Annotated in this window: 53 protein-coding genes and 1 riboswitch (2 of these 54 cut by a window edge); of the genes, 11 read left to right on the top strand and 42 right to left on the bottom strand. The window is 71.5% G+C overall.

Annotated elements, in window-relative coordinates:
• The 16 genes from Acor_RS05545 to mraZ all read right to left on the bottom strand — a co-directional run.
• Positions 1 to 127 carry the 5' portion of a YggT family protein gene (locus tag Acor_RS05545; RefSeq protein WP_155335441.1) on the bottom strand. It extends 167 nt beyond the left edge of the window, so the window shows 127 of its 294 coding nt (coding positions 1–127); its start codon is at positions 125 to 127; the stop codon falls past the left edge of the window.
• Positions 128 to 222: 95 nt separating this feature from the next.
• Positions 223 to 729, bottom strand: a complete 507-nt coding sequence (locus Acor_RS05540; RefSeq protein ID WP_155335440.1) for a cell division protein SepF — start codon at positions 727 to 729, stop codon at positions 223 to 225.
• 145 nt (positions 730 to 874) lie between these two features.
• Positions 875 to 1,591, bottom strand: a complete 717-nt coding sequence (locus Acor_RS05535) for a YggS family pyridoxal phosphate-dependent enzyme (RefSeq protein WP_155335439.1) — start codon at positions 1,589 to 1,591, stop codon at positions 875 to 877.
• A gap of 25 nt (positions 1,592 to 1,616) precedes the next feature.
• Entirely contained in the window at positions 1,617 to 3,041 is a 1,425-nt protein-coding gene (ftsZ, locus tag Acor_RS05530) for a cell division protein FtsZ (RefSeq protein ID WP_155335438.1), read from the bottom strand.
• Positions 3,042 to 3,252: 211 nt separating this feature from the next.
• The gene (locus Acor_RS05525; RefSeq protein ID WP_155335437.1) at positions 3,253 to 3,945 is read right to left on the bottom strand and encodes a cell division protein FtsQ/DivIB; all 693 of its coding nucleotides are present in this window, start codon (positions 3,943 to 3,945) and stop codon (positions 3,253 to 3,255) included.
• Positions 3,946 to 3,956: 11 nt separating this feature from the next.
• On the bottom strand, positions 3,957 to 5,351 hold the full coding sequence (murC, locus tag Acor_RS05520) for a UDP-N-acetylmuramate--L-alanine ligase (protein WP_155335436.1): 1,395 nt from the start codon (positions 5,349 to 5,351) through the stop codon (positions 3,957 to 3,959).
• Positions 5,348 to 6,427, bottom strand: a complete 1,080-nt coding sequence (gene murG / locus Acor_RS05515) for an undecaprenyldiphospho-muramoylpentapeptide beta-N-acetylglucosaminyltransferase (protein ID WP_155335435.1) — start codon at positions 6,425 to 6,427, stop codon at positions 5,348 to 5,350. Before murG ends, murC begins: the two co-directional genes overlap by 4 nt.
• Positions 6,428 to 6,468: 41 nt before the next feature.
• Entirely contained in the window at positions 6,469 to 7,710 is a 1,242-nt protein-coding gene (gene ftsW, locus Acor_RS05510) for a putative lipid II flippase FtsW (RefSeq protein WP_246238441.1), read from the bottom strand.
• The gene (murD, locus tag Acor_RS05505) at positions 7,707 to 9,113 is read right to left on the bottom strand and encodes a UDP-N-acetylmuramoyl-L-alanine--D-glutamate ligase (RefSeq protein WP_155335434.1); all 1,407 of its coding nucleotides are present in this window, start codon (positions 9,111 to 9,113) and stop codon (positions 7,707 to 7,709) included. Before murD ends, ftsW begins: the two co-directional genes overlap by 4 nt.
• Positions 9,095 to 10,171, bottom strand: a complete 1,077-nt coding sequence (gene mraY / locus Acor_RS05500) for a phospho-N-acetylmuramoyl-pentapeptide-transferase (protein ID WP_155335433.1) — start codon at positions 10,169 to 10,171, stop codon at positions 9,095 to 9,097. The genes murD and mraY overlap by 19 nt, the downstream gene beginning before the upstream one ends.
• The gene (locus Acor_RS05495; RefSeq protein WP_155335432.1) at positions 10,168 to 11,535 is read right to left on the bottom strand and encodes a UDP-N-acetylmuramoyl-tripeptide--D-alanyl-D-alanine ligase; all 1,368 of its coding nucleotides are present in this window, start codon (positions 11,533 to 11,535) and stop codon (positions 10,168 to 10,170) included. Before Acor_RS05495 ends, mraY begins: the two co-directional genes overlap by 4 nt.
• Entirely contained in the window at positions 11,532 to 13,046 is a 1,515-nt protein-coding gene (locus tag Acor_RS05490) for a UDP-N-acetylmuramoyl-L-alanyl-D-glutamate--2,6-diaminopimelate ligase (protein WP_155335431.1), read from the bottom strand. The genes Acor_RS05495 and Acor_RS05490 overlap by 4 nt, the downstream gene beginning before the upstream one ends.
• Positions 13,047 to 13,116: 70 nt before the next feature.
• Positions 13,117 to 14,832 carry a peptidoglycan D,D-transpeptidase FtsI family protein gene (locus tag Acor_RS05485; RefSeq protein ID WP_479688456.1) on the bottom strand — a complete coding sequence of 572 codons (1,716 nt, stop codon included), beginning with the start codon at positions 14,830 to 14,832 and terminating at the stop codon, positions 13,117 to 13,119.
• A 527-nt stretch (positions 14,833 to 15,359) separates the two neighbouring features.
• Positions 15,360 to 16,148, bottom strand: coding sequence for a cell division protein FtsL (gene ftsL / locus Acor_RS05480; RefSeq protein WP_155335429.1), 789 nt, complete (start codon positions 16,146 to 16,148; stop codon positions 15,360 to 15,362).
• Positions 16,145 to 17,110, bottom strand: coding sequence for a 16S rRNA (cytosine(1402)-N(4))-methyltransferase RsmH (gene rsmH / locus Acor_RS05475; RefSeq protein WP_155335428.1), 966 nt, complete (start codon positions 17,108 to 17,110; stop codon positions 16,145 to 16,147). The genes ftsL and rsmH overlap by 4 nt, the downstream gene beginning before the upstream one ends.
• A 277-nt stretch (positions 17,111 to 17,387) precedes the next feature.
• A complete protein-coding gene (gene mraZ, locus Acor_RS05470) occupies positions 17,388 to 17,819 on the bottom strand; it encodes a division/cell wall cluster transcriptional repressor MraZ (RefSeq protein WP_155335535.1) in 432 nt (143 codons plus the stop codon).
• 426 nt (positions 17,820 to 18,245) lie between these two features.
• Between mraZ and Acor_RS05465 the strand changes: the two genes are divergently transcribed.
• Genes Acor_RS05465 through Acor_RS05455 form a run of 3 tightly spaced genes read left to right on the top strand, consistent with a single transcriptional unit; the run spans position 18,246 to position 22,993 of the window.
• Positions 18,246 to 19,232 (top strand): AAA family ATPase, encoded by a 987-nt coding sequence (locus Acor_RS05465; protein ID WP_155335427.1) that lies wholly within the window; start codon positions 18,246 to 18,248, stop codon positions 19,230 to 19,232.
• Entirely contained in the window at positions 19,229 to 20,461 is a 1,233-nt protein-coding gene (locus Acor_RS05460) for a DUF58 domain-containing protein (RefSeq protein ID WP_155335426.1), read from the top strand. Before Acor_RS05465 ends, Acor_RS05460 begins: the two co-directional genes overlap by 4 nt.
• Positions 20,462 to 22,993, top strand: coding sequence for a transglutaminase TgpA family protein (locus Acor_RS05455; RefSeq protein ID WP_155335425.1), 2,532 nt, complete (start codon positions 20,462 to 20,464; stop codon positions 22,991 to 22,993). It begins immediately after the preceding gene.
• Positions 22,994 to 23,039: 46 nt separating this feature from the next.
• Here Acor_RS05455 and Acor_RS05450 read toward each other — a convergent pair whose 3' ends face one another.
• The 6 genes from Acor_RS05450 to Acor_RS05425 all read right to left on the bottom strand — a co-directional run bounded on the left by Acor_RS05450 (position 23,040) and on the right by Acor_RS05425 (position 27,632).
• Positions 23,040 to 23,432, bottom strand: coding sequence for a DUF3040 domain-containing protein (locus Acor_RS05450; protein ID WP_155335424.1), 393 nt, complete (start codon positions 23,430 to 23,432; stop codon positions 23,040 to 23,042).
• A 159-nt stretch (positions 23,433 to 23,591) separates the two neighbouring features.
• Positions 23,592 to 24,824 (bottom strand): DNA polymerase IV, encoded by a 1,233-nt coding sequence (locus tag Acor_RS05445; RefSeq protein WP_155335423.1) that lies wholly within the window; start codon positions 24,822 to 24,824, stop codon positions 23,592 to 23,594.
• Positions 24,825 to 24,850: 26 nt separating this feature from the next.
• Positions 24,851 to 25,558, bottom strand: a complete 708-nt coding sequence (locus tag Acor_RS05440) for a methyltransferase domain-containing protein (RefSeq protein ID WP_155335422.1) — start codon at positions 25,556 to 25,558, stop codon at positions 24,851 to 24,853.
• Between the two features lie 52 nt (positions 25,559 to 25,610).
• Positions 25,611 to 26,021, bottom strand: coding sequence for a transcription antitermination factor NusB (gene nusB, locus Acor_RS05435; RefSeq protein WP_155335421.1), 411 nt, complete (start codon positions 26,019 to 26,021; stop codon positions 25,611 to 25,613).
• Positions 26,021 to 26,581, bottom strand: a complete 561-nt coding sequence (efp, locus tag Acor_RS05430) for an elongation factor P (protein ID WP_155335420.1) — start codon at positions 26,579 to 26,581, stop codon at positions 26,021 to 26,023. Before efp ends, nusB begins: the two co-directional genes overlap by 1 nt.
• A gap of 25 nt (positions 26,582 to 26,606) precedes the next feature.
• Positions 26,607 to 27,632, bottom strand: coding sequence for a M24 family metallopeptidase (locus tag Acor_RS05425; protein WP_155335419.1), 1,026 nt, complete (start codon positions 27,630 to 27,632; stop codon positions 26,607 to 26,609).
• An 82-nt stretch (positions 27,633 to 27,714) separates the two neighbouring features.
• On the opposite strand from Acor_RS05425, the gene Acor_RS05420 reads away from it, so the two are divergent.
• Positions 27,715 to 29,589, top strand: coding sequence for a glycoside hydrolase family 9 protein (locus tag Acor_RS05420; RefSeq protein WP_155335418.1), 1,875 nt, complete (start codon positions 27,715 to 27,717; stop codon positions 29,587 to 29,589).
• On the opposite strand, the gene Acor_RS05415 is transcribed toward Acor_RS05420, so the two are convergent.
• Entirely contained in the window at positions 29,567 to 30,604 is a 1,038-nt protein-coding gene (locus Acor_RS05415; RefSeq protein WP_155335417.1) for an LLM class F420-dependent oxidoreductase, read from the bottom strand. The two genes, Acor_RS05420 and Acor_RS05415, sit on opposite strands and share 23 nt — an antisense overlap.
• 115 nt (positions 30,605 to 30,719) lie before the next feature.
• Between Acor_RS05415 and Acor_RS05410 the strand changes: the two genes are divergently transcribed.
• The gene (locus Acor_RS05410; protein WP_155335416.1) at positions 30,720 to 31,607 is read left to right on the top strand and encodes an endonuclease/exonuclease/phosphatase family protein; all 888 of its coding nucleotides are present in this window, start codon (positions 30,720 to 30,722) and stop codon (positions 31,605 to 31,607) included.
• Between the two features lie 3 nt (positions 31,608 to 31,610).
• Here Acor_RS05410 and Acor_RS05405 read toward each other — a convergent pair whose 3' ends face one another.
• From Acor_RS05405 to ribD, 9 genes are all read right to left on the bottom strand, one after another.
• Positions 31,611 to 32,210, bottom strand: a complete 600-nt coding sequence (locus Acor_RS05405) for a nucleotidyltransferase family protein (RefSeq protein WP_246238440.1) — start codon at positions 32,208 to 32,210, stop codon at positions 31,611 to 31,613.
• Complete coding sequence (locus tag Acor_RS05400) at positions 32,203 to 33,297, bottom strand: XdhC family protein (RefSeq protein ID WP_155335415.1); 1,095 nt, start codon at positions 33,295 to 33,297, stop codon at positions 32,203 to 32,205. Before Acor_RS05400 ends, Acor_RS05405 begins: the two co-directional genes overlap by 8 nt.
• Positions 33,290 to 34,393, bottom strand: a complete 1,104-nt coding sequence (locus Acor_RS05395) for a vWA domain-containing protein (RefSeq protein ID WP_155335414.1) — start codon at positions 34,391 to 34,393, stop codon at positions 33,290 to 33,292. The genes Acor_RS05400 and Acor_RS05395 overlap by 8 nt, the downstream gene beginning before the upstream one ends.
• On the bottom strand, positions 34,386 to 35,216 hold the full coding sequence (locus Acor_RS05390; RefSeq protein ID WP_155335533.1) for an AAA family ATPase: 831 nt from the start codon (positions 35,214 to 35,216) through the stop codon (positions 34,386 to 34,388). Before Acor_RS05390 ends, Acor_RS05395 begins: the two co-directional genes overlap by 8 nt.
• Positions 35,217 to 35,371: 155 nt before the next feature.
• Positions 35,372 to 35,821: a PH domain-containing protein gene (locus Acor_RS05385; RefSeq protein ID WP_308805626.1), complete on the bottom strand. Its 450-nt coding sequence runs from the start codon at positions 35,819 to 35,821 to the stop codon at positions 35,372 to 35,374.
• 51 nt (positions 35,822 to 35,872) lie between these two features.
• Positions 35,873 to 36,343 (bottom strand): 6,7-dimethyl-8-ribityllumazine synthase, encoded by a 471-nt coding sequence (gene ribH / locus Acor_RS05380; protein ID WP_155335413.1) that lies wholly within the window; start codon positions 36,341 to 36,343, stop codon positions 35,873 to 35,875.
• Complete coding sequence (locus tag Acor_RS05375) at positions 36,340 to 37,560, bottom strand: bifunctional 3,4-dihydroxy-2-butanone-4-phosphate synthase/GTP cyclohydrolase II (RefSeq protein ID WP_155335412.1); 1,221 nt, start codon at positions 37,558 to 37,560, stop codon at positions 36,340 to 36,342. The genes ribH and Acor_RS05375 overlap by 4 nt, the downstream gene beginning before the upstream one ends.
• Positions 37,557 to 38,147 carry a riboflavin synthase gene (locus Acor_RS05370; protein ID WP_155335411.1) on the bottom strand — a complete coding sequence of 197 codons (591 nt, stop codon included), beginning with the start codon at positions 38,145 to 38,147 and terminating at the stop codon, positions 37,557 to 37,559. The genes Acor_RS05375 and Acor_RS05370 overlap by 4 nt, the downstream gene beginning before the upstream one ends.
• Entirely contained in the window at positions 38,128 to 39,219 is a 1,092-nt protein-coding gene (ribD, locus tag Acor_RS05365) for a bifunctional diaminohydroxyphosphoribosylaminopyrimidine deaminase/5-amino-6-(5-phosphoribosylamino)uracil reductase RibD (protein WP_246238439.1), read from the bottom strand. Before ribD ends, Acor_RS05370 begins: the two co-directional genes overlap by 20 nt.
• Positions 39,220 to 39,342: 123 nt before the next feature.
• Positions 39,343 to 39,473, bottom strand: a riboswitch (FMN riboswitch).
• Between the two features lie 166 nt (positions 39,474 to 39,639).
• On the opposite strand from ribD, the gene Acor_RS05360 reads away from it, so the two are divergent.
• The 4 genes from Acor_RS05360 to Acor_RS05345 all read left to right on the top strand — a co-directional run bounded on the left by Acor_RS05360 (position 39,640) and on the right by Acor_RS05345 (position 42,589).
• Positions 39,640 to 39,861 (top strand): hypothetical protein, encoded by a 222-nt coding sequence (locus tag Acor_RS05360; protein WP_155335410.1) that lies wholly within the window; start codon positions 39,640 to 39,642, stop codon positions 39,859 to 39,861.
• Positions 39,862 to 39,915: 54 nt separating this feature from the next.
• Positions 39,916 to 40,443: a sigma-70 family RNA polymerase sigma factor gene (locus Acor_RS05355; protein WP_155335409.1), complete on the top strand. Its 528-nt coding sequence runs from the start codon at positions 39,916 to 39,918 to the stop codon at positions 40,441 to 40,443.
• A gap of 86 nt (positions 40,444 to 40,529) precedes the next feature.
• Positions 40,530 to 41,615: a hypothetical protein gene (locus tag Acor_RS05350; protein ID WP_155335408.1), complete on the top strand. Its 1,086-nt coding sequence runs from the start codon at positions 40,530 to 40,532 to the stop codon at positions 41,613 to 41,615.
• Between the two features lie 230 nt (positions 41,616 to 41,845).
• Positions 41,846 to 42,589 (top strand): MBL fold metallo-hydrolase, encoded by a 744-nt coding sequence (locus tag Acor_RS05345; protein ID WP_155335407.1) that lies wholly within the window; start codon positions 41,846 to 41,848, stop codon positions 42,587 to 42,589.
• Between the two features lie 139 nt (positions 42,590 to 42,728).
• On the opposite strand, the gene Acor_RS05340 is transcribed toward Acor_RS05345, so the two are convergent.
• The 4 genes from Acor_RS05340 to rpe all read right to left on the bottom strand — a co-directional run bounded on the left by Acor_RS05340 (position 42,729) and on the right by rpe (position 47,408).
• The gene (locus tag Acor_RS05340; RefSeq protein WP_155335406.1) at positions 42,729 to 43,439 is read right to left on the bottom strand and encodes a hypothetical protein; all 711 of its coding nucleotides are present in this window, start codon (positions 43,437 to 43,439) and stop codon (positions 42,729 to 42,731) included.
• Between the two features lie 217 nt (positions 43,440 to 43,656).
• Positions 43,657 to 45,048 (bottom strand): FAD-binding oxidoreductase, encoded by a 1,392-nt coding sequence (locus tag Acor_RS05335; RefSeq protein ID WP_170316797.1) that lies wholly within the window; start codon positions 45,046 to 45,048, stop codon positions 43,657 to 43,659.
• Positions 45,049 to 45,907: 859 nt separating this feature from the next.
• On the bottom strand, positions 45,908 to 46,720 hold the full coding sequence (locus tag Acor_RS05330; protein ID WP_155335404.1) for an oxygenase MpaB family protein: 813 nt from the start codon (positions 46,718 to 46,720) through the stop codon (positions 45,908 to 45,910).
• Positions 46,721 to 46,748: 28 nt separating this feature from the next.
• On the bottom strand, positions 46,749 to 47,408 hold the full coding sequence (gene rpe, locus Acor_RS05325) for a ribulose-phosphate 3-epimerase (RefSeq protein ID WP_155335403.1): 660 nt from the start codon (positions 47,406 to 47,408) through the stop codon (positions 46,749 to 46,751).
• Between the two features lie 89 nt (positions 47,409 to 47,497).
• On the opposite strand from rpe, the gene Acor_RS05320 reads away from it, so the two are divergent.
• The gene (locus Acor_RS05320; protein WP_155335402.1) at positions 47,498 to 48,415 is read left to right on the top strand and encodes an ABC transporter ATP-binding protein; all 918 of its coding nucleotides are present in this window, start codon (positions 47,498 to 47,500) and stop codon (positions 48,413 to 48,415) included.
• Positions 48,412 to 49,209, top strand: coding sequence for an ABC transporter permease subunit (locus tag Acor_RS05315; RefSeq protein ID WP_246238438.1), 798 nt, complete (start codon positions 48,412 to 48,414; stop codon positions 49,207 to 49,209). The genes Acor_RS05320 and Acor_RS05315 overlap by 4 nt, the downstream gene beginning before the upstream one ends.
• Here the strand turns inward: Acor_RS05315 and Acor_RS05310 are convergent.
• The 6 genes from Acor_RS05310 to Acor_RS05285 form a co-directional block, all read right to left on the bottom strand.
• Entirely contained in the window at positions 49,206 to 50,582 is a 1,377-nt protein-coding gene (locus tag Acor_RS05310) for an RsmB/NOP family class I SAM-dependent RNA methyltransferase (protein ID WP_422664790.1), read from the bottom strand. The two genes, Acor_RS05315 and Acor_RS05310, sit on opposite strands and share 4 nt — an antisense overlap.
• Before the next feature lie 20 nt (positions 50,583 to 50,602).
• On the bottom strand, positions 50,603 to 51,529 hold the full coding sequence (gene fmt / locus Acor_RS05305; RefSeq protein WP_155335400.1) for a methionyl-tRNA formyltransferase: 927 nt from the start codon (positions 51,527 to 51,529) through the stop codon (positions 50,603 to 50,605).
• Positions 51,530 to 51,553: 24 nt separating this feature from the next.
• Positions 51,554 to 52,102: a peptide deformylase gene (def, locus tag Acor_RS05300; RefSeq protein ID WP_155335399.1), complete on the bottom strand. Its 549-nt coding sequence runs from the start codon at positions 52,100 to 52,102 to the stop codon at positions 51,554 to 51,556.
• A gap of 58 nt (positions 52,103 to 52,160) precedes the next feature.
• Entirely contained in the window at positions 52,161 to 53,414 is a 1,254-nt protein-coding gene (locus Acor_RS05295) for a hypothetical protein (RefSeq protein ID WP_246238437.1), read from the bottom strand.
• A 23-nt stretch (positions 53,415 to 53,437) separates the two neighbouring features.
• A complete protein-coding gene (locus tag Acor_RS05290) occupies positions 53,438 to 55,126 on the bottom strand; it encodes a hypothetical protein (RefSeq protein ID WP_155335398.1) in 1,689 nt (562 codons plus the stop codon).
• 85 nt (positions 55,127 to 55,211) lie between these two features.
• Positions 55,212 to 57,008, bottom strand: partial view of a primosomal protein N' gene (locus tag Acor_RS05285; RefSeq protein ID WP_155335397.1) — the 3' portion only. Its footprint extends 267 nt past the window's final position; 1,797 of the gene's 2,064 nt are visible here — the last part of the coding sequence; its start codon lies beyond the right edge, outside the window — the gene reads right to left on this strand; the stop codon is at positions 55,212 to 55,214.

Raw genomic sequence — 57,008 nt, 5'->3', positions numbered from 1 at the left:
CCAGAACCGGCCCCCGGGGCCGCCAGGCCCGCGCGAACGCCTGCACCGTCTCGAAAATCATCCTGCCGATCAGCAGGACCAGGTACAGGGACAGGGCAAAGACCAAGATCCCGCTAACGATCCCCACGGTCGCGCCCCGCCTCCGTCCTGGTCCGCTGCCAGGTTCGCCGCCTCCGGTCCCCGCGGGTACCGCTCAGCTGTTCACTGTCCATACAAGGAACTCTAGCTCTGGTTGAAGAAGCCGCGTTCCGCGATCCGAGCCTTGTCCTCCGCGGTCACCTCGACATTGGCAGGGGACAACAGGAACACCTTGTTGGTAACACGTTCAATGCTGCCGTGTAGCCCAAAAACGAGACCTGCCGCAAAATCGACAAGGCGTTTCGCGTCACTGTCAACCATTTCGGTCAAATTCATGATGACCGGAGTTCCCTCACGGAAGTGTTCCCCGATCGTGCGCGCCTCGTTGTAGGTGCGAGGGTGCAGCGTGGTGATCCGCGCCAGATCTGTCGTCCTGCGCTCGATCACCGCGGTCGAGGGCCTGGGCGCGGGCACGGGCGTGTCATCGCCCGCGTCGCGCCCGTGGGTCCCGGCCTGGGCGAAATCCTCGCCCTGCCCGTCGTACGGGTCCACGCCGAAGTCGTCGGCGTCATAGTCCCGGTACCTGTCGTAGCGGTCGTCGTCCTCCACGAGACCGAGGTAGACCGCCATCTTGCGCATCGCGCCGGCCATCGCTCCGTCGTCCTCCGTCTACCATGCCTTTCGGGCCACCCTAGCGTTAAGGGCGCCGTCAAGGGCCTTGAAGGTCCGTGGCGGAAGCCGTAACCCCCCGACTGGCGAACCGCTGATCGACCTCTAGCTGTCTACTCGGGGGACATTACCTGACGAAGGGCGTCCGGCGGCCGAGCAACGCCGTACCGACACGCAGGTGTGTCGCACCGTTCGCTATCGCCTGCGCGAGATCGCCACTCATCCCAGCAGAAATCACATCCGCCCCCGGATGTTCCTTCTGTACGGCTTGCGCCACCTCGAACAAACGGGCGAAAGCCACATCTGGGTCGGATCCCAAGGGGGCCACCGCCATCACCCCCCGCAGCAGCAAACCTGGAGCTCCAGCAACTGCGTCGGCGAGGGCGGGCACGTCGGCGGGACGGGCTCCGCCGCGCTCCGGACGGTCGTCCAGAGCGACCTGGACCAGGCAGCCCACCTCGCGGCCCTGCTGGACCGCCTCGCGGCTCAGCGCGCCCACCAGGCGGCCGCGGTCCACGCCGTGGATCAGGTCGGCGTAGGAGACCACGGATCTGGCCTTGTTGGTCTGCACCTGGCCGATGAAATGCCAGGTGACCGGGAGATCGGCGCATTCGGCCGCCTTGGCCGCCGCCTCCCGGTCGCGGTTCTCCCCCATATCGGTCACCCCGAGCCCGGCCAGCAGCCGCAGGTCGGCGGCCGGATAGGTCTTGGTGACCGCGATCAGGGTGAGCTCGTCCCGGGAACGGCCAGTGGAGCGGCACGCATCCAGGATGCGCCGCTCCACCTCGGCCAGCCCGGCCGCGATCTCACTGCCGCGCCCGGCGGGGGGATCCGGGTAGTTCATAGAGACCGTGTCACTTCAAGCTGCGTCACTTGAGGAAGTCCGGCACGTCGAGCTCCTCCTCCTGCTCCTCGAAGACCACCGGGCGCCGCGGCACCGGCTGGTTCAGCTTGGAGGTGATCGGAGTCGGCGGCTCAGTCGGCCGCGGGATGGCGAAAGGGCCGGTGCCCGACGCCTCCGACCGGGAGCCGTCACCCTCCCGCCCGAACGGCACGGCGGGCGCGACCTGCTCGGCCGAGGCCACCTGCGGCTGGACCGCGGGGTGGTTCGGCACCGGCTGGACCGGCGGGTTGAGCGGCGGCACCGGCTGCACCGGCGAGACCGGCGGGTTGAGCGGGCGGACCGGCGCGGGCTGCTGCTCCACCCGGGGCTCCGCCTTGGGCGCCACGAAGGATGACAGCGCCGGACGCTCCCGGCCCGTCTGGGCGGGCGCGGCGGCCGCCGCGCCCGGAGCCGGGCGGGTCTGCTGCTGGCGTGGCTGCGGCATGACGGCCGGCTTCTCCGGCACCGGCTCGTCGAACCCGGCCGCGATCACGGTGACCCGCACCTCGTCGCCGAGCGCGTCGTCGATGACCGTGCCGAAGATGATGTTGGCGTCCGGCGCGGCCGCGCTGGACACCAGCTGGGCGGCCTCGTTGATCTCGAACAGGCCCAGGTCGGACCCGCCCGCGATGGACAGCAGCACCCCGTGCGCGCCGTCGATGCTGGCCTCCAGCAGCGGGCTGGAGACCGCCATCTCGGCGGCGGCGACCGAGCGGTCGTCGCCCCGGGCGTGGCCGATGCCCATCAGCGCGGAGCCCGCCCCGGACATGACCGACTTCACGTCGGCGAAGTCCAGGTTGATCAGGCCCGGCGTGGTGATCAGGTCGGTGATGCCCTGCACACCGGAGAGCAGCACCTGGTCGGCCGCCTTGAACGCGTCCAGCACGCTCACCTGGCGGTCGGAGATGGACAGCAGCCGGTCGTTCGGGATGACGATGAGGGTGTCCACCTCGGCCCGGAGATTCTCTATCCCGGCCTCGGCCTGCATGGCGCGCCGCTTGCCCTCGAAGCTGAACGGGCGGGTCACGACCCCTATGGTCAACGCGCCCAGCGATCTGGCGATGCTGGCCACCACGGGCGCGCCACCGGTGCCGGTGCCGCCGCCCTCCCCCGCGGTCACGAACACCATGTCGGCGCCCTTGATGACCTCTTCGATCTCCTCGCGGTGATCCTCGGCCGCCTTGCGGCCCACCTCGGGGTTGGCGCCGGCGCCCAGGCCACGGGTGAGTTCACGCCCCACGTCCAGTTTCACGTCGGCGTCACTCATCAGCAGCGCCTGGGCGTCGGTGTTGATGGCGATGAACTCGACGCCCTTGAGTCCCTCCTCAATCATCCGGTTCACGGCGTTCACTCCGCCGCCGCCGATTCCGACGACCTTGATGACCGCGAGGTAGTTCTGCGGTGCTGCCACGACGAGGGGCCTTTCCGCTCGCTTACATATGTCTCTGGTCTATGGGGGTTCATGGATCGCGATGCCGCGCATCGCGCCCGCTCTGTCAAACCCTCACCCTCAAGTTGAGATTTAGAGTTATGTCAACCTGAGGATTGATACGGACAGTAGGGTTGCGCCTCCCCCAGGGTCAACTAACCGCGCCGCAAGCACGCCCGGCGTGTCGCCGATCTCACTTGACCGTCACCACGTCAGGCGAGCTGACATCGAAGGTCATGGCGTTCTCGCGCAGCAGCGCGGTCAGGATCCTGGACTTGTCGCCGGTACGCTCCGGCCCGCCCCACACAACGGTACGGCCATCGGCGAGCGTCAGCGTCACGGTTTCCGCGGACGCGGCCGTGACCTGCTTCACCCGGCGGGACAGGCTCTCCGGCAGGGTGGCGAGAACGGCCAGCGCGGCCCTGATGCCGGGGTCTGCCGGGTCGAACCGGTGGGCGCGCAGTTCCGGCAGCCGGAGCGAGACCAGGGTCGCCGCGTCCTCGGTGGCCACCACGTCCAGCACCACGCCGTACCGGTCCACCACGGTGGTCTTGCCGGGCGAGGGCACCGCGGCCAGCGGCACCCGCTCGACCACGGCGATCAGCAGCGTGCCCGGCCACTCCCGGTCCACCCGGGCCGACTCGATGTCCCGCAGCGCGGCCACCCTGGCCCTGACGGCCTCCAGGTCGACGCTGACCAGCGGGGTGTCCAGCGGCACTCCGGCGGCTCTGCGGACCTGTTCTGCGGGGATCCGGGCGGCGCCGGCCACGGCCACCTCGCGGACGCCGAGCACCGGCGACAGGAACACCACCCACCCGGCTACGGCGACCACGCCGCCGGCCAGCAGGACGGCGACAGCCGTACGCCACAGGACGTTCTTCCTCACCGCGGGCTCCCTTATCGGGCGTGCAGCTCCGCGACGATGTGCGGGCCGAGCTCGGTGACGTCCCCGGCGCCCATGGTGAGCACGATGTCGCCCGGCCGGGCCCGGCCCGCCACCAGGGCGGGCACCGCGGACCTGTCCGGAGCATACGAGACCTGCGCGGACGGGAGCGGGATCTGGCCCGCCACCAGCGCGCCGGAGACGCCGGGCTCCGGGTCCTCGCGGGCGCCGTACACGTCCAGCACGATCGCCTCGTCGGCCAGGCCGAGGGCGGCGCCGAACTCGGCGGCGAAGAAGCGGGTTCGGGAGTACAGGTGCGGCTGGAAGACGGCGATCACCCGGCCGCCGCCGGCCACCACGTCCCTGGCCGCGGCCAGGTCGGCGGCGAGCTCGGTCGGGTGGTGTGCGTAGCTGTCGAAGACGCTGACGCCGCCGGCCACGCCCTTGGCCTCGAACCGGCGCTTGGCCCCGGTGAAGGCCGCCAGGCCGTCCCGGACCTCCTCGAACGGCAGGCCCAGTTCGAGCGCCACGGCGATCACCGCGGCCGCGTTCAGGGCGTTGTGCCGGCCGGGCACGCTCAGCTTGACCCGGCCGTGGCCGGCCACCTCGAACTCGACGCCGAGGCCCTGCGGGACCACCTCGGTGACCCGGATGTCCGCCTCGCCCTCGCCGTAGGTGACGACCTTCAGGCCGCGGGCGCGGGCGATCGGCTCCAGCCGGGCCGCGCCCGGGTCGTCGACGCAGAGCACCAGGGTGGAGCCGATCCGCTCGACGAACCGGTTGAAGCTGTCGTAGACCGCCTCCGGGTCGCCGTAGTTGTCCAGATGGTCGGCCTCGACGTTGGTCACCACGGCGATCCGCGGGGCCAGCATCAGGAACGAGCCGTCGCTCTCGTCGGCCTCGGCGACGAAGACCTCGCCGGTGCCCTCGTCCGCGCCCAGCCCGGTGGTGACCAGCTGGCCGCCGACACAGTACGACGGGTCCGCGCCACACTTCTGTAGCGCCACCGTCAGCATGGAGGTGGTGGTGGTCTTGCCGTGGGTGCCCGCCACCGCGATGCCGACCCGGCCGGTCATCACCGCGGCCAGCGCGGCGGCCCGCGGGATGATCCGGACGTTCTGCCGGAGCGCCTCGCCCAGCTCCGGGTTGGAGTCCCTGATCGCGGTGGACACCACGACCGTGTTCACGTCCCTGATGTGCGAGGCCGCGTGCCCGACGTGCACGGTCGCGCCGAGTTCGCGCAGCTCGACCAGCATGTCGGAGCTGCGGGCGTCGCTGCCGGAGACGGCGACGCCACGCTTGAGCAGGATCCTGGCGATGCCCGACATGCCCGACCCGCCGATGCCGATGAAATGCACCCGGCCGAGCTCCTCGGCCGGCACCGGCTCTATCAGTTTCACCAAAGTCATCGCGCTGCGATCTCCAGAACCTTGCGGGCGAGCGTCACGTCGGCGTCCTTGCGTCCCATCCGGAGCGCGGCCTCGCACATGACGGCCACCTTCTCCGGGTTGTGCAGCAGCGGGGCCAGCACCCTCATGATCCACTCGGGGGTGAGCTCGGCGTCCTCCACCATCAGGCCGCCGCCCGCCTGCACGATCGGCTGGGCGTTGAGCCGCTGCTCGCCGTTGCCGTGCGGCAGCGGCACATACGCCGCCGGCAGCCCGACCGCGGTCAGCTCGGCGCAGGTCATCGCGCCGCTCCGGCACAGCACCAGGTCGGCGGCGGCGTAGGCGAGGTCCATCCGGTCCACGTAGGGCAGGATCACGTACTGCGGGTCGCCGGGCGGGGGCTCCTGCTCCACGGTGTTCTTCGGGCCGATCACGTGCAGCACCTGGACCCCGGCGGCGCGCAGCGCGGGCGCGGCGTCCAGCGCGGCCTTGTTGATCGAGCGGGCCCCCTGGGAGCCGCCGAACACCAGCAGCGTCGGCCGGTCCGACTCCAGGCCGAAGTAGGAGCGCGCCTTGTCGCCGAGCGAGAACCGGTCCATGTCCACCACCTGGCGGCGCAACGGGATGCCGATGCACTGGGCGCCCGGCAGCGCGGTGTCCGGATGGCCGGTGAACACGTGGTCGGTCAGCCGCGCGCCCAGCCGGTTGGCCAGGCCGGGGCGCGGGTTGGCCTCGTGCACCACGATCGGGATGCCGCGGCGGCGCGCGGCCAGGTAGGCCGGGGTGGCGACGTAGCCGCCGAAGCCGACCAGGACGTTGGCGCCCACCTTGTCCAGGATGCCGGTCGCGGCGTTGATCGCCCCGGCCAGCCGGCCGGGCACCGCGAGCAGCTGCGGGGTGAGCGCCCGGGGCAGTGGCACCGCGGGCACCAGCTCCAGCTCGTAGCCCCGGGCCGGCACCAGCCGGGTCTCCAGGCCGCGATCGGTGCCGAGGCAGGTGATCCCGATCGTTGGGTCGATCTGACGAAGCGCGTCGGCCAGCGCGAGCGCCGGCTCGATATGGCCGGCCGTCCCGCCGCCGGCGAGGACCACCCTCATGTCTCTCCCTATGTGAAAAGCCGCGTGTTTCAAGTCGCGGATTATGCCCGGAGGCCAAGCCAGCTTAGAGCCCGCGCCGCCGGACCGGGCCCCCGCGCGGCCAACGCTTCGGCCGCACCCGGCTCACGTTTCGCGAACGACAACAACATTCCGAGGGCGGCCAGGGTAGGCAACAGCGCGGAGCCGCCGTAGGAGACCAGGGGAAGCGGGATGCCCGTGATCGGCAGCACGCCGATCACCGCGCCGATGTTGACGATGGCCTGCCCGACGATCCAGGCCACCGAGGCGGCCGAGGCGATCCGGACGAACGGGTCGTTGACCCGGGCCGCGATCCGCAGGCCCGCGTAACCGAGCAGGCCGAACAGCGCGATCACCACCAGCGTGCCCATCAGGCCGAGCTCCTCGCCCAGGATGGAGAAGATGAAGTCGCTCTCCGCGTGCGGCACCCAGTCCCATTTCTGCCTGCTGCTGCCCAGGCCGAGCCCGAACCAGCCGCCCGAGCCCATCGCGATCTGGCCCTGCGCCGCCTGGTAGCCGGAGCCCTGCGCGTTCTCCCAGGTGTTCAGCCAGCCGGTGATCCGATCCGACCGGTACGCTTCCGAGGTGATCATGAACACGGTGGCCAGCGCGAGCACGCCGAGGATCCCGGCGAACAGCCGTACCGGCGCGCCCACCACCCACAGCAGCGCCAGGAAGATGATCATCAGCACCAGCGTGGTGCCCAGGTCGCGCCCCCACATGACCAGCACGGCCAGGATGGCCACGCCCGGCATCAGCGGGATCAGCAGGTTGCGCCACTCCATCAGGCGGCCCTTGGCGTGCCGGGCCAGGATGTCGGCCCCCCACAGCACCAGGGCCAGCTTGGCCGGCTCCGACGGCTGGATGGTGAGGCTGCCGACGTAGATCCAGCGCTGCGCGCCCAGCTCGGTCGAACCGATGAAGATGACCATGACCAGGCCGATGATGGACAGCGCCAGCAGCGGATACCCGGCCAGCCGGAAGAACCGCTGCGGCACCTTGGCGCACAGGTACATGAGCGGGATGCCAAGCCCGACCGAGAGCGACTGCTTCAGGAACCAGTAGAACGGGTCGCCCTTCACCTGCAGCGCCTCGATGCTGGACGCCGACAGCACCATCATCAGGCCGAGCGTGAGCAGCAGCGCGCTGCACCCGAGCACCAGGTAGTAGGAGGTGAGCGGACGGCTGAGCAGCTCACGCAGGAGCGCCAGCTGCACCCGGGCCCAGCCGGCGCGGCGCTCCGGCTGCGGGATGGCGGAGGTCACCGTTCCGCCAGACCGGGCAGGCCGGTCAGACCGGTCAGGTTGCGGACGGCTCGCGCGAAGGCCTCCCCCCGTGCGCCATAACCGGGGAACATGTCCAGCGAGGCCCCGGCCGGGGCCAGCAGCACGGTGTCTCCCGGGGAGGCGAGCCTGGCGGCTTCGGTGACGACACGGTCCATCACCCCAGTGTCGTCCCCGGCCACCTCAAGCACTGGGACATTCGCCGCGTGTCGCGCCAATGCCTCGGCGATCCGCTCCCGGTCCGCGCCCAGCAGCACCGCGCCGCGCAGCCGGGGCGCGGCCCGCCGGACCAGGTCGTCGACGTCGGCGCCCTTCAGCTGGCCGCCGGCGATCCAGACGATCGAGGCGTAGGCGGCCAGCGAGGCCGCGGCGGCGTGCGGGTTGGTCGCCTTGGAGTCGTCCACGTAGTCGACGTCGCCGACCCTGGCCACGTGCGCGATCCGGTGCGGGTCGGGGCGGAAGTCCGCCAGGCCCTGCCGTACGGCGCCGGGGGGCACGCCATGGGACCGTGCCAAAGCCGCGGCGGCCAGCGCGTTGGCCACGTTGTGGGGCGCGAACGGGTGCACGTCGGAGAGCGCGGCCAGCTCCTCCGCCGACCGGACAGGATCGTCGGTGAACGCCCGGTCCACCAGCAGGTCCTCCACCACGCCCAGCTGCCCTGGCCTGGGCGCCCCCAGCGTCCACCCCACCGCGCGATCCCGGTACGGCTCCGCCAGCCGGGCCGCCCACGGATCGTCGGCGTTGTAGATCACCCGCTCGGCCCTGGCGAAGATCCGCGCCTTCGCCCGCGCGTACTCCTCCAGCGACCCGTGCCAGTCGATGTGGTCGGGGGCCACGTTGAGCACGGCCGCCGCCTTCGGGGCCGGGCTGGCCGACCAGTGCAGCTGGAAGCTGGACAGCTCGACCGCGAGCACGGTGGTGTCGCCAGGATCGAGGACCGCGTCCACGATCGGGGTGCCCACGTTGCCGACGGCGAGCGCCCGCTCCCCCGCCGCGTTCAGCATCGAGGTGAGCATCCGGACCGCGGTGGTCTTGCCGTTGGTGCCGGTGAGCGCCAGCCAGGGCGGCGCGCCGTCGTGCCGCAGCCGCCAGGCCAGCTCGACCTCGCCGATGACCTCGATCCCGGCCGAGGCGGCGGCCCGCAGCAGCGGGTGGTCCGGCTTCCAGCCCGGCGAGGTGACGACCAGCTCGGTCCTGGCGGGCAGCTCCTGCTCGCCGAACCTGACCTCGACGCCGAGCTCGGACAGGATCTCCGGGATCGGGCGCTCGCGCTGCTCCAGCACGACCACCCGCTCCCCGCCCTGGGCCAGGCCGCGGGCGGCGGCGGCGCCGGACACCCCGAGCCCGGCCACGACGACGCAGCCCCTCACAGCTTGGGCATCCATTCCACGTAGAACAGGCCGAGCCCGGCGGACGCGCTGAGCGCGGCGATCAGCCAGAACCGGACCACGATGGTGGTCTCCGCCCAGCCCTTCAGCTCGAAGTGGTGCTGGAGCGGGGCCATCCGGAAGATCCGTTTCCTGGTCATCTTGAAGAAGCCGACCTGGATGATCACCGACGAGGTGATCACCACGCACAGCCCGGCCAGGATGAGCAGCAGCAGCTGGGTCCTGGTGGTGATGGCCAGCCCGGCCAGCACGCCGCCCAGGGCCAGCGAGCCGGTGTCGCCCATGAAGATCTTGGCGGGCGGCGCGTTCCACCACAGGAAGCCGACCAGCGCGCCCAGCGTCGCCGCCGCCACCACGGCCAGGTCCAGCGGGTCCCGCACGATGTAGCAGTTCGGCCCGAGGATCGCGGTGGTGCAGCTGTTGCGCAGCTGCCAGTTGCCGATCAGCACGTAGGAGGCGAGCACGATCCCGGTCGCGCCGGAGGCCAGCCCGTCCAGGCCGTCGGTGAGGTTCACCGCGTTGGAGAAGCCGACGATCATGATCAGCACCCAGACGGTGAACCCGAGCAGGCCGATCGGCGGGCCGAAGTCGCGCAGGAACGACAGCCGGGTCTCGGCCGGCGTGATCGAGTACGCGTTCGGGAACTGCACCACCAGCACCGCGAAGATGGCGCCCACGACCAGCTGGCCGAGCGCCTTCGCGCCGCTGCGCAGGCCCAGGCTGCGCTGCTTGTAGATCTTGATGAAGTCGTCCAGGAAGCCGACCATGCCCAGGCCGGTCATCAGGAACAGCACCAGCAGCGCCGACGCGGTGGGCGGCGCCGGGTTGGCCGACAGCAGCGTGGCCACGTGCGCGGCCGCGTAGCCGAGCAGGGCCGCGATGACGATCACGGTGCCGCCCATGGTGGGCGTGCCGCGCTTGTCGTAGTGGCCGGACGGCCCCTCCTCGCGGATGTTCTGGCCGTAGCCCCGGCGGGCGAACAGCCGGATCGCCAGCGGCGTGCCGAGCATGGACAGGATCAGGCCGACCGCCGCGGCGACGAGAATGTCCCTCACTGGGCGTCACCCCCCAGCAGCCGCTCGGCCACCCGTTCCAGACCGGCGGCCCGGGGGCCCTTGATCAGCACCACGTCGCCGGGCGCGAGCAGGTCCGCGAGTACGGCGGCGGCCTCGGCCGCGTCGGGCGCGTGGATCGCGCCCGGGGCCCCGGCCATGATCTGGCCGGCGTTCTCGCCGACCACGATCAGACCGGTCAGGCCCGCGCCCGCCGCGAGGCGGCCGACGCCCTCGTTCAGCTCGGGACCTTCCTCGCCCAGTTCGCGGAGGGCGGCCACCACGGCGAACCGGCGGCGGCCGGCCGCCATCGCGTCCATCGCGGCGAAGGCGGCCCGCATCGAGTCGGGATTGGCGTTGTACGCGTCGTTGATCACGGTGACGCCGTCGGCCCGGTCGGTGACCTCCATCCGCCAGCGGCTGCGCGGCTCGGCCGCGGAGAGCTCCTCGGCGATGGTGGCCACCGGCAGCCCCAGCTCATACGCGGCGGCTGCGGCGGCCAGGGCGTTGGCGACGGCGTGCGCGCCGTACAGGCGGAGCCGGACCGGCGCGGCGCCCGTCGGGGCGCGCAGCGTGAAGACGGCACGCCCCCGCTCGTCCAGCCGCTCGTCCTCGGCCCTGATGTGCGCGCCCGCGCCCCGCCCGAACCAGGTCACCCTGGCCTCCGTCCGCCCGGCCATCCCGGCCACCAGCGGGTCGTCGAGGTTCAGCACGGCCACGCCGTCCTTGGGCAGCGTCTCCACCAGCTCGCCCTTGGCCCGCGCGATCACGTCCTGGCCGCCGAACACGCCCAGGTGCGCGGTGCCCACGTTGAGCACCACCCCGATCCTGGGCGGCGCGATCCCGGCCAGGTAGGCGATGTGCCCGAGGTTCCTGGCGCTCAGCTCCAGCACCAGGTACCGGGTCTCCGCGCCGGCCTTGAGCACGGTCAGCGGATGGCCGATCTCGTTGTTGTACGACCCGACCGGCGCGACCGTGGGCCCGATCCGCGCGGTCAGCCTGGCCAGCAGGTCCTTGGTCGAGGTCTTGCCGGCCGACCCGGTCACGCCGACCACGGTCAGCTCGGGCAGCTCCGACACCACGGCCCTGGCCAGCTCGGCCAGCGCGCCGACCACGTCGCCGACGATCACCGCCGGCGCGTCCACCGGCCGCCCGGCCAGCACGGCCACCGCGCCCGACTCGCAGGCCTGGACCGCGTAGTCGTGCCCGTCCACCCGCTCGCCCTTGAGCGCGACGAACAGCGACCCCGGCTCGACGGCCCGCGAGTCGATCACGACCGGGCCGCCTACCACGGTCCGGGGGTCGGTCTGGCCCATCAGGGCGCCCGCGGTGATCTCTGCGACCCGGCCCAAAGGCAACGGGATCATGCGTTCCTCCTGCGAATGGCGGCGGCGACCACCTGACGGTCGTCGAATGGCACGACCTCGCCTGCGACGTACTGGCCCAGTTCGTGGCCCTTTCCGGCCACAACTACCACATCTCCCGGGCGGGCACGGGAGATCGCCAGTTCGATGGCGCCGGCCCGGTCCGGCTCCATCAGCACCTGGGCCCGCTCCGGAGGAGGCACCTCCAGCGCTCCGTCCAGCATGGCGGCGAGGATGGCCAGCGGGTCCTCGCTGCGCGGGTTGTCACTGGTGAAGATGGCCACGTCGGCCAGCCGGGCGGCGGCCTCTCCCATCAGCGGGCGTTTGCCCCGGTCCCGGTCGCCGCCGCAGCCGAGCACGATGGTCAGCGTGCCCTCGGTGACCTCGCGGAGCGAGCGCAGCACCGACTCGACGGCGCCCGGTTTGTGAGCGTAGTCGACGATCGCCACGAAACCGTCCGGGGACGGCACCCGCTCCATCCGGCCCGGCACCCCGGCGAAGCCGCTCACCCCGGCCACGGCGGTCTGCAGCGGCACCCCGGCCTCGACCAGGGCGACCAGCACGCCGAGCACGTTGGCGACGTTGAAGGGGCCGGGCATGGCGACCGACACGTCGGCCTCGATGCCGCCGGGGCCGACCAGCCGGAAGGCGCTGCCGTCCGAGCCGAGGCGGACGTCGTCGGCCCGCCACTCGGCCCGCGGGTCCCCGGCCGCGGAGAACGTGGTGACCGGGATCTTGGCGATGCCGGTCAGCTCGCGGCCGTGCGGGTCGTCCAGGTTGACCACGCCGAGCCGGGCGAACTCCGGGGTGAACAACCGCGCCTTGGTGGCGAAGTAGTCGTCGAAGTCCCGGTGGAAGTCCAGATGGTCCTGGGACAGGTTCGTAAATATCGCGACATCGTAGAAGATGCCGTCGACGCGGCCCAACGCGAGCGCGTGGCTGGAGACCTCCATCGCGGCGGCTGTCACCCGCTGCTCCCGCATCAGCGCGAACAGGCCCTGCAGGTCGGTGGCCTCCGGCGTGGTCAGCTCGGGCGTGATCCGCACGTCCCCGGCGTGGATCTCGACCCCGCCGACCAGGCCGGTCCGGTGCCCGGCCGCGGCCAGGCCCGCCTCCAGCAGGAAGGTGGAGGTGGACTTGCCGCTGGTCCCGGTCACCCCGATGACCAGCAGGTCGGTGGCGGGCTGGCCGTACACCCAGGCGGCGACCTGGCCGAGCAGGGCGCGCGGGTCCGGCAGCACCAGCACCGGCAGGCCGGTGGCGGCGGAGTCGTCCCGGCCCTCCTCGTCGGTCAGGATGGCGACCGCGCCCGCGGAGCAGGCGTTGGCCGCGAACACGGCGCCGTGCGCGGCCTTGCCGGGCAGCGCCACGTACAGGTCGCCGCGCTGGACCCGCCGGGAGTCGATGGTGACGCCGGTGATCACGCCGCGGGCCACCCGGCCGGAGGCGGACGGCGCGCCGAGCAGGGTCGCCAGCCCGGAGAGCGGGCGGGCGGGCGTCGTGGACGGACGCATCGGGTGATCCACGGGATGGCCCGTGGGATGCGCTGCGGGCTGGTTCACGGCGAGAGCGTATCGTTCCCGGTCACGGCAGAACGCTCGTCGAGCCGGTCGGCGGGATTTTCTTGGTCTTCAACGCGAATGTCATGACGTCCTTGAACACGGGCGCGGCGATCGTCCCGCCGTAGTGGTCCTTCTTCGGGTCCTGGATCACGGCCAGCGCCATCAGCCGGGGAGCCTCCGCCGGGGTGAAGCCGACGAAGGTGGCCGTGTACCCACAGTAACCTGCGCATTTCTGGTCATAGCGCATCGCCGTGCCGGTTTTACCCGCGACCCGGTAGCCGTCGATGGCGGCCGCGTTGCCGGTGCCGTCCTGGCCCGAGACCGCGCCCTCCAGCATGGCGGTGAGCTGGCGGGCGGTCAGCGCGCTGATCACCCGGGTGGGCTTGCCGGGCGCGGCCGGGGTGAGCCTGTCGTGCTGGTCGGTGGTGCCCGCCACGATCGAGGGGGCGATCCGGACGCCGCCGTTGGCGATGGTCTGGTAGACGCTGGCCAGCTGGAGTGCGGTGACCGAGATGCCCTGGCCGTACATGATGGTGCAGCGCTGGCTGCCGCTCCAGTCCTGCCACTTGGGCAGCAGGCCGGCCTCCTCGCCGGGGAGCGCGCCGCCGCTCTTGGCGCCGAAGCCGAACGACCGGAACATGTCGTACAGGCGCTGGTTGGTGATTTTCTGCCCGGCCAGGATGGTGCCGACGTTGCTGGACTCGCCGAGGATCTCGGCGTAGGTCATCTGCTCGGGCGGGTGCGGGTGGGCGTCGCGCAGGGTGCGGTCGGCGCACTGGATGTTGTCCGGCACCCGGAAGATCGTCCCGGGGGCGACCACGCCGGCCTCCAGCGCCGCGGCGGCGGTGATGACCTTGTTGGTGCTGCCCGGCTCGAACACCTCGGCGGCGGCCCGGTTGCCGCGCTGCTCCGCCGTGACCTTCTGCCAGCTGCGCAGGTCCACCTCGGGGGCGTTGGCCATGGCGATGATCTGCCCGGTCCTGGTGTCCATCACGATCACACTGCCGCTACGGGCGCCGGTCGCCTTCACCTGCTTGGCGATGGCCTGCTGGGCCGCCCACTGGATGTAGCGGTCGATGGTGAGGCGCAGCTCGCGGCCCGGCACCGGGGCGACCCTGGTGCTGCGGGTCATCGGGATGCGCTGGCCGTCCCGGCCGATCTCGATGCTCTGCTGGCCGTCCTGGCCGGCCAGCAGCTTGTTGTACGCCTGCTCCAGGCCCTCCAGGCCGAAACCCTCGTCCCCGACGAAGCCGACCAGGCCGCCGGCCAGGGTGCCGCCGGGGTAGAGCCGCCGGTAGGTCGCCTTGGAGCCGACGCCGCGGAAGCCGAGGCCCATGATCTTGCGGGCCCGCAGCGGGTCCACGTCCTTGGCCACCACCAGGTAGCGCTTGTCGGCCTGGGCCAGCTTGGCGGCGATCTCCTCCTTGGGGCGGCCCAGTTCGGCGGCGAGCGTGGTCGCGATCAGGTCCCGCTGGCTGACCCTGACCTCGTGCGGGTCCAGGTAGATCTCGCGCGCCTCCGAGGTGAGCGCCAGCTCGTGGCCGTTCACGTCGGTGATCGAGCCGCGCCTGGCCGGCAGCGTCTCCGGCTGCACCCGCTGCTGGGCCGCCTTGGCCTGGAACGACCGCGAATCCAGCCCCTGCAGCTGGACCAGCCGCCCGGCGAACAGCGACAGCACGAACGCCATCACGACCAGCGCGACGTTGATCCGCCTGGACGGATCCCCCAGCCGCAGCATCGCGGGCGGGCGCACCGGCGGACGCGGGGGCCGGGCCGGCGGGCGCGGCGGCGTCCCCGCCCGTCCACGGGCGGTCCCGATCGGTGCGGTACGCCCCTGAGCTTCTCGCGCCTGCGTCTGGACGTCCCGGCCCTGGCCCGGCCTGGAACCCGGACCGGGCTTGGCGCCTGAGCCCTGACCCGGCTTGGGACCGGAACCCTGACCCGGCTTGGGACCGGAGCCCATGCCCGGCTTGGTGCCTGGGTTCGGGCCCGGCTTGGTGGCCGGACCCTGGCTCGCGTTCTGGCCGGGGTTCTGGTCCGTGTGCTGCGATGAGTTCTGGGCCGGGTTCTGGGCAGGCCGGGGCTGGCCGGGGGCCCGGGGGTCGCGTGGGAGACCGGGGTGCGGCTGGGCGGGCCTGGGGCGGCCCGAACGATCGTGTGGGCTGCCGGGAGTGCGGCGCGGGCCCCCGGATCCTCCCGGACCGCCCTTGGAACCGCCTCCCGGACCGCCGCGGCCGGCACTGGGTGGCCGGCCGCCGCCGTCTTTCACCGGACCGTGCCCTCCCCTGCCGTACCCACGCCGGGGGCGGGCGTGCCGGTGGCGCGCGGCGCCCTCGGCTGGGCGGTCGGCCCGGCCGCCGGGTCGGCGAGGCGCTCGCCCAGGCTGGCCGGGTGCGCGCCCTCGCCGACGAACTCCGGCGAGGAGTTGTCCAGCTCCAGGCCAAAACCGTCGGCCCGCTCGGCCAGGTTGCCGGGCTGCAGCTTCTCCCGGATGTCGTTCTTCTGCTCGTCGGCCTGCTGGTGCAGCTGCTCGGTGATCCGGCGCAGCTCGTTGTATTTGAAGGAGTCCTGCGCGAGCACCGTGTTGAGCAGCAGCAGGCTCACCAGGCCACCGCCGAGCAGCCCCACCACGAGCAGCACGAACGGCGCCCGCGGCGGACGCCGCCCACCCGGCACCAGCGCGGCCACCGGCTTGCGTACCGCCTTGGGCACGCTCCCGCCGAGCGCCTTGGGCGCCTGCTTCGGCTCCGGCCGCCGCAGCGGCTTGGGCTCCGGCGCGGGCGCGTGCCCGGGCGCCTTCTGCGGAGCCGGCGCGGGTGCCTTCGCGGGTGCCTGGGCGGGTGCCTTCTGCGGAGCCTGGGCGGGCACCTGGGCAGGGGCCTGCCGGGGCTGCGCCCGGAGCGGCGACTTGGCCGGCGCACCGGCCGAAGTGGCCGGAACCGCCGATGGCTTGGCCGCCGCCGCTGCCGCCGGGGCAATCCGGCCCGACGTCCGAGTCCGCGTCCTGGGCGTGATGTCGGCGCTCGTGCGCCGCTTGTCCTGGTCGGTCGTCATCCCTGGCGGATCCTCTCTGCCGCCCGCATCCGGGCCGAGGCCGCCCGCGGATTGCGGGCCACCTCGTGGTCGTCCGGGAGCTCTGCTCCCCTCGTCAGGAGGCGGAACCGAGGCTGATACGCCTCCAGCAGGACGGGCAGCCCGGGTGGGCCGGTGTCCTTGGTCCGCGCCGAGAGCACCTGCTTCGTGAGCCGGTCCTCCAAGGAGTGGTAGGCGAGCACGACCACGCGCCCGCCGACGGCCAGCGCGTCGAGCGCGGCCGGAAGCGCCGTCTCCAGCGCCGACAGCTCCGCGTTCACCTCGATGCGCAATGCCTGAAAAGTCCGTTTAGCGGGGTTGCCCCCTGTACGCCGGGTGGCGGCCGGGATCGCCTCCCTGACCAGGTCGGCGAGCCGCTTGGTCGAGGTGATCGGCGTTTTGGCCCGTTCCTTTACGATCAGCCCGGTCACCCGCGACGCGAAGCGCTCCTCGCCGTAGTCGCGCAGGATCCGGGTGAGCTCCCCCGGCGGGTACGTGTTGACCACTTTTTCCGCGGTAAGCTCTTGCTCCCGATCCATCCGCATGTCCAGCGGGGCGTCGTACGAGTAGGCGAACCCCCGCTCGGCCTCGTCCAGCTGCGGCGAGGACACGCCCAGGTCGAAGAGCACCCCGTCCACGACCGGGCGGCCGATGTCGGAGAGCACCTCGGCCAGCTCGTCGGAGACCGCGCGCACGATCGTGACCCGCTCCGCGTACGGCGCGAGCCGCTCGGTGGATCGCGCGATCGCGACCGGATCGCGGTCGATGCCGACCAGGTGCAGTTCCGGGTGGGCCGCGAGCAGCGCCTCCGCGTGCCCGCCGAGGCCGAGGTTGGCGTCGACGACGACGCGGCCCGGCCCGGTCAGCGCGGGACCGAGCAGCTCCAGCACACGATCCAGCAGCACCGGGACATGACCGCCCGGCTGCCGGATTTCCTCAGACATCGTTCAACCCCCACACGAACTGCCGCTTCTAGGCTCGCGGATACGCGGCTTCACCCTCGGCGGGCGGGTCCCCAAACCCCGACCCGTCCGGCCAGGTCCCCATCCGCAGACCACTGGTCACGGCACCTGACACCGGGGAAGGTGCATCAGCTGCCGGCAGGGTGCGGGTGGAGACCTCGCCGAACGTCACCGACGGGTCACAATAAGATCAGTACGACCGATGGTCCGGTCAATCGGTTTTGTCCCGATCGCCACACCAGGGACGGCTGATCGCCGGTCAGAGGACTCCGGGCAACACCTCCTCCGACAGATCGGCGAACGCCGGCTCCTGTTCGGCCAGGTAGGTCTCCCAGGCGCGGGCGTCCCAGATCTCCAGACGGGTGTTGGCTCCGATGACGACGCAGTCACGTTCCAGTCCCGCGTACTGCCTGAGGCTCGGGGGGATGGTGATCCGCCCCTGCTTGTCGGGCGTTTCGTCGGAGGCGCTGGCGAAGAAGACACGGCTGTAGTCGCGGACGGCCTTGGCTGTCACCGGCGCGGTGCGCAAAGCGTCAGTGAGCCGCTGGAACTCCTCTACGGGGAAGACGTAGAGGCAGCGCTCCTGGCCTTTGGTGATCACAAGACCCTCCGCCAGCTCCTCGCGATACTTCGCCGGCAGGAACAGTCGTCCTTTGTCGTCGAGGCGCGGCTGATGGGTGCCGAGGAACACCGGCCCCACCTCCCGTACCTTGCGGAACACCTAGCTCTGCAGCCACGGCCCTCCACTGGGCTCCACCATACTCCACTTCTCCCCACCGTCAACTGATTCAAACGGTATGGAGGGCGCGCTAACTGCGCGTTTCCGCAGGTCAGTGGGGGTGGAGCGGGGTGAGGCGCGGCGCGGCCCGCTGCCCCGCGTTTGGGCGTGTCGCGGGGGCTACTTGACACGCGAGGCCACTACCAGCAACGGATGCCCTCATGTCACAGAATTCGGACATCCGTAGCACCCGATCGAGAAGCGAGTTCACGACACTGTGGGCAGTTCACGGTTGTTTCGCACAAAGTCGCCCAGGAACCCTACGCGGCATAGTGTCGGTACACACAATGGATAAGGAATGGCAAACCCCCAGCAATACGGCACGCCTCTGGAGGCCAGGTGGCAGTAAGACAAGGCGCCGACACCGATGTCGACGCGGAACGGCTTGAGGATCTGGTCGAGGTCGCGCACCGGATCCGCGCCGCGATCGAATCGGTGATCGAGGGCAAGGGCGACGTTGTCCGGCTCACCTTGACGGTGTTGCTCGCGGAGGGCCACCTCCTGATCGAGGACGTGCCCGGAGTCGGCAAGACCATGTTGGCGAAGGCGCTGGCACGATCCATCGACTGTCCCGTCCGGCGTGTGCAGTTCACCCCCGACCTGTTGCCCAGCGACATCACCGGGGTCAGCGCGTACAACCAGCAGACCCGGGATTTCGAGTTCAAGCCGGGACCGGTGTTCGCCAACATCGTGGTCGGCGACGAGATCAACCGGGCCTCGCCGAAGACCCAGTCGGCGCTGCTGGAGTGCATGGAGGAGCACCAGGTGACCGTCGACGGCGTGACGTACACGCTGGAGTCGCCGTTCATGGTGATCGCCACCCAGAACCCGATCGAGATGGAGGGGACCTACCCCCTGCCCGAGGCCCAGCGCGACCGGTTCACCGTGAAGATCGCGATGGGCTACCCCGACCCGGCCGCCGAGCTGGAGATGCTCGACGTGCACGGCGCCTCGCAGCCGCTCGCCAAGCTCGAGCCGGTGGCCACCACCGCCGAGGTGCAGGCCCTGATCCGCGGCGTCCGCGCGGTGTACGTCTCCCAGTCGGTCAAGAAGTACGCCATCGGCCTGGTCGACGCCACCCGGCATTCGCCCGACCTGCGCCTGGGCGCCTCCCCCCGGGCCACCCTGCATCTGGTCCGCGCCGCCCGCGCGCACGCCGCCCTGTCGGGCCGCGACTACGTCATCCCGGACGACCTGCAGGACCTCGCCGTCCCGGTGCTCGCGCACCGGCTGCTGCCCAGCCTGGAAGCCCAGGGCCAGCGCCGCCACCCCGAGCAGGTGATGACCGAGCTGGTCCGGCGCGTCCCGGTGCCGGACACCAAATGACCGGGCTCAAGGCGCTCACCTCCCGGGGCCGGTCCTTTCTGGCCTCGGGTTTCGCCGCTCTGCTGTGCGCCTTCTTCCTGGGCGAGCACGACCTGCTCCGGGTCGCCATCCTGATCGCCGCGCTGCCGCTGCTGGCCGCGATGGTGGTGGCCAGGACCCGGTACCGGCTGAGCTGCGCCCGCCGCCTGGACCCGGCCAGGGTGGAGGCCGGCAACGACAGCACCGTGACGCTCCGGCTGGAGAACGTCACCCGGCTGCCGACCGGCCTGCTCCTGATCGAGGACACCCTGCAGTACGCGCTGGGCACCCGCCCCCGCTTCGTGCTGGACCGGGTGGAGGCCAAGGGCATCAGGGAGATCGACTACAAGGTCCGCTCCGACCTGCGCGGCCGGTTCTCGATCGGCCCGCTGGCGATCCGGATCACCGACCCGTTCGGCCTGGTCGAGCTGGCCAGGACGTTCACCGTGACGGACACGCTGGTGGTCACCCCGCAGGTGATCGCGCTGCCGCAGGTGCGGCTGTCCGGGGAGTGGACCGGCGGGGGCGACAGCCGTACCCGGTCGGTGGCGGCGGCCGGGGACGACGACGTCGCGCCGCGCGAGTACCGGCAGGGCGACGACCTGCGCCGGGTGCACTGGCGCTCCACCGCCAGGTACGGCGAGCTGATGGTGCGCCGCGAGGAGCAGCAGTGGCAGAGCCGAGGCGCGCTGCTGCTGGACACCCGCCGCCCCGCGCACCGCGGCGACGGCCCGCGCTCCTCGTTCGAGGTGGCGGTGTCGGCCGCCGCGTCGATCGGCGTGCACCTCGCCCAGGAGGGCCTCGGCCTGCGCCTGGTCACCGACCAGGGAGCGCAGCATCTCACTGAGACCGGCGTCTCCTGGTCGTTACTCGACACGCTCGCGGTGGTACGGCAGAGCCAGGCCCGCGGCCTGGACCTGGGCGTCTCGGCGCTCCGCCAGGGCGGCGGCGACAGCCTGATCGTCGCCGTGCTGGGCGCGATCGACGCCGAGGAGGCGCAGGCGCTGGCCCGGGTCAGGCACGGCCACATGACCGGCGTCGCCGTCATGCTGGAGACCTCGACCTGGGAGCAGACCGGCGAGGCCGACGAACGGTTCGAGAAGGCCCAGGCCGTACTCACCGGAATGGGCTGGCGCGTACTGCGGCTGCCCGCCGGGACGTCCCTGGCGGCGGTCTGGCCGGACGCGGCATACAAGAGGAGCGCGGCCTAGATGAGACTGCCGATCTCGGCGGGGCTGGCCACCGGCGCCGTCTCGCTCACCCTCTACCCGCTGTTCGCCGACGGCGCCTGGTTCTGGGCCGGCCTGAGCGTGCTCCTGGTCACCACCTTCGTGGCCAGTGCGGTCACCCGGTTCACGCTGCCGGACTGGCTGGCCCCGGTCGGCATGATCGTCGGCATCTGGCTGTACCTGACCTTCGTGTACGCCAGGGACGACGCCTGGTGGGCCGTCATCCCCACCAAGGACTCGGTGCTCACCCTGGCCACCGTCCTGGCCGAGGGGTTCGACGACATCCAGCAGTACGCCGCCCCGGTGCCCACCAGCCCCGGCATCACCCTGCTCACCGCGGGCGGGATCGGCATGATCGCGATCCTGGTGGACCTGTTCGCGGTGCGGGTGCGCCGGGCGGCCCTGGCCGGGCTGCCGATGCTGGCCCTGTTCACCGTGCCGGCCGCCGTGCTGAACGAGCCGATCGGCTGGCCGGCCTTCGTGCTCGGCGCGTTCGGCTACGTCGGGCTGCTGGTCGCCGACGGCCGGGAGCGGGTCAGCCACTGGGGCCGGGCCGTGCTGGTCCGCCGGTCCAAGACCACGACCACCGCGGACGCGGGCAAGCTGGCGCTGTCCGGCAAGCGGGTCGGGGTGACCGCGATCGCGCTGTCGATCGCGATCCCCGCGCTCATCCCCACCCTGACCCCGGACCCGCTGTTCGGCTTCGGCGTCGGCAACGGCCTGGGGTCCGGCGGCAACAACGTCGGCATCCCGGACGCGGTGGCCAAGCTCAGCGGGCAGCTCACCCAGCCGGTGAACGCCACCGTGATGAGCTACACCTCGGCCGACGACCAGCCCAGGTACCTGCGGATCTACTCGCTGGACGTCTTCGACGGGCGGCAGTTCAAGCCGAGCTCGCTGAAGGGCCGCCCGGAGGACAAGGTGGACGAGGGGCCGATGCCCCCGGTGCCCGGCCTGTCCCCGGTGACCCCGAGCGGCCGGACCGAGACCACCGTCCAGATCAGCGACGAGATCGAGGAGCTGCGGTTCCTGCCGCTGCCGTACCCGGCCACCCAGGTGGAGGTGGACGGCGACTGGCGGGCGGACCAGACCACGCTGATGGTCTTCTCGACCAAGGACGAGGCGGCCGGTCTTGAGTACAAGGTGACCGGCCTGGATCTGCGGCCGAACTACGACGCGCTGGACAATGCGCCGGCGCCGCCGGTGGAGGTGCAGTCCCGGTTCCTGGCGCTGCCGCGCGGGCTCGACCCCCGGATCCAGGACCTGGCGTACCAGGTGACCGAGGGTGCGTCGTCGGCGTACCAGCAGGCGGTGCAGCTGCAGGAGTGGTTCACCAAGACCGGGAAGTTCGCCTACAGCCTGCGCGCCCGGGGTTCCGGCAACGAGGCGCTGGCCGACTTCCTGCTGAACAGCCGGGCCGGCTACTGCGAGCAGTTCGCCAGCGCGATGGCCGTGATGGCGCGGATGCTGGGCATCCCGTCCCGGGTCTCGATCGGCTACACCGGCGGTTCGAAGATCGAGGACCGCTGGGTGGTGCGCACCCACGACGCGCACGCCTGGCCCGAGCTCTACTTCGAGGGCGCGGGCTGGCTCAGGTTCGAGCCGACCCCGGCGGGCGGCGGCGGCCAGGCGACCGCCCGGGTGCCGCAGTACACGCTGCCGGTGACCCCGACGGCCAGCCCGTCCGCGGGCGCCACGGCCAATCCGAGCACGGGCGCGACCGACGCGGGCGGTCCCGACTCCGAGGCCGCCAGGAACATCCGCGAGCTGGAGGATCCGTTCACGGGCACGTCCGGGCTCGCGGCGGATCAGGGTCTGCCGCTCATCGTCAAGATCCTGATCGGGGTGGGGATCGCGCTGCTGCTGTCCCTCGTCCCGGCCCTGCTGCGGCTGTGGCTGTGGCTGTGGCGGCGGCGGATCCTGACCCGGGCGGTGGGATTTGGGTCCATCGAAGTGAGCACACCAGAAGAACCGGAATCCGGTGAGTGGGTCCGCGACGAGATCGGCTCCGCGGCCGATCCGGACGACCGGCCGGCGGTGGATCCGGCCAAGTTCACCGCCCCGGCGGTGGAGGCGGCCTGGGCCGAGCTCTGTGACACCCTCACCGACCTGGGCATGGCCCGGCAGACCAGCGAGACCCCGCGGGCGCTGGGCCGCCGCCTGACCGAGCGGTACGAACTGGACCGGGAGGCCGCGGCGGCCATCGCCAAGATCTCCTCGGCCGAGGAGCGGCTGCGCTACGCCCGCGACCCGGCGGGGGCGGGCCCGCTGGTCAGCGACCTGCGCACGGCCCGGAGCGCGCTGGCCGCGACCGTCTCCTGGCAGCGCAGGCTCGGCGCGCTGCTGACACCGGTGTCGGCGCTGCTGCGGCTCAAGGCGGTCGGTGAAGGACTGCTGGACGGATTCGACCGGCTGGAGGGAATCGGCTGGCGGCCCCGCCGGAAGGCCCGCGTCAGGAAGATCGAGCAGACCGAGCCCACAGCGGATCGCCCGCTGGCCGGGACCCGGCGCTAGTTCTGTTCACAAAAGGGTCCGGGGGTTTTCGAACCCCCGGGCCTTTTCAGCGTTCGTCGTTACGACGGCGCCAGCGCTCTTCCATGCGCTCCATGAAACCAGGACGGCGCCCACTACGGCGACCGCCCTGGGGAGGAGCGGCCGATGACGTGGTCTCTCCGCCGAAACCGTTCATACGTTTCCAGCTGGACAGACCCCAAAGACAGGTCGCGAGCATGACCACGAAGCCGGCGACGCCGAGCCAGATAGTGTTCGAGACGACGCCGACCATCAACAGGACGACGCCGAGCGTGAAGCCAATGGAGGCTTTCACCAGGCGGCGCTTGTAATGGCTGCGCGGATCACTGATCCGGACGGTATTGGCCCACTTCGGGTCCTCGGCGTAGAGCGCCTGCTCGATCTGGTCGAGCAAGCGCTGCTCGTGCTCAGACAGCGGCACGGCGCCTCCCAAGGACAGCCCCTGTACGGGGTAGACGGCAACGGACGACACGGGGTGTCCGAACCCTGCGGTCGGTTATCCCCAGAATACGAGTCTGTAGACGTAGACGAAAGAAAACGGTCACAACGTCCACAAGCGCGGTCCAAACCGGAGGTGACGTCATAGATCCATTGGACCAAACGGTGGGCGAACAAGCGATGCCGGGCGCACGGCATCCGGACCGAAACGCTGGATCGCCTTGTCCATCGCCTGTTCCGCCTCCCGCCAGCCCGTCTCCCGATCACCGAGACCGAGTTGCCTGGTCGCGGTGCCCGCCGGTCCGAGATTCTCCATCCGGACACCCACCAGGCGCAGCCGAATCCGCTGCAGGCCCGCGGCCCGGTAGAGCTCGCACGCGGTGGCGTGGATCTCCTTGGCCACGTCGGTGGCCTCACGCAAGGTGCGAGCCCGGGTGATCGTGGAGAAATCAGATCGGCGTAGTTTCACACTGATTGTACGCCCGACCAGCCCGGCGGCTCTCAACCGGGCGGCCACCCGTTCCGACAGCCGCAGCAGCTCCCGCTCGATCACCACCGGATCGTCCACGTCCTGGGCGAAGGTCTCCTCGTTGCCGATGCTCTTGTCCGGCGTGTGCGGCACCACCCGGCGCTCGTCGCGGCCCCAGGACAGCGCGTGCAGGTGGGCTCCGGCCACGCCGAACTCGCGGCGCAGGGTGGTGACGGGCACCTGGGCGAGATCCCCGACGGTCCTGATGCCCAGCCGGGTCAGGGCCTGCTCGGTGCGCTCCCCCACGCCCCACAGGGCCGCCACGGGCAGCGGGTGCAGGAATTCGGCCACCCGGTCGGCGGCGACCACCAGCAAGCCGTCCGGTTTGCACTCGCGGGAGGCGAGTTTTGCCACGAATTTGGTGCTCGCCACCCCGACCGAGCAGGTGATGCCGAATCGTTCGGCCACCTGCTCGCGGATCATGGCCGCGATCCCGGCCGGCGGGCCGAGCCGGCGCCGGGCCCCGCTCACGTCCAGGAAGGCCTCGTCCACCGAGAGGGGCTCCACCTCGGGGGTGATCGTGTGGAAAATCTCCATGACGCCTTTGGAGATCTCGCCGTACTTGCCGTGGCTGGGGGGAATCACCACGGCCTGCGGGCAGAGCCGCCTGGCCCGGGTCATCGGCATCGCCGAGTGCACGCCGAACCTGCGGGCCTCGTAGGTGGCGCTGAGCACCACGCCGCGCGCGCCGGCCGCGCCGATGATGACCGGGAGGCCGTGCAGCTCGGGCCGGTCGATCAGCTCCACACTGGCGAAGAACGCGTCCATGTCCACGTGCAGGATCGGGCAGCCCGCGTCGTCCGCGAGGCCCCCGCCACCACCTGGCCGCACCTGTTTCCTGGACACAACCTCAGCCTATCCGAACACCTGTTCTATTGATAGGCGAGGACGTGCAGCTGGGTGGCGATGTCGCGGAGCACGGGATGGGTGGCGGCGGCCTGTTCCAGGGCCACCAGGCCGTCCGGGTCCGCCTCGGCGAACCGGCTCGGCACCAGGTCGGCGAAGATCCGCACGCCGTGCGTCTCGCCCACCGTGAACCCGGCCTTGGCCAGCAGCGCGGCCAGCGCGTCGGCGGTGAACCGGTGCGGGGTGGGGTCCTTCTCGCCCCAGCGCCCGGACGGGTCGGCCAGCACCTGGCGGGCCTCGGCGAAGTTCCCGGCCACCGCCCGGTGGATGGCGGTCGCCACCGGGTTGGCCGCCAGCACGCTCAGCACCCCGCCGGCCCGCAGCAGCCCGCCGATCGCGGCGAGCGCCACGGAAGGATCCTCGACATACTCCAGCACACTGTGGCAAAGCACCAGATCCACGCTGCCGGGCTGAAGCAGCTCCCCGAGATCTCCCGCATCCCCCTGGATCCCCTTGACCGCCACGCCCGCCTCAGCGGCCCGGCGCTCCAGGGCGGCCAGCGAGTCCGGCGTGGGGTCGACCACGGTGACCGCGTGCCCGAGCCGGGCCAGCGGCACCGCGAACCCGCCGGTGCCGCCCCCGGCGTCCACGATGTCCAGGGTCTCCCGCCCGGTGGCGCCCGCCCGCTCGGCCAGCACCGCGCGCAACGCGTCCCACACCACTGTCTGCCGCACCTTGATGTTTCCTCCCGGGTGAGAGCCGCTGAACAGGCGTAAGCCTACGCCGCTAGAGCACCAGGGATGGCTTGAGCTGCTTGAACCTGGCCAGGATGCCGTTCACGAACTGGGGCGACTCGTCGGTGGACAGCTCGCCGGCCAGATGCACCCACTCGCTGATCACCACGCCCTCGGGCACCTCGGTCGACCAGAGCATCTCGTAGGTGCCGCCGCGCAGCACGTTGCGGTCCACGGCGGGCATACGCTCCATGCTCCAGCCCTCGGCGTAGGTCGAGATGAGCTCGTCGATCCGGCCGAGATGCCGGGTCACCCCCTCGACGAGGGTGACCGTGTACTCGTTCACGGGTGGGTCGGCCCGCTCGATCCGCTCGGCCATCACGTCGAGCGGGCTCCGGTCCCTGGCCTCGGCCTCGAAGAGGATGTCCAGGGCGCGTCTGCGGGCCTTCCCCCGGGCTGACATCAAGCGCGACCGAGGTAGTCGCCGGTGCGGGTGTCGACCTTGACCTTCTCGCCGGTCGTGATGAACAGCGGCACCTTGATCTCGGCGCCGGTCTCCAGCGTGGCGGGCTTGGTGCCGCCGGTGGAGCGGTCGCCCTGCAGGCCCGGCTCGGTCTCGGCGACCAGCAGCTCGACCGCGGCCGGCAGCTCGACGTAGAGCACGTTGCCCTCGTTGATGGCGACCGTGGCCGTCATGTTCTCCAGCAGGTAGTTGGCGGCGTCGCCGACCGAGACCCGGGAGACGTTGAGCATGTCGTAGGTCTCGGTGTCCATGAACACGAACTCCTCGGCGTCCATGTACGAGAACTGCATCTCGCGCTTGTCGACGGTCGCCACGTCCACCTTCACGCCGGCGTTGAAGGTCTTGTCCACCACCTTGCCGGACATCACATTCTTCAGTTTGGTACGGACGAACGCGCCGCCCTTACCGGGCTTGACGTGCTGGAATTCGACAACGGCCCAGAGGTCACCGCCGTCGAGCTTCAGCACCAGTCCGTTCTTGAGGTCGTTCGTCGTCGCCACGTGGTTCTCCTGCTTGCGGGCCGCCCTAACGGACGAGCAGCTCTTTGGTCGAGAGGGTGAGCAGCTCCGGCCCGTCGGCACGCGTCACCAGCGTGTCCTCGATGCGCACACCGCCCCTGCCCGGCAGGTAGACCCCGGGCTCGACGGTGATCGGAACTCGATCCTTTAGTCTACCGGTCCTGTCGGGGCCCAGGAACGGAAGCTCGTGGATCTCCAGGCCGACTCCGTGCCCGAGCCCGTGCCCGAAGTGCTCCGCGTGCCCGGCCTGCCCGATCAGGTCCCGGGCCGCGGCGTCGATGTCGTGCGCGGTGGCCCCGGCCCGTACGGCTTCGCGCCCGGCCCGCTGGGCGCTGCTGACCAGCTCGTACACCTCGCGCTGCCAGGCGGCGGGCTCCCCGAGGGCGATGGTCCTGGTCATGTCGGCGTGGTAGCCCCGGTAGAGCGCCCCGAAGTCCATGGTGATCAGATCGCCGCGTTCGACCGGCCGGTCGCCGGGCGTGTGGTGCGGAATCGCGCCGTTGGGGCCGGCGGCGACGATGGTGTCGAAGGCGGGTTTGTCCGCGCCGAGCTCCACCATCTGGGACTCCAGCATCCGGGCGATCTCCCGCTCGGTCCTGCCGGGGACGATCCGGCCGACGATCTGGGCGAACGCCTCGTCGGTGAGCGCGCAGGCCCGCCGGAGCGCGTCGATCTCGGTCTCGTCCTTGACCGTGCGCAGCTTTTCCACCTTGCCGGTGACGACGGGCAGGTCGCCGCCCAGGCGGCGGTATTCGGCCACGGTCATGTCGTGGCCCTCCACGGCGACGCCGGGGGCGAGCAGGGCGGCGGCGGCGTCGCGGGCCTCGATCACGTCGAGGCCGGGCAGGTCGCGGGCGGTCTGCACGTAGCGGGAGTCGGTGGCCAGGGCGGCGGTGCCGTCCTGGCGGACCAGCAGGGCGGCGTTGCTGCTGGACAGGCCGGTGAGGTAGCGCACGTTGACGGCACGGGTGACGAGCAGGGCGGGCAGGTCGAGCGAGGAGGCCAGCCGGAGCCGCCGTTCCACGTAGGTCATGTGCCGAATTTACGGGATATCTTGACCAGTTCTCTGTGGCGGGCTACAACGTTAGGAATCTTTCCTAACTATGGGGTGGAGTATGGCTGTGCGTTACCTGTCCCGATCGGCGCTGGCGCTCGCGCTGACCGCCACACTGACGGCGAGTCCCGCCATGGCGGACGCGAAGACGACCGGGTTCATCCGGGTGGACCAGGTCGGGTTCACCCCGGCGGAGAGCAAGCACGCCTATCTGCTGACTTCGGGGGCGGCTGTAAGTTTCACCGTCGTGGACGCGCGGGGGCGTACCGTCCTGACGGGCTCCCCGGGGGCCGATCGGGGTACCTGGAACACGAAATATCCGCATGTGTATCCGATCGACGTCTCCGCTCTGGAGCGTCCGGGCTCCTACCGGATCAAGGCGGGCGGCCTGACCTCGCCCGAGTTCCGGATCGCCCCGGCCGCCCAGTTCGCCGTCCCCGCCACCAAGGCACTGACCTTCTTCTCTGCCCAGCGGGACGGCGCCGACGTACGCCCCGGCGAGCTGGAACGCAGGCCCAGCCACCGCAACGACCGCGCCGCGACCGTCTACGAGTGGCCCACCTTCACCGGCCCGGACACCGACGTGATCAGCGGTGAGCTGACGAAGATCGGCGGCCGGGTGGACGTCGAGGGCGGCTGGTTCGACGCCGGGGACTACCTCAAGTTCACCCACATCCTGGCCTACGTGGACACCCTGATGTGGGCGGCCAGGCGGGACGGCGGGCCGCTCGCCGCCGGGGTGACCGCCGAGGCCCGGCACGGTCTGAGGTGGCTGGACAAGATGTGGGACGAGAAGTCCAGGACGCTCTACATCCAGGTCGGCATCGGCGCGGGCAACGAGGAGGGCACCTTCGCGGGCGACCACGACGTGTGGCGGCTCCCGGAGGCCGACGACCACGACACCGGGGAGGGCAGGCAGTTCATCCGGAACCGGCCGGTCTTCCGGGCCGCCGCGCCCGGCCAGAAAATCAGCCCCAACCTGGCCGGCCGTACCGCCGCGGCCTTCGCGCTGGCCTCCCAGGTCGAGCCGGACCGGAAGGCGGCGCGGGACCTGCTGGAGAAGGCCGCCAGCCTGTACGCCATGGCCAAGACCACCGGCGTCGGCCAGCTGACCACCTCGCTGCCGTTCGCCTTCTACCCCGAGTCGGCCTGGCGGGACGACATGGAGCTCGGCGCCGCCCAACTCGCCCTGGCCGCCAGGCGCCTCGGCGACCACCGGGCCGGCGCCTGGCTGGAGCGGGCCGCGCACTGGGCCGGGGAGTACCTGACCCACGAGGCCGGCGGCGACACCCTGAACCTGTACGACGTCAGCGCCCTGGCCCACCGTGACCTGATCCTGGCCCTGCGCGCGTCCGGCCCCCGGGGCCTGGCGGTAGGCGAGCAGGACCTGATCGCCGACCTGAAGGCCCAGCTGGAGATCGGCGTCGCCAGGGCCACCCCGGATCCGTTCCAGGCGGGCGCAGACTACGCCCAGTTCGACGCGGTCCCGCACACCTTCGGCCTGGCCGCGACCGCGCGGCTGTACCGGTCGGTGTCCGGCGACCCGTCCTACGACGCGTTCGGCACCCGTCAGCGCGGCTGGGCGTTCGGCGCGAACCCGTGGGGGGTGTCCTTCATGGTCGGCGCAGGCGAGAACGCGGAGCGCTGCCCGCACCACCAGGTGGCCAACCTGAAGGGGCGGGCCGACGGGCGGCACCCGATGCTGACCGGCGCGGTGGTCAACGGCCCGAACAGCGCCGACCTGTTCGCCGACGGCCTCGGCGGGCACTTCGACGAGATGAACCACTGCCCGCCGGACGGCGTCGACCGGTATGAGGAGTTCACCGGCCGGGGCGCGCGCTACGTGGACGACGTGCGGTCCTGGCAGGCGTCCGAGCCCGCCGACGACTTCGCGGCCATCGCGCTCTACGCGCTCACGCTGACGTCATCTCCCTGATCTTCTCGATCAGGGCGACCCGGTCGGCGTGGGTGGCGCCGACCGGGGTGACGTTGATCGTGGTGACGCCGGATTCGCGCATGGCCTGGATCCGGTCCCTGACGAAGCCCTCGGGGCCGATCAGGGACATGTTCTGCAGCAGTTCGTGCGGGACCAGCGCGGCGGCCTCGTCCTTCTTGCCGTCCAGGTAGAGGTCCTGGATGCGCTCGGCCTCCTGCTCGTAGCCGTACCTGCGGGCCAGGTCGTTGTAGAAGTTCTTGCCCTTGGCGCCCATGCCGCCGATGTAGAGGGCCGCCATCGGGCGGCCGAACTCCAGCAGGGGGGCCACGTCGTCGCCGATGGCGAGGGTGGCCTGGGCGATCACGTCCAGCTCGCCGAGTTCGGGGGCCCGGTTGGCCTTGCCGGCGGCCAGCGAAGGGCCCCAGACGTCGGCGGCCTTCTCCGGCAGGTAGAAGATCGGCTCCCAGCCTTCGGCCAGTTCTGCGGTGAGCTCGACGTTCTGCGGGCCAATGGCGGCGATCACGATCGGGACGCGCTCCCGGACCGGATGGTTGATCAGCTTCAGCGGCTTGCCGAGCCCGGTCCCGCCGGCCAGCGGCATCGTGTAGTGCTTACCCTGGTGCTCCAGCTTTTCCCGGCGCCACACCTTCCGGCAGATCTCGATGACCTCCCGGGTCCGGCCCAGCGGCGCGGTGTACGGCACGCCGTGGAAACCCTCGATGACCTGCGGCCCCGACGCCCCGAGCCCGAGCGTGAACCGCCCGTCCGAGACGTAGTCCAGCCCGGCCGCCGTCATGGCCAGCAGCGCGGGCGTCCGCGAGTAGATCGGCAGGATCCCGGAGGCGATCTCCAGCGTCTCGGTCCTGGCCGCGATGTACCCCAGCTGGCTGACCGCGTCGAAGCTGTACGCCTCGGCGACGAAGACGATGTCGAGCCCGGCCTTCTCGTAGTCGGCCAGCTCGGCCACCGTCTCCTTGAAGCCCCCGGAGTAGCTCAGAGCCATCCCGATCCGCATAGCAGTCCTCCTTGACCGAATGTTGTTCGGTTTCTTCGGCATTCCGAGGGTACATGAGCACGCGGCCCCGTGATCCCAGGGGCTTAGACTGGTGGACGCAGCCCAGGGAGTGATCTTGCTCAGACGCGCGGTCATCGTGCTCGCGACCGTGCTCGCCGCGGTGCTCGCGGGACATCGCCTGTTACCCGATCTCGGCGGGTTCACCCCCGTCCTGGAGAGCGTGCTGCCCTGGATCGGGCTCGGCGTCCCGCTCCTGCTGGCCGCCGCGCTGGCGTCCAGGTCCCGGCCCGCCATCATCGCCGCGCTCGTGCCCGGCGTGGTCTGGGGCGTGCTGTTCGGGCCGAGCCTGCTGCGCGGCTCGCCCGGCGGGCCCAGCGACCTGTCCGTGGCGACCCTGAACGTGGGCGTCGCCAATGACCTGTCCGGTACGGCGGTGCAGACCCTGTCCGAAGGCCGGGATCTGGTCGCCCTGCAGGAGCTGACGCCCGGCGGCCCGGCGGCGAAGGAGCTCAACGACCGGTATCCGCACCACTACCAGGTCGGCACGGTCGGGCTGTGGAGCCGGTTCCCGCTGGAGGGGCCACGGAAGGTGGACGTCGGGCTCGGCTGGGCGCGGGCGCTTCGCGCGGTGGTCCAGACTCCCAAGGGCGAGGTGACCGTGTACGTCATGCATCTGGCCTCAGCGCGGCCCGGGGAGACCGAGTTCCGGGACGAGACGCTGGAGGAGGCCGGGAAGCTGATCGCGAAGGACACGAGCAAGCGGCTGCTGCTGCTCGGCGACCTGAACACCGCGACCGACGACCGGCACCGCGAAGACCTGGTGCCCCCGCTCTCCGACGCGCAGCAGGAGGCCGGACAGGGCTTCGGGTTCACCTGGCCGTCCGGGTTCCCGATCACCCGGCCGGACCACATCCTGTTCCGGGGGATGACGGCGACGTCGGCCACCGTCGAGGAGGCCGCGGGCAGCGACCATCGGGCGGCGGCGGCCACACTGCGCTTCTGACACCTACTCGCGCTTGTGGGCCGCCTCGCGGATCGCCGTCAGGTCGGCCGCTTCGTCGATGTCGGCCGGGTCGCCGACGTCGTCGCAGGGGACTTCAGTGACGAGTTCGGGATGCGCGCGTAAGAAGGGTCTCGCGCCCGCGTCGCCCGTCAAAGATTCGCTTAGCTCGGCCACGTACTCGCGGGCGACCAGCACCGGATTGCGGGGTTTGCCGCCGTAGGTCGCCACGGCGATCGCCGCGCCTTTCCGGTAGGCGGCGGTCAGGCGTTCGATCGCGGCCGGGCGGATCAGCGGCTGGTCGACCAGGGCGATCACCACCGCGCTCGCCGATTCGGGCATCGCCGTGAGGCCGACGCGGAGGGAGGAAGCCATGCCGGTCTCCCAGTCGGGATTCAGCACGGTGACCGCGCCGCATACGGGTGTCGTCGCCGCGCCGAGGACGACGACGACCGGGTGGCAGCCGCCTTCGGTCAGCAGGCGCACGCCGCGATCGACCAGGCGTTCCCCGTCGAACTCGACCAGCGCCTTCGGGGTGCCCAGGCGGCGTCCGGCCCCGGCCGCGAGGAGGATGCCGGTGATATCGGTTATGTGGTGGTCAGTCACCGTGGATACGGCCTTCGGTGGTGGTCAGCGGGCGTCCCGAGCCGCCCCAGCGCAATTGGATCAGCTCGGCGGCGATCGAGACGGCGGTCTCCTCCGGGGTGCGCGCCCCCAGGTCCAGGCCGATCGGCGAACGCAGCAGGGCCAGCTCGTCCTCGGTGAGACCGGCCTCGCGAAGCCGTACCAGCCGGTCCTCGTGGGTGCGGCGGGAACCCATCGCGCCCACGTAGGCGGCGGGGGTGCGCAGGGCGACCTCCAGCAGCGGGACGTCGAACTTGGGGTCGTGGGTGAGCACGCAGATGACCGTGCGCTCGTCCACGGTGGTCGAGGTCAGGTAGTCGTGCGGCCATTTGACCACGACCTCGTCGGCGTCCGGGAAGCGCTTGCCGGTGGCGAACACCGGGCGGGCGTCGCAGACCACCACGTAGTAGCCGAGGAACTTGCCGACCCTGGCCACCGAGGCCGCGAAATCTATCGCCCCGAACACCAGCATCCGCGGCGACGGCGCGAACGACTGCACGAACACCTGCAGATCGTCCAGCCGGCGCTCGCCGCGCGCGCCGTACCTGCGGATGCCGGTGAGCCCCTGCGCGAGCATGCCGCGCACGTCGTCGTCGACCGCGTCGTCCAGCCGGGCCGACCCGAGCGTGCCGGAACTGCGATCCGGCCACACCACCCGGCGCGCCCCGGCCTTCCCTGGCCCCGACAGCACGGTCGCCACCGCCACCGGCTGCCGCTTCTCGATCGAGGAGGCGATCTCCCCCAGCTCCGGATAGCTCGCCCGCGACACCGGCTCGACGAAGATGTCGATGATCCCGCCGCAGGTCAGGCCCACCGAGAAGGCGTCGTCGTCGGTCACGCCGTACCGCTGGAGCACGGGTTTCCCGTCCGCCACCACGTCCTGCGCCAGCTCGTACACCGCGCCCTCGACGCAGCCGCCCGACACGCTGCCGACCGCCTCGGCCGCCAGCACCGCCATGGCCGCGCCCGGCGGCCGGGGCGCGCTCCGGAAGGTGCCGACCACGGTGGCCAGGCCGAACCGCTCCCCGGCCTCCCACCACCGGACGATCTGCGTAAGCACGTCACGCATGCCGCAACCCTCCCAGCCGATCCGCCAGCTCCTCGAAAGCAGCCAGACTGTGCCCCGCGACCAGCTCGTCCACGTACGGCAGCGCGGCCCGCATGCCCGCCGTCAACGGCTGATACCCGGGATCCCCCTTATGAGGGTTAACCCAGACGACCCGGTGGGCCATCCGCGCCAGCCGCGCCATCTGCGCCGCCAGCAGCCCGGGATCTCCACGCTCCCACCCGTCGGAGGCGATCACCACGACCGCGCCGCGCGCGTCGGCGAGTTTCAGCAGCTCCCGCAGCTCCTCCCCCAGCCGGGTCCCGCCGCTCCAGTCCGGGATCGCCTTGGACGCCGCGTCCATGGCCACGGCCGGATCCCGGTGCCGCAGCTCGCCGGTGACCCGGGTCAGCCGGGTGCCGACGGTGAACACCTCGGTCGCCCTCGGCTCGGACCGCACCAGCGCGTGCGCGAACCGCAGCAGCGCGTCCGCGTAGGCCGCCATCGAGCCGCTGACGTCGGCCAGCATGACCACCCGGCGCGGCTTCTGCCGCCGATCCCGGTAGTACAGCCTGGCCGGCTCGCCGCCGCGCCTGATCGCCTCGCGCACGGTCCTGCGCGGGTCCAGGATCCCGCCGTGGGACGGCGCCAGCCGCCGTGACCTGCGCATCTCCCTGGACGCCCGGAGCAGGGCGAGCAGCCGGTGCACCTCGTCGCGCTCGGCGGCGGTCATCCGGGCGATGTCCCGGTTGCGCAGCACCTCGACCGCGCTGGCCGTGGCCGGCAGCACGTTCGGATCCGGGTCCTGCTCGCCCCGGCCGCCCGAAGGGGTGGCGGTGAACCGGGTCACCGTCACGATCAGCCGCGGGCTTCGCGGGCCTGCCCGCGCCCCCGTGAAGTAGGCGGCGAAGCAGCGGTCGTACCTCGGCAGGTCGTCGGGGCTCGCGCACAGCGTCAGCCGGCCCGCCCAGTAGACGTCGCGCTCCCGCGCCGGGTCGAGCCGCTCCAGCGCCGCCAGGAAACTCTGGGTCCGCTCGTGGTCGGCGCCGACGCCCGCCGCCCGCAGGGTCCGGGCGAACCCCACCAGGACCGAGACCAGCCGGAGGCGCGGGTCAGGCATCACGCAGCAGCCCGTTCTTCAGTACGAACTGCTGGTCCTCCCGATATTTCAGGACAGCGCCGAGTGAGGCGGCGGCGAGATCGGGGTTCAGGTCGGTGGCGCCGAGGGTGAGCAGGGCCTCCGCCCAGTCCAGGGTCTCCGCGATACCCGGCGGTTTCACCAGGTCGGCCTCCCTGAGCCGGGTGGCGGCGCGCGCCACCTGGGCGGCCAGCGTCTCGGTGCAGGCGGGCAGGCGGCGCAGCAGGATCGCCACCTCCCGGTCGAACCCCGGATGCTCCAGCCAGTGGTAGAGGCACCGCCGCTTGAGGGCGTCGTGCACCTCCCTGGTCCGGTTCGAGGTCACCACGACCACCGGCGGCGCCGCCGCCGCGATCGTCCCCAGCTCCGGGATCGAGATGGTGAAATCCGACAGGACCTCCAGCAGGAACGCCTCGAACTCGTCGTCCGCCCGGTCGATCTCGTCCACGAGGAGCACCGCGGGCTGCACTTCCAGCGCCCGCAGCAGCGGCCGGGCGATCAGGAACCGCCGATCGTAGATCTCCCCTTCGAGCGCCCGCACGTCCCCGGCGCCCACCGCCTCGGCCGCCTTCAGGTGCAGCAGCTGCCGGGCGAAATCCCAGTCGTACAGCGCCTGGGCCGCGTCCAGCCCCTCATAGCACTGCAACCGGATCAGGGGTGCGTCCAGCACCGCCGACAGCGTCTTGGCCAGCTCGGTCTTCCCGACACCCGCCTCGCCTTCCAGGAAAAGCGGCCGCCCCATCTTCAGCGCCAGAAAGGCCGCCGTGGCCAGCCCTTCGTCGGCGAGGTAGTCCCGCTCGGCCATGAGCCGCACCAGCTCAGCCGGAGACTCGACACCAGAAGCCCTGCCAGTTCGCTCCCACACCCCCTCAGGTTACGGCCCGCCCCACGCCCCGATCAGCAGCCGATCACCCAAAGAACTACTCTCCCAGGCCCCCGATTCCTGTCCACCCGATGCGCTCAGCGCTCTTCCGGGGCCTCTCCCCTGGCCTTGACCAGCAGGCGCAGCTCTGCCACCGCACGGGCGGCCCGGATCTTCTCCGAACCCTGGATGCCCATCGCGCCGATCACCGTGCCGTCGGCGAGATCGAGCCTGGGCCAGGGATCGGCGTCGACGAGGGTGACGTCGAGGACCTCGGCCCACTCGTAGCGATGCGTCCGCAACACATTCACGACCGTGATCCCGGCCTCGTCGGCGGTCACCCGGATCCGGCCGAGCAGGTGCAGGACCCAGGCGATCACGCCGAAGAACGCGACCATGCCGATCCGGTCGGGGGCCTTGAACTGTTCGGGGAGGATGACCGCCAGGAACAGCGAACCCACGACCATGAGCGCCGCCAGGCCGTACGCGACGAAACGGGAACGGCGGGGGCGCCAGGTCAGGGGAAGGGCCGGCAGAGGTTCGGGCACGATCGCGGGTCACCAGGTGAGTCGGGGCGGGGACCACTGAACCGTACTAGATCACGGCGTCAGGCCGCGGAGCAGGACGGCCGTTTCCAGAGCGGCGACAGTGGCTTCGTAACCTTTGTCCTCATGGCTGCCCGGGAGACCGGCCCTGGCCACGGCCTGGTGCAGGCTGTCACAGGTGAGGACGCCGTTGCCCACGGGCGTGGACTCGTCCAGCGCGATCCTGGTCAGACCGGCCGTGACCGAGTCACAGACGTAGTCGAAATGGGCGGTCTTCCCGCGGATCACGGCACCGAGGGCGACGACGGCGTCGTACCGGCGGGCCAGCGCCTGGGCCACGACGGGGATCTCCAGCGAGCCGGCCACCCGGACCACGACGGGGGTGGCGCCGCAGTCCTTGGCCGCCTGCACGGCGCGGGCCACCAGCTGGTCGGTGATCTTCTCGTGCCAGCGGGCGGCGACGATGCCGACGGTCAGGCCGTCCGCCTCGACGATGGCGGCTTCCGGGCGTCCTACTCCACTCATGACTTCTCTCCAGGGATGTCGTGGCCGAGGCGGTCACGCTTGGCCGCCAGGTAACTCTGGTTGTACGGGTTGACCGCCACCGGCATCGGCTCCCGGCCCAGCACCTTGATGCCGTAACCGTCCATGCCGCGCATCTTGGCGGGGTTGTTGGTGAGCAGCCGGATCGACTTCACCCCGAGGTCGCCGAGGATCTGCCCCGCGTTGGAGAACTCACGCGCGTCCACGGGCAGGCCGAGCTCCAGGTTGGCGTCCACGGTGTCGCTGCCGTTGTCCTGCAGGCTGTAGGCGCGGAGCTTGGCGACCAGGCCGATGCCCCGGCCCTCGTGGCCGCGCAGGTAGACGATGACGCCCCGGCCCTCCTCGGCGATGGCGCGCATGGCGTGGTCGAGCTGCACGCCGCAGTCGCACCGGAGCGAGCCGAGGACGTCGCCGGTGAGGCATTCGGAGTGGGCCCGGACCAGGACGTTCTCGTCCAGGCCCTCGCCGAGCACCAGGGCGAGGTGTTCGCCGCCGTCCAGGGAGCTGGTGTAGCCGTAGGCGCGCCAGACGCCGTACTGGTTGGGGATCCGGGTCTCGGCGACGCGGGCGACCATGCGCTCGGTGCGGCGGCGGTGCTCGATCAGCTGCTCGATGGAGACCAGGGCCAGGTCGTGCTCGTCGGCGAACTCGCGCAGGCGGGGCAGCCTGGCCATGGTGCCGTCGTCGTTGACGACTTCGGCGAGCGCGCCGGCCGGGGTGAGCCCGGCCAGGCGGGCCAGGTCGACGGCCGCCTCGGTGTGGCCCGGCCGGGCCAGCACGCCGCCCTCGCGGTAGCGCAGCGGGAAGATGTGCCCGGGACGGACCAGCTCGTACGGCTCGGTGGCGGAGTCGCAGAGCGTGCGGATCGTGCGCGCCCGGTCGGCGGCCGAGATGCCGGTGCTGACCCCGTCCCTGGCGTCCACGCTGATCGTGTACGCGGTGCGCATGCGCTCCCGGTTGTCGTGCACCATCAGCGGCAGCCTGAGCCGGTCCAGATCCGCGCCGGGCACGGCCACGCAGATCACGCCGCTGCTGTGCCGGATGGTGAACGCCAGCAGCTCCGGCGTCGCCTTCGATCCGGCGAAGATGAGGTCGCCCTCGTTCTCCCTGTTCTCGTTGTCGACGACCACGACCGGTTTTCCGTCGCGGATGTCCGCGATCGCACGTTCGATCGGGTCCAGCCGGATGGGGGTGTTCATGAGCGGACCACCAGTTTCTCGACGTACTTGGCGATGATGTCAACTTCCAGGTTGACCGGGTCGCCCGGCTGCTTGAGGCCGAGCGTGGTGAGGCCGAGGGTGGCCGGGATGAGGCTGACCGCGAAGCTCTGGTCGTCGATGGCGGCGACGGTGAGGCTGACGCCGTCGACGGTGATCGAGCCCTTCTCGACCACGTAGCGGTTCAGTTCCTTGGGCAGGGAGAGGCGGACGATCTCCCAGTGCTGGGCGGGTTCGCGGGTCAGGATGACGCCGGTGCCGTCCACGTGGCCCTGCACGATGTGGCCGCCCATCCGCTGGTCGGCCCGCACCGCGCGTTCCAGGTTGACCCGGGAGCCCCGCTGGAGCACGCCGAGGCAAGAACGGTTCAGGGTTTCCTTCATCACGTCGGCGGTGAACACGTCACCGTCCACGTCCACCACGGTCAGGCAGACGCCGTTGACCGCGATCGACTCGCCGTGCCGCGCGTCCACGGCGACGACCTTGCCGCGCACAGCCAGCCGGGCCGCCTCATGCAGCTGCTCGACGTGCACGACCTCGCCGAGCTCCTCAACGATTCCAGTGAACATCTGTCTCCTTCGGGGGTGCCGGCCGGGCGATGAGGCGCAGGTCCGGCCCAACAGGGGAAATATCGTGAAAAATCAGTCGATGGGTTTGGGCGAGGGTGGCCACGCCCGCCGATCCGAGCGCCGAAGCCCCCGACCCGAGCAGCGCCGGCGCCAGATACCCGACCACCCGGTCCACCAGCCCCGCCCGCAGGAACGACCCCGCCACCACCGGCCCGCCCTCCACCAGCAGGCTCACCACCTGCCTGCGATACAACTCGGCGAGCAGCCCGTCAAGATCGATCCCGTACGGCGTCCGCGCCAGCCGCACCACATCCGGATGGCTGATCTCGGTCCCCTCCGCCACCGCGATCAGGGTGGGCGCCGCCGAATCCAGCACCCGCGCGCCCGGCGGAGTACGGCCGTCGCTGTCCAGCACCACCCGCAGCAACGGCTTGCGTGACGGCCGCGCGGTCAGCTGGGGATCGTCGGCGAGCACCGTCCCGATCCCGGCCAGAATGGCGTCATGCTCGGCCCGCAGCCGGTGCACGTCGGCCCGCGCCTCCGGCGAAGTGATCCACTTGCTGGTCCCGTCCTCGGCCGCCGACCGCCCGTCCAGCGTCGCCGCGAACTTCCACGTCACGTACGGCCGGCGCCGCCGCACGAAGGTCAGCCAGGCGGCGTTGCCGTTCTCGGCCTCCTCGGTGAGGACCCCCGTGTCGACCCGGATCCCGTGCCGCCGCAGCCGTTCGGCCCCGCCGGAGGCGAGCGGATTGGGATCGGGCACGGCGACGACCACCCGGGCCACGCCCGCCTCGATCAGCGCCAGGCTGCACGGCCCGGTCCGCCCGGTGTGGTCGCAGGGCTCCAGCGTGACGTACGCGGTGCCGCCCTTGGCCCGCTCCCCCGCCGCGCGCAGCGCGTTGACCTCGGCGTGCGGGCCGCCGGCGTACTCGTGGAATCCCTCGCCCGCCACTTCGCCGTCGGCGTCGAGGATCACGCATCCGACGATCGGGTTAGGGCTGGTCGTGCCCAAGCCGCGCGCGGCGAGCGCGACGGCACGCCGCATCTGGGCGATGTCCGGCTGATCGGCCACCCCGGTCCTCTCCTCACCTGTCTCAACACAGGCGGGCCCCGGGGGATGGCGACGGGCGCACAACCGTGCACTCCGTCAGCGGACGCCGGCGCTCTCCGACACAGAGAACGACCAACCGCCCGCCAGCGCGCTGCCTCCCATCCGGACTTTCACCGTCGGTCCTGGAGTTTCACCAGGTCAACCGGCCGATGGCTTCGGCCGGGTCGCGGACTATAACCGCCGGTTCGGAATTACACCGACCCCGGAGCACGCTTTGCTCGGTTTCCAGTGTGCCATGCCACTGCGAAAAACGGCGACCCCGCCATCAGATGAAACAAGCGAGCGCTTGCTCAGGATGGAAAGATCTTCGCGCCAGCGCTCCCGATCATGAACCCAGACGGCCACTTAGCTGATGACAACCACCCGCGTCCGGGAGATCGAATGGACCTTGCGACCGCCGCACAACTCGCCACCATCGGCATGAGCCTCGCCGCCCTCGGGGGTGTCGCCCTGCGCGCGCGTTCGCGCGCAGGAAGAAGGCTCTACCACGTTCGCGTCCGGCCCTTTCCGCCGGACGACACGGAATTGAATCGCGACAATCACACAATCGTCCTTGAAATCAGTGAGAATCCACCCCAGGACCCGCCGAAAGAGGACATTTAACCGTCATCATTCGCAAGAACCACCAGCTACCTTTATTTGTGCCATCATAACGCCATGAATGGATTCGATGATTTCATCGAAGGCGAGTTTCGCCCGGTCATCCACTATCTGACCAAGAAAGGCGCCAGTCTGGAGGAAGCCAAAGACGCCACTCAGGACGCGATACTCCAGGCCCTGATCCTGTTCGCCAATGACAAGTGGCACACCGTACGAGATCCACGAGAATGGCTGAGAGCGGTTGCTTGGAGATCCTTGTTGCGCCCCCCGAGCGAGGCGAGAAAACGAATTCTGACGACCCCGCTCTCCACTGCCATGGATCCGGAGGCGATCGAAAGCGACCACAGCGATCGGGTGGTTCAAATCCAAGACATCCTGGCGCTTCTGCGCGACCTTCCGGAACTGGAGAGAACCGTATTGGCCCTTGGTCTCGATGGTCTCCGCACCGCCGAGATCGCGGCGCGGCTGAACTTGAGTGAGCAGCGGGTCCGCGACGTGCGCAAGGCTGCCAAACGGCAGCTCAGAGACAAACATCCCGCTCTGAACCAGGAGAACTTCACGCGACAGGGGAGGTCGAGCCGATGACCGCGGCGAACGAGAACGATCGCCTTGAGCTGCCAGGAGAGCTCGAGAGCATCCTGAGCGGAGCATGCCCGCACCTGGTGGCATACGTGCGTGAGCAAACCGACGCCGCGCACGCGAAGATCGCGATCGAGCAGGCCCAGAAGTCCGGGTTGATCCCCCGGCCGGTCGCCGAACGCGTCTCGATGGCCCGCGTGTTGAGAACCGGATGGGCGGCGACGGTCCTCCGTCTCCGCGCGCTCGCCCATCGCACCGAACTCGACCACGCCATGACCCTGCCGCACCTGCGGGGCCACGCGGATCTCCTGCTCCACGCTCTCCAGCCGGATCTCCGGTATCTGAGAGCCGCCTCCCTCACGCTGGACGTCGATGATCATCTCGATCACTGGCTGGCCGGAAACCTCTCCTACAGCCTCGCGGACGATCTCGACCTGGCCTACGAGCTGGGCTGCCATGTCGGCCACGACCTCACCCGCGAGCACGCCGCCACCCTCGCCGACGCACTCGGCCGCGCCCACGGCCTGGTCCTCGATCGGGCCACGATCCGTGAGCCGCACCACTCCGCCGGGCAGGACGGGGCGAACGACGCGAGCGACCTGCAGCAGAACGCCCGGTGGGCGGTCGTCGATCGCGATGCGAAGAGCACCCTGTCCACTGCCCACGACCGCCTCTATCGGTTCGGATCGAAATCCATCGGCCTTGACGTGGCGCTCGAACTCGCCACCGACATCGCGCGGGCGCGCAGCGTGGCGGAGGACCTGGCCGGCGCCCTCCGGCTGCACACCGCGTGCACCCCGAGGCGCCGACCCGACCTCGCCGCCCCCGACCTCGCCACCGAGCTCTGGGCTATCAGACTCGACGTCAGAGGGCTGGACCTGTCCTCGCTCGAATGGTCGGATACGGACCTGGCCGACGGGAAGATCCTCACCGGGTGCACGTGGTCGGAGAAGACAACCTGGCCGTCCGACTGGGATCAGTGGATCAGCCGACGGCGCAGAGAGGTCGCCTTCGGCGTGTTCAGTCTCATCTCGGCCAGCCAAGAGGGGCCGGAACCAGGCGTGCGCGCGGGCCGGACCATGCACGTCAAGGGCGAGAATTCCTCGCTGCTGGTCCAGTTCGCCGGGGCTTTGCAGAAGAAACGGCAATCGGAGCCGTCCCACGAAGAAGCGTGCTGAGCGCCGAATCAGGCGGCGTGCATCGCCCCGGTGGGCATGGCGGCCGGACGAGCAGCAGTGGAGGCGGGATGTCGCGCAGGCTCTGGTGCAGGGTCTCGAGGATCATCGCCCGCTGAAGCTTGGTGGGGCAGTCTGCGGGGCCGAGTGCTTGGAGACTCGCCCGATGATGGGCAGCGGGGGCGGCGAACTGGTCGCCGCCGCGGGTTCGCCCGCGCCGTTAGAGTTCACGGATGCTGCTGACGATCCTTGGCGGATGTGGTGCGTGGCCGGGGGCGGGCCAGGCCTGTAGTGGTTACCTCGTGGAGCACGATGGGTTCAGGCTGCTCGTCGATCCGGGATACGCGACGGTGCCGCGGCTGCTGGAACGGGTCGCCGCCGATCAGGTCGACGCGGTGTTCGTCACACACGGACATCCCGACCATTGCGCCGACCTGAACCCGCTGCTGCGGGCGCGTGCGTTGCGTGCGGACCCGCCGGCGCCGCTGCCGGTGTACTCACTGCCCGGTGCCTTGGATGCCGTACTCGCGCTGGACCGCCCGGGGATGCTGGCCGACGCCTATGTCCTGCGCGAGTTCACGGCCGGGGACCGGCTCGACATCGGGCCGTTCCACGCGCAGACCCGTCTGCTGCCGCACTCGGTGCCCAATTCCGGGGTACGGCTGACCGCGGGCGACCGGGTGCTCGTGTACACCGGTGACAGCGGCCCGAGCCCCGACCTGGTGGATCTGGCGCGCGGCGCTCACCTGCTCCTGGCCGAGGCCACCTACGCGGACGAGGTTCCGGAGGATTCGCGACGCCACCTGTCCAGCGCTCGCCAGGCAGGCCGGCAAGCCAACGAAGCCGACGCGCGACGCCTGCTACTGACTCACCTGCAGCCGGGCACAGACCCCGCGGCCGCGCAAGCCGCCGCTCAGGCCGAATACGACGGCGAGACCGGCATCGCCACTGCCGGCCTCGTCATCGATCTTTCCTGAGCAAGGTTCCCCCGGGGCTTCGGCCGTCTTTTCTGCCCCCACCCGGAGTCCGTCTCCGACAGCATCCCCGCCGCCCGGCCACAGGTCGCGTGTCCGAGCTGTTCACGGTGCTCGCCTTGGCCGCTGTGAGGAGCGAGTCTCAGCCGCCGCAAGAGGCGTAGACGAAGGTGTCCTTGAGCAGTTCGTACTTGTCGCGAATCGTGGTGGCGCCGGACCTCACGTCCTGTTGCAGGACCGTCATCCCGATCCGGGCGCTCTTGGACATCTTCGAGGCGTGCAGTGTCACCTGGTATTCGCCGGTCCAGTCGAGCTCCTTCGCGCCGTCGCCGCTGAAGCCGAGGAAGTAGCGCCCCTTGGGCAGCTGGCCGAGCCGCCTGCCCAAGGCGGTGTCGAACAGCTTCGTCCGGCCGGCGGTGACCGCGACCACGGCGCCGTCGTCGGACAGTTGCAGCGTCACGTCGTACTGAGCGGTCCTGCTGGGCAGGGCGTTCTCGGGCAGCAGCCTGACCTTGCCGTCGAGGGACCGTACCGCCAGCCGCCCGTCCTTCCTGAAATAGGCGACCTTCTGCCCGTTCCCGCTGACAGCCACCGGCGCCGTCACCCTGGTCATCGGGTGGCCCTTCTTGTCGAGCGCCCTGACCTGGGCGTCCTTCAGCAGGATCACCCTGCCGTGGTGCGTCACCAGCCGCCACGTCCCACACGGAAGGATGTCGCCGCCCTTCTTGACGCATCCCTTCGCCGAGGCGTACCGGATGCTGTCCCCGTGCCCGTACTCGGCCTGAGCCGCCCCCTGCACCCCGAACACGGCGGCCAGCATGACCGCCAGCGCCACCAGAATCCTGATCTTCATCCCATTACTCCCCCGTGCACTGATCCGCGTTCCCCGTCACCCCGTTGGACTCAGGAGACGGGGGACAGTTGGTCACAGGTCGGACACGATGGCCAGAGGCCAGCTGGGGAGGCCAGCTTGCATGCCGCTACTTCTCAGCGGCTGCGGGCGGTGATGTCGCCGTAGGCGGTGGTCGCGTGGATATTGAGCTGGGCGGGCGTTCGCCACGTCCGGGCGGTCACGGCTGCGGTGAGGGCAGGGCCGCCGGCGGGATGTTCTGGTTCAGTGCGAAGACGTTGGCGGGATCCATCCGCGCCTTCAGCCGGGTCAGGCGGGTCCAGCTGTCGGGTGGGTACGCCTCTCGGATGCGGTCGCCGCCCTCGTCGCCGAGGTGGTTCACGTAGGTGCCGTTCGCCCACCGGCGGGTGGAGTTCCAGGTTTCGCGTACCCAGCGGCGGTGCGGTTCCGGATCTTCGGCCGGGTCCTCCCAGGTGGCCGCGATCAGCGTCAGGTGGTCCGCCGAGCGATGCCCGAAGGCGGTCGCGCCGCTGTCCCGGTCGCCGACAGCACCGCCGACGCGGCGAAGCAGGACCTGGTTCAGGGGGGACGACGGGTGGGTGCCGTGGTGGGCGAGCGCGTCGAGGGCCTCGTCCGGCAGGGGGCCGAGGAAGTCAGAGCGGACATACTGCTGCCGGCCGGGCACGTTGGCGTCGTCGAACATCCGCTGCAGGTCGGCGTACCCCATCACGCCGAACGTGTCGATGAGCGGCCGTCCGAGGCCGCGCAGGGCCGCGGTGAGCTCCTGCCCGGTGTCGTGCGCGCCGAAGTAGGCGGCCGCGACGGCGACGATGGGCTTGCCGACGGCCTCGGCGGGCACGAAGGGCGCCGGAGGGGCGGACACCAGTGCCGCGACGAGGGACAACTCGCGCGGGGACAGGGCGCCGGCTTCGTGCACGGCGCGCAGGACGTCCCCGGCGAGCGCGCCCGGGTACATCACCATCCCGGCCCAGGCGGGGGCGACCGGGTGGAGCCGGAAGGTGAAACGGGTGACGATGCCGAAGTTGCCGCCGCCGCCGCGCAGCCCCCACATCAGGTCGGGATCGGTGTCGTCGTCGGCGGTCACGACGTCTCCCGCCGAGGTGACGAGTTCGACGCCGAGCAGGTTGTCGGCGGCGAGGCCGTACAAGCGGGAGAGCCAGCCGATGCCGCCACCCAGGGTGAGCCCAGCGACTCCGGTGTCGGAGATCTCCCCGCCGGGTGTGGCGAGGCCCGCCGCCTGCGCGGCCGCGTCGAACTCCCGCCACAGGACGCCGGGACCCACCTCGGCGCGCCGTGCTCCGGCGTGGACCGTGATCCCTTTCATCGGGCTGCAGTCGATCATCAGTCCGCCCTCGACCACCGAGAAGCCCGGGATGCTGTGGCCTCCTCCGCGTACCGCGATCGGGAGGCCGTGCCTGCGGGCGAAGACCACCGCGGCGGCCACGTCCGCCGTCGTCCCGCAACGGGCGATGAAGGCGGGGCGGCGGTCGATCGATCCGTTCCAGATCCGCCTGTACCGGTCGTAGTCGGCGTGGCCCGGCGTGAGCAGCTGGCCCTCGAATCCGTCGAGGGCGGGAACCGTGGTGGTCATGTCAATCCCTGTCTTTCGGCTTGTTGGCCCAAGCGTGGGACAGGGCGGCCGGCGGGCGGCATCCCTCGATCGAGGGGGGGTGAGGCTCCGGGCCCGCGCCCATACTGACGGCATGAGAGCTCCGACGGTGCGGGACGTCAGGGAGGCGGTGGCCGACCTGTCCCGGCGGGCGGACTCCCCGCTCGCGCTGGAGCGTGGAGTCGCCGCGCAGCTGACCAGGATCGTCCCGACCGACCTGTGGTGCGCGCTGACTCTGGACCCGGGTACGGGGAACCCCACCAGCGGCTTCCACGACGAAGGGCTCCCGCTCCAGCACCTGGGCCGGTTGACCGAGACCGAGCAGCAGGAGAGCGACCCGGACTACCTCACCATGCGCGAGCTGGTCCGTAGCGGCGTGACCGCGCGGACCCTCGCGCAGGCGACGAACGGTGACCTCGCCCGCAGCCCTCGCTTCCGCGACGTGCTGAGCCCGTCCGGTGTCCGGCACGAGGTCCGGGTCGGCTTCCGCGCGCCGGACGGACGGGTGTGGGGGGCGATGGTCCTGATGCGGGGCACCGACGTACCCGACTTCACCGCGCGGGAGCTCGGCGTGCTACGCGCCCACCGGCCTTGCGCCCTGGAGTCGGGGAGGGCTGCTCGGAGGGTGGCCTTCGCCGCTCTTCGGGGCTCACCGCAGCGGGGTACTATCGCCGATGGAGATGATCCCGCTGTCCTCGCCCCAGATACTTGGCATAACGTTCATCCTCACCCCCACAGCAAAAACCACGCCTGTGCAGCAACGCGTCGAAAACCCGGCATATCGGAACCATCGCGCACGCCACAGCCTGCGTTACCCCGTCTGTCCCACGAAAAGCTCCGGTCAGGCGGCGCGCATCGCCTGTTGGGCTCGCCGGGCGGACGAGCTGTAGCGGAGATTGGCGGGGATGACGCGCAGGCTCTGGTGCAGGGTCTTGAGGGTCATCGTCGCCCACAGATCGCCGATCGGGGTGGCCGGAAGGCCGTACAGGCGGCGGGCCCAGCGCGGCAGGGTGGCGAAGGAGAGCAGCATCACCAGGGGGAACGCGGGCTTGAGCGGAGTGAGCTTGCGAGGGAGCGGCGCGTTGAGCGACATCCGGAGGGGATGCGCGGCCTCGGGGATCAGGTAGAGGTTGGGGCGTTCCGCGTCGATGTAGTCGCGCAGTTCGGCCACGCTGCCGGGAACGTCCTTGCGGCGCAGTCCGACCAGCTGGGCGGCTCGGCGCCATTCGGCGACGAAACGGTCGGCGTCGGCGTCACTGAGGGGGACGCCAGCGCGGCGGGCGACGGTCAGGTATGAGTCGACCTCGCCGACATGGACCCAGCGCAGCGCGTCGGGGTCGTCGAGGTGGAACTCCTGGCCGGTATCCGGATCGAAGGCAGTCAAGGTGGCATGAATGCGCCGAACCCGCTCAGCCGCCTTCTCGACTTCGGCACGGCTCCCATATGTACGAACGCGGACAAACTCGGTCGTTCGCACGAATCGGGACCACGCCTGAGCAGGGTCGAGGAAGTCGGAATTCTGCTGAACCCCTCGCATGGCACGCGGATGCAGTCCCTGCATGAGCAGCGCCCGGAACCCGCCCACCAGCAGGATCGGCTCCCCCATGACCCGCCAGGTCACCGACTCCGGCCCGAATATCCCATGGTCCGCCATAAGTGAAGGCTTACCCCCCGAACCCCCATCAGGCAAGTTCGGCGAGCGCCCGCAGATCCTGGACCGCCCGCGCGGGATCCTCCGCCGCATACACCGCGTTACCCGCCACGAACACATCGGCCCCGGCCGCGGCACACCGCTCGATCGTCTCAGCAGACACCCCACCGTCGACCTGCAGCCAGATCTCCCCGCCATGCTTCTCGATCAGCGCCCGCGCCCGGGTGACCTTCGGCAGCACCACATCCAGGAACTTCTGCCCGCCGAACCCAGGCTCCACCGTCATCAGCAACAGCATGTCGATCTCCGGCAGCAGATCCTCGTACACCTCGATCGCCGTGGCCGGATTCAGCGCGAACCCCGACCGCGCGCCCGCCGCCCGGATCGCCCGCAACGTCCGCACCGGCGCCTTGGCCGCCTCGGCGTGCACGGTCACACTCCCGGCACCCGCTTCCGCGTACGCGGGAGCCCACCGGTCCGGGTCCTGAATCATCAGGTGACAGTCGATCGGAATCGGCGTGGCGCGCAGCAGCGCCTCCACCACGGGCAGCCCAATCGTGAGGTTGGGCACGAAGTGGTTGTCCATGACGTCCACGTGCAGCCAGTCGGCCACCCCTTCCACCCGGGCCGCCTCCTCGGCGAGGCGGGCGAAGTCGGCGGACAGGATGCTGGGCGAGATCTGTACGGCCATGAGCCGAAATTCTAGAGCCCGCCAGATTGAACGAACCCTCCGACGAGGCTTTACCCATTTCCGGAATCACGCGCCCTAGCCTCGAAACCATGATCCAGGCAACTGGCCTCACCAAGGTCTACGGCGCGAAGGCGGCGGTCGATCGCATCGAGTTCGAGGTGCGGCCCGGCGTGGTGACCGGGTTCCTGGGCCCGAACGGCGCCGGCAAATCCACCACGATGCGGATGATCCTCGGCCTGGACCGGCCGACGGCGGGGCGGGTGACCGTGGGCGGGCGGCGCTACCGCGACCTGCCCGCGCCGCTGCGCGAAGTGGGCGCGCTGCTGGACGCGAAGGCCGTGCACGGGGGGCGCACGGCGTACCACCATCTGCGCGGCCTGGCGGCGGCGAACGGGATCGCGCGCCGCCGGGTGGAGGAGGTGCTGGACCTGGTCGGGCTGACCGAGGTGGCGGATCAGCGGGCGGGCGGGTTCTCGCTCGGCATGGCGCAGCGGCTGGGCATCGCGGCCGCGCTGCTCGGCGACCCGGGGGTGCTGCTGTTCGACGAGCCGGTCAACGGACTGGACCCGGAGGGGATCCGGTGGATCAGGCGGCTGATGCGGAGCCTGGCCGCGGAGGGCAGGACCGTGTTCGTCTCCAGCCATCTGATGGCGGAGATGGCGCTGACCGCCGAGCAGCTGCTGGTCATCGGCCGCGGCCGGATCCTGGCCGACACCACGATGACGGGTTTCATCGCGGCCAACGCCTCCACGCACGTCAAGGTCCGCTCCCCCGACCTGATCACGCTGGCCCCGCTGCTGACCGCGCGCGGCTGGCGCACCGCCCCCGCCGACCGAGGCTCCCTGCTGGTGTACGGCGTGAGCCCCGCCCAGATCGGCGACCTGGCCCACGCGGCCCGGCTGCGCCTGCACGAGCTGGCGGTGATCCAGCCGTCCCTGGAGGACGCGTTCATGCGCCTGACCGCCGACAGCGTCGAATACCACGCGCGCTCCCGGGACGTGGCGTGAGCCGGCGGACCCGGCGCCCCGCCACCTTCGGCCAGGCCCTCAGCGCGGAGTGGATCAAGTTCTTCTCGGTGCGCTCCGCGTTCTGGGGGCTGCTCGCCACGCTGGTCGTCACGGTCGGCCTGTCCGCCCTGCTGGCCCTGGCCTACATCGTCTCGCTGAACCAGCTGCCCCCGGCCCGCCGCGCCGCCTTCGACCCGGGCGCGTACGGCCTGGCCGGCCTCAACTTCGGCGTCATCACACTCGGCGTGCTCGGCGTGCTGACCATGTCGGGCGAGTACTCGACCGGCCAGATCAGATCCACCCTGGCGGCGGTGCCGAAGCGCGCCCGGCTGCTGGCGGCCAAGGCGCTCGTGCTGGCCGCGGTCAGCCTGGTCACCGGCCTGGTCGTGGCGTTCGTCTCGTTCTTCGCCTCCCAGGCGGTGTTCGCGACCAAGGACCTGGACGTCACCCTCGGCCAGCCCGGCCTGCTCCGCGCGGTCATCGGCGGCGGCCTCTACCTGACTCTGGTCGCCCTGTTCGCGCTGGGCGTGGCCACCGTCGTCCGGCACCCGGCCGGGGCGGTCACGGCCGTGCTCGGCATCCTGTTCGTGCTGCCGATCTTCGGCGCGTTCCTGCCGGGCGAGTGGGGGGCGACGGTGCGGAAGTTCCTCCCGTCCAGCGCGGGCGCGGCGATCATGAACGCCGGCCCGGCGTCCGGTTCACTCGCCCCGTGGACGGGACTGGGCGTCTTCGCGGCCTACACCGCGATCATCCTGGTGGCCGCGTTCTGGCTGTTCCGGCGGCGGGACGCCTAACGTTTCCTGAGCAGGGCCAGGAACAGGGCGTCGGTGCCGTGCCGGTGCGGCCAGAACTGCGCGTAAGGCCCGTCGCCGAGGCCGGGGACCTCCGGCAGGAACTCCCGCGCGTCCAGCGTGTCCACCCGGTCGGCCACGTCCGCGACCACCGCGCGGGTCTCGTCCAGGTGCGGCGAGCAGGTGACATAGGCGACGACACCGCCCGGCCGGACCGCGTCAAGAGCCGAATCGAGCAGGCGGCGCTGCAGGCCGGTGAGCTCGGGGATGCTGCTCGGGTCGCGCCGCCAGCGCGCCTCGGGGCGGCGGCGCAGCGCGCCCAGCCCGGTGCACGGCGCGTCCAGCAGCACCCGGTCGAAGGCGCCGGGCCGCCACGGCGGCCGGGTGCCGTCCGCGACCACGACCTTGGCCTCCTTGGTGGTCCGCCACACCATCCTGGCCCGGTGATCCTGCAGGTCGGCGGCGAGCAGCCGGGCGCCGGTCTGCACGGCCACGGCGTCCAGCAGCCCGGCCTTGCCGCCGGGGCCCGCGCACATGTCCAGCCAGAGGCCGTCCCGGTCCAGCGGCACCCGGGTGAGCGCGAGCGCCACCAGCTGGCTCGCCTCGTCCTGCACGGCCGCGCGGGCCTCCCCGACGGCGGCCAGCGCGCCGGGATCCCCCTCGGTCAGGTACGCGCCGTACGGCGAGTACGCCGCGGGTTCCGCGCCCGCGTCGACCAGTTCGTCGATGGTGGCCCGGCCGGGGCGGGCCACCAGGGCCACCCGGGGACGCTCGTTGTCGGCCTCAAGCAGCGCGGCCGTCTCGGCGAAGTCGCCGCCGACCGCGTCCCGCAGGGCGGACACGATCCAGGCCGGATGGCTGTGCACGACCGACAGGTGGCCGATCGGGTCCTTGTCCGCCGGCGGCGCGACGATCTCCAGCCAGGCTGCCAGGTCGCGCCCGGCGACCTTGCGGAGGATCGCGTTCGCGAACTTGGACGGGCCCTCGCCGACGCGCAGCCGGACCAGGTCGATGGTGGCGCTGACCGCGGCGTGCGCCGGGATGCGCGTCTTCAGCAGCTGGTGCACGCCCAGCCGGATCGCGTCCAGCAGCGGTGGGTCGACGTCCTCGGGGGCCCGGTCACTGCACGCGGCCACCACCTCGTCGTAGGTGCCGAGCCCGCGCAGCGTGCCGTAGCCCAGCTCGGTCGCCAGCGCGGCGTCCCGGCCGGTGATGCCGCGCTGCCTGAGCAGGTGCGGCATCAGCAGGTTCGCGTACGCGTCCCGCTCGTCCACGGCGCGCATCAGGTCGTAGGCGGCGTTGCGGGCCTCGTCTCTGGCCGGTTTGGCCGGCCGGCCCGGTCGGTTGCCGCCACGCCTGTTCGCACCCTGGCTCATTCCGGCCCGGTTTCCCGTCACTAGTCCAGCCGATCCTGGTCTGTTATGCGGACGCCGCGCGCCCATTCTCCCGCCAGCATCTGGCGCTTCCCTTGTGGCCGCACCTCGCCGAGTTCGACCGGGTGGCTGCCCGTGCCGGCGAGGACGCTGTTCTTGGTCGCCCGGAGTTCGCCGGGGGCGAGTTTCTCGGCGTCCGGCGCGAGCCGTACCGGGCCGAGTTTGACGCGCTGGCCGCGGAATTCGGTCCACGCGCCGGGGGCGGGGTCGCAGGCGCGGATCAGCCGGTCCACCCGCATGGCGGGGGCCAGCCAGTCCACCCTGGCCGCCTCGACGGTGAGTTTGGGGGCCAGGCTGACGCCGTCGAGCGGCTGCGGGCGGGCCTCCAGGGTGCCGTCCTCGACGCCGTCCAGAGTGGCGGCCAGCAGGCCCGCGCCGGACTCGGCCAGCCGGGCGAGCAGGTCGCCGCTGGTGTCGGAGGGGCGGACCACCTCGGTGACCACGCCGAACACGGGGCCGGCGTCCAGTTCGCGGACGATCTGGAAGGTGGCCGCGCCGGTGATCTCGTCGCCGTGCAGGACGGCGTGCTGCACGGGGGCCGCTCCGCGCCAGGCGGGCAGCAGCGAGAAGTGCAGGTTGATCCAGCCGTGCGCGGGAATGTCCAGGGCGGCCTGCGGCAGCAGCGCGCCGTACGCGACGACCGGGCAGCAATCCGGCGCGATCGCGCGCAGCCGGTCCAGGAACGCGGGGTCGCCCGCCTTCTCCGGCCGGAGCACCTCGATGCCCGACTCCTCGGCGAGCGCCGCGACGGGGCTCGGCCGGACCTTGCGCCCGCGGCCCGCCTCGGCGTCCGGCCGGGTGACCACGGCGACGACCTCGTGCCGGGACGCCAGCAGCGCCCGCAGCGACGGCAGCGCGGTCTCGGGCGTGCCCGCGAAGACCAGCCTCAACTCAGTCCTTTCCGGGACGTGCTACTAGATGGCCCGGCCCTGGGTGGCATGCGGCGACAGTTTGACGACCGGGGCCGACATGCCGCTCCACTCCGCCTCGCGGATCGCCTTCATGGCGAGCTTGCGCTGCTTGACGTCCATGCGGTCGATGAACAGCACCCCGTTGAGGTGGTCGGTCTCGTGCTGGAAGCAGCGGGCCATCAGATCGGTGCCCTCGATCGTGACAGGCTCACCGTACATGGTGAAACCCTTGGCCACGGCCGTGATCGCCCGTGGCGTCGGAAAGCTCAGGCCGGGGAAGGACAGGCAGCCCTCCTCGCCCTCCTCGTCCAGATCGGCCGAGAGGTCCAGGTCCGGGTTGATCAGGTGGCCGAGCTGTTCGTCGATGTAGTACGTGAACACCTGGAGGCCGACGCCGATCTGCGGAGCCGCCAAGCCCGCGCCCGGCGCGTCCATCATCGTGTCGGTGAGGTCCTTGACGAGCTTGCGCAGCTCCTTGTCGAAGTCCACCACCGGCTCCGCGGGCGTGCGCAGGACGGGGTCGCCGAACAGGCGGATCGGCTGAATGGCCACCAGCGGGCTCCTCATGCTAGGGATCACCCCAGTTTACGGCCAGCCGGGAGGCGGCCGGTCAGCGCGACCGGGCCTTCATCGCGGTCTTGCGCGCGGCCTTGGCCACCACCACGTCCGGGTGGTGCTTGCCGAGGAGTTCCAGCACGGCCAGCGTGTCAGGGTGGTCGGCGGCGCCCATCTCGGGGACCAGGCTCAGTAAATCCTCGCCGAGGATGTCCAGTTTGGCGGCCGAGTCCAGGCGGGTGTTCAGGTAGAGCAGCGCGGCCAGCGTGTCCACCGCCACCCAGGCGCCGTCCCCGCCGCCGAGCGCCGGGGCCTCCAGGTCCCGGACGCCCAGCCAGGCCGCCGCGTACCGCCACATCATCGGCTCGTCCAGGGCCTCCCGGACGGCGGGGGCGGCCTCAGGGCCGAGCTCCTCCAGGATGGTGCCGGCGGTGCCGCGCTGGGCGGCGTTGCCGGACGCGGCGATCTTGATCAGGTCCCTGGCGGCCTCCTCGGGGGCCCGCCGCTCCAGCCAGAGGGTGGCCGCGCTGGCCGAGGCGCGGCCCGCCAGCAGTGCGTCCACCAGTTCGCCCGCGCTCAGCTCGGCCAGCCCGGCGACCTCGCGCAGCGAGGGCGCGTCGTGGCCCTCGCGGAGCAGGTCGCGGCGGACCGCCCAGACGCCCGGCGGGGTGAGCCGGACCAGGTCCCCGGCGAGCTCGTCGCGGGCGATCTCGATCAGGCCGCAGTAGCGGAGCAGCTCCATCGCGCCGGACAGCTCGGCGGGGAGGGACAGGCGCAGCCGCCGCAGTTCGGCCGGGCGGGCCTCGCAGCCGACCTCGTGCGCCTGCAGGATGCCGGAGGCCAGCGCGGTGAAGGCCATGCCGTCCCGGACCGAGTACATGGTGGCCAGGATCTCGGTCAGGTGCTCGTCGATCACCGCGGAGCCGGTCAGCCCGGCGCCGAGCTGGTCGTCGGTGCGGTCCAGCACGTCCATCACGACGCCGTCCCAGAACTCCATCGGGTCGGTGAACCCGGGGCCCGGCCTGGCCACCTCCTTGGTGATCTCGATCAGGCGGCCGTTCACCGCGACCACCCAGAGCAGGCCCAGCCGCGACGGCGGCACGCCCAGCGCCCCGGCGGCCGCGGCGGAGTCGGTCTCGGTCGGCAGTCCGGCCTCGGTGACGGCACGGGCGCCGGTCCAGGCGGCGAGCCGGTGGGCGTCGCGCACCAGGGGCACCGCGAGCACGATGGCCGCAAGCTCGTCGTCGAGCGCCAGCTCGACCGGCGGGAATGTGAGCACGTCGTTGTCGAGGATCCCAGAACCAGGCATCTCTGCAACTTACTCCACAGGAGTTACCTGATGCCCCGCGAACGAGCCTTGAAGGCCGCCTTCCTGGCGGCTTTCGCGGCCATCTCGTCCGGCAGCGTCTGGCCCAGCAGTTCGAGCACCTCGACCAGATCGGGGTGCTCCACCCGCCACAGATCCTCGATCACCTCGGGCGGCGGCCCGGACGCGCCCATGTTCTCGGCGAACCGCTCCGGCTCGGCCTCGGCGGCCGGCAGGGCCAGCGCGAGCATGTCCACGGTCACCCAGAGCATCTCGGCCTCGGACAGCGGCGGCGCGTCCAGGCCCCGGGAGGAGAGCCAGTGGATCGCGTGCGGCCGCAGCTCAGGATCGCCCAGATGGCCGCGGACGGCCGGCTCGGCGGCGTGGTTCAGCCGGTCCACGATCGTCACCGCGACGCCGCGGACCTGGGCGGGCGCCCCGGCGACGGCGGACAGCAGCTCGGCGGCGGCCTCGGCCGGGGTGCGGGCGGCCAGCCAGCGCACCACGTCCCGCTCGGCGGCCTCGTCGGGGAACCACTCGTGCAGCAGCCCGGAGATCAGCGCGCCGGCGTCACCGGCGGCCAGGTCGGGGGCGACGGGGGCGTCCAGGCCGAGCTCGTCGTACATCTCGCGCAGGCCCCACAGGCCGTGGTCGGTGAGCGCGAGCCCGCCGGGGGTGAGCCGGACCGTCCCCGCGTAGGACAGGGCCGCCAGCGCGGCCGGCAGGTCCTCGACCAGGCCGCCGTCGCCCACCTCGCGCAGGTAGTCGCCGACCTGGTCGAACGGGACCGGCTCCTGCAGCCGGTAGAGCAGGTCGTGGATGGAGTAGATGGCGTCGTCCACCAGGGCCTCGCCGGTGACGTCGCGGCCCTCCTCGCCGAGGAACTCCACGGTGCCGACCCACAGGTCCAGCACCTCCTCGGCGGCGCGTTCTGCCAGCGACCTGAAGCCGGTCTCCTTGACCACCGTGATGCCGGTCAGGTCGGCCAGGCCGAGTTCCAGGGCCAGCCGCCAGGCCAGGGCGGGCTTGGCCACGCCCAGCTCCCGGTTGATCTGCTTGGCGTCCTTGACCCGCAGCGCGCGGCGGGTCGTGGTGGTGCGGTCGTGGTCGGCCAGCCAGCCGGCCACCGTGTGCGCGTCGCGGAGCAGCGGCACCTGGCGGGCGGCGGCCACCACGTCGGCGACGGCGGGCAGGCGGACCGGCGGCAGGGGGGCGCAGCCGGGGCAGTCGCAGTCCTCGTCCAGGGTGGCGGTGTCCTTGACCGCCTCGGCGGTCGCGCCCTGCACCGGGAGCGGGTCGCCGAGTTCCAGCGAGTCGGCGCCGATGGCGCTGAAGATGCTCTTGGCCATGCCGTACTTACTGGTGTCGGCGAGGGCGGCGGGCATCTCGGGGCCGATCCTGTCGATGGTGGCGCGCATCCGGGCGGCCACCTTGGTGGCGATCTCGCCGGTCTCGACCAGGAACTCGATCAGCGTCCTGGCGGCGGCCACGGTCTCGGGGGCGGTCTCCGGCGGGGCGATCACCTTGCGCGGGTAGATCTCCAGCAGGAGCTCCTCGAACGTGCCCGGCTTGAAGTCGCCGAGCTCGTTCACCTCGAGGTAGTCGCTGGCGTAGTCACACAGCAACCGCACCTCGTCGACGTCGACCTCGACGCCCTTCTCTTTCCCCCAGACGCGGAGACCGTCGATGGCTCGGTTCACCCATTCGATCGACACAGGGAGACGCTAACGGGTTACTGACCGCATCGCGAATCGGCGCGAACCTCCTGCGTGGGGTGGGGCGGGTGGGGTGCGCGATCCGTCAGATCAGGTCGAGCGGGTCGACCTGGACCCTTACCAGGTCGGCCTTGCGCGCCGAGCGCACGCCCTCGGCGCCCTTGAGCACCCGGGCCAGCTCCGAACCGCCCGCGCGGGGGACGCGGATCATGGCGCGCTCCTGGCCCGCCTCGACCGGGACCGGGCCGAGCACGTCGGCGCGCGGGGGCAGGGCGAGGGCGCCGAGCATCTCGCGGACGGCGGCGGGCGCGCCGGTGAGGGTGGCCATCCGGGTGGCCGGCGGGAAGCCGAGTTCGGCCCGGTCGGCCAGTTCGCGTTCGGCGTGGGTGGCCGGGTCCCAGCGCAGCAGGGCCTGCACGACGGACACCCCGGCGTCGGCCAGGACGACCACCTCGGCGCCCGGCCGGACCAGGGCGGCCGCGTTCAGCCAGCGGCGCAGCGTCTCCTCGCCGGCGCGCAGGTCGGGGCGGCCGAGCAGGGCCCAGCCGTCCAGCAGCACGGCCGCCGCGTAGCCCCCGTCGGCCACCGGTTCCGCGCCGGGGGTGGCCACCACCAGGGCGGGCGCGGAGCCGACCGTGGCCTGCACGCCGTCCCGGCCCGAGGTGGTCACCCGGACCGAGGCGAACGCCCGGCCGAGTTCCTCGGCGGTGCGCCGGGAGCCGACCACGCTGGCCCGGACCCGCGCGCCGCCGCACGCGGGGCAGCGCCACTCCCCCGCGATCCGCCCGCACCAGCGGCAGTACGGCATCGCGTGCCCCCCGCGCAGCGCCAGCGGCCCCGAGCACGGCCCGGAGGACGTCACCGCGGTACACCGGGCCGGGGCGCGGCACTGCTGGCAGGCGAGCGCCGGCAGGTACCCCCGGCGCGGCACCTGAACGAGCACGGGCCCGTGCTCCAGGCCCTGTCTGAGCGCCCGCCAGGCCAGGCTGGGCAGCCGGGCGGCCCGCGCGGCCTGGTCCCTGGCCAGTTCGGCGTCCTCGCCCGCCGGGCGCACCCGGGGGGCCCGCGCCCGGACCGTCTCCCGGTCGGCGACCAGGGGTTTGGCCCAGCCGGTCGCGATCAGCTGGGCGGCCTCGGCGGTCATCGCGTACCCGCCGATCAGCATGCCCGCCTCGGCGTGGTGCGCGCGCAGCGCGAGGATCTCCCTGGCGTGCGGGTACGGCGCGTGCGGGTCGGCGTGCAGGTCGTCGCCGTCGTCCCAGATGACGGCCAGGCCGAGGTCGCGCACCGGCGCGAAGGACTGCGCCCTGGTGCCGATGACCGCGCGCGTCTGGCCGCGCAGCACCCGCAGCCAGCGCCGGTACCGCTCCGCCGGGCCCAGGTCGGCGGTGAGGGCGACATGCGCGGTCGCGGTCCCGTCGGAGGTGCCGCGCTTGCGGGTCTCGCCGGTGAGCGCCCGATCGAGCAGCGCCACGTCCTTGCCGTCGGGCAGCACCACCAGCGCGCCCCGGCCGCCCGCCAGCGTCGCCCGCATCGCCTCGGCGACGGCGGCGGGCCAGGCCGGGCCCGCGTCGTCGGTGCCCGGCACCGCGCACCAGATGGCTCTCGGGGCGCGGCCTTCGCGCAGCGCGGTGAGGAACGATTCGCCGATCGGGTACGGCGCCCACGCCTTCTCCTGGCGCGGCGGCGCCGGCACGGCCACCTCGGCGGGCGGCTCGGCCTCGACCTTGGCGTGCCTGGGCGGGATGGCCAGGCGGAGCACGTCCGACATGGTCCCGGCGTAACGGTCGGCCACCGCGCGGGCGAGGGCGGCGATCCCCGGCGTCAGCACCGCCTCCGGCGACACCACCCGGTCCAGGAACAGCAGCGCGCCCTCGTGCTC

The organism is Acrocarpospora corrugata (genome assembly GCF_009687845.1).
GTDB lineage: Bacteria > Actinomycetota > Actinomycetes > Streptosporangiales > Streptosporangiaceae > Acrocarpospora > Acrocarpospora corrugata.
Note: the sequence above shows the minus strand (reverse complement) of the source record. Positions and strands in the feature narration are given on the sequence as shown.

Coding starts and splice junctions, on each gene's coding strand:
- Acor_RS05490 (WP_155335431.1), bottom strand. CDS start 13,046: ATGCGTCCGTCCACGACGCCCGCCCGCCCGCTCTCCGGGCTGGCGACC.
- Acor_RS05455 (WP_155335425.1), top strand. CDS start 20,462: ATGAGACTGCCGATCTCGGCGGGGCTGGCCACCGGCGCCGTCTCGCTC.
- Acor_RS05425 (WP_155335419.1), bottom strand. CDS start 27,632: ATGACCTACGTGGAACGGCGGCTCCGGCTGGCCTCCTCGCTCGACCTG.
- Acor_RS05370 (WP_155335411.1), bottom strand. CDS start 38,147: ATGTTCACTGGAATCGTTGAGGAGCTCGGCGAGGTCGTGCACGTCGAG.
- Acor_RS05420 (WP_155335418.1), top strand. CDS start 27,715: ATGGCTGTGCGTTACCTGTCCCGATCGGCGCTGGCGCTCGCGCTGACC.
- Acor_RS05310 (WP_422664790.1), bottom strand. CDS start 50,582: ATGAGCCAGGGTGCGAACAGGCGTGGCGGCAACCGACCGGGCCGGCCG.
- Acor_RS05535 (WP_155335439.1), bottom strand. CDS start 1,591: ATGAACTACCCGGATCCCCCCGCCGGGCGCGGCAGTGAGATCGCGGCC.
- ribH (WP_155335413.1), bottom strand. CDS start 36,343: ATGAGTGGAGTAGGACGCCCGGAAGCCGCCATCGTCGAGGCGGACGGC.
- Acor_RS05415 (WP_155335417.1), bottom strand. CDS start 30,604: ATGCGGATCGGGATGGCTCTGAGCTACTCCGGGGGCTTCAAGGAGACG.
- murC (WP_155335436.1), bottom strand. CDS start 5,351: ATGACTTTGGTGAAACTGATAGAGCCGGTGCCGGCCGAGGAGCTCGGC.
- rpe (WP_155335403.1), bottom strand. CDS start 47,408: ATGGCCGTACAGATCTCGCCCAGCATCCTGTCCGCCGACTTCGCCCGC.
- Acor_RS05345 (WP_155335407.1), top strand. CDS start 41,846: ATGCTGCTGACGATCCTTGGCGGATGTGGTGCGTGGCCGGGGGCGGGC.
- murG (WP_155335435.1), bottom strand. CDS start 6,427: ATGAGGGTGGTCCTCGCCGGCGGCGGGACGGCCGGCCATATCGAGCCG.
- Acor_RS05295 (WP_246238437.1), bottom strand. CDS start 53,414: ATGCCTGGTTCTGGGATCCTCGACAACGACGTGCTCACATTCCCGCCG.
- Acor_RS05375 (WP_155335412.1), bottom strand. CDS start 37,560: ATGAACACCCCCATCCGGCTGGACCCGATCGAACGTGCGATCGCGGAC.
- Acor_RS05340 (WP_155335406.1), bottom strand. CDS start 43,439: ATGAAGATCAGGATTCTGGTGGCGCTGGCGGTCATGCTGGCCGCCGTG.
- Acor_RS05330 (WP_155335404.1), bottom strand. CDS start 46,720: ATGGCGGACCATGGGATATTCGGGCCGGAGTCGGTGACCTGGCGGGTC.
- Acor_RS05495 (WP_155335432.1), bottom strand. CDS start 11,535: ATGATCCCGTTGCCTTTGGGCCGGGTCGCAGAGATCACCGCGGGCGCC.
- Acor_RS05540 (WP_155335440.1), bottom strand. CDS start 729: ATGGCCGGCGCGATGCGCAAGATGGCGGTCTACCTCGGTCTCGTGGAG.
- Acor_RS05395 (WP_155335414.1), bottom strand. CDS start 34,393: ATGCCTGACCCGCGCCTCCGGCTGGTCTCGGTCCTGGTGGGGTTCGCC.
- Acor_RS05460 (WP_155335426.1), top strand. CDS start 19,229: ATGACCGGGCTCAAGGCGCTCACCTCCCGGGGCCGGTCCTTTCTGGCC.
- Acor_RS05355 (WP_155335409.1), top strand. CDS start 39,916: ATGAATGGATTCGATGATTTCATCGAAGGCGAGTTTCGCCCGGTCATC.
- Acor_RS05360 (WP_155335410.1), top strand. CDS start 39,640: ATGGACCTTGCGACCGCCGCACAACTCGCCACCATCGGCATGAGCCTC.
- Acor_RS05320 (WP_155335402.1), top strand. CDS start 47,498: ATGATCCAGGCAACTGGCCTCACCAAGGTCTACGGCGCGAAGGCGGCG.
- Acor_RS05335 (WP_170316797.1), bottom strand. CDS start 45,048: ATGACCACCACGGTTCCCGCCCTCGACGGATTCGAGGGCCAGCTGCTC.
- rsmH (WP_155335428.1), bottom strand. CDS start 17,110: ATGTCTGAGGAAATCCGGCAGCCGGGCGGTCATGTCCCGGTGCTGCTG.
- Acor_RS05390 (WP_155335533.1), bottom strand. CDS start 35,216: ATGGCCGAGCGGGACTACCTCGCCGACGAAGGGCTGGCCACGGCGGCC.
- ftsL (WP_155335429.1), bottom strand. CDS start 16,148: ATGACGACCGACCAGGACAAGCGGCGCACGAGCGCCGACATCACGCCC.
- Acor_RS05485 (WP_479688456.1), bottom strand. CDS start 14,832: ATGCTGCGGCTGGGGGATCCGTCCAGGCGGATCAACGTCGCGCTGGTC.
- Acor_RS05400 (WP_155335415.1), bottom strand. CDS start 33,297: ATGCGTGACGTGCTTACGCAGATCGTCCGGTGGTGGGAGGCCGGGGAG.
- nusB (WP_155335421.1), bottom strand. CDS start 26,021: ATGTCAGCCCGGGGGAAGGCCCGCAGACGCGCCCTGGACATCCTCTTC.
- murD (WP_155335434.1), bottom strand. CDS start 9,113: ATGGATGCCCAAGCTGTGAGGGGCTGCGTCGTCGTGGCCGGGCTCGGG.